Origin of the sequence: Streptomyces roseochromogenus subsp. oscitans DS 12.976, from assembly GCF_000497445.1 — a bacterium.
Lineage (GTDB): Bacteria > Actinomycetota > Actinomycetes > Streptomycetales > Streptomycetaceae > Streptomyces > Streptomyces oscitans.
Genome location: NZ_CM002285.1, coordinates 7611928 through 7669598, shown reverse-complemented (window position 1 = coordinate 7669598; position 57671 = coordinate 7611928). Strand labels below are relative to the sequence as shown.

At 71.1% G+C, this 57671-nt stretch carries 52 protein-coding genes and 3 pseudogenes (1 of these 55 running past the window's edge); 18 read left to right on the top strand and 37 right to left on the bottom strand.

Annotation, left to right across the window (positions count from 1 at the left end; genetic code table 11):
* The 3 genes in view from M878_RS82790 to M878_RS82780 are tightly spaced (each overlapping or abutting the next) and all read left to right on the top strand, a layout consistent with a single transcriptional unit that may run on beyond the window.
* Positions 1-889, top strand: the 3' portion of a protein-coding gene (locus tag M878_RS82790) for a glycosyltransferase family 2 protein (protein WP_023551836.1). The gene continues 131 nt to the left of window position 1, outside the view; 889 of the gene's 1020 nt are visible here — the last part of the coding sequence; the start codon falls outside the window, past its left edge; the stop codon is at positions 887-889.
* Positions 882-1682 (top strand): polysaccharide deacetylase family protein, encoded by an 801-nt coding sequence (locus M878_RS82785; RefSeq protein ID WP_031226570.1) that lies wholly within the window; start codon positions 882-884, stop codon positions 1680-1682. Before M878_RS82790 ends, M878_RS82785 begins: the two co-directional genes overlap by 8 nt.
* Complete coding sequence (locus tag M878_RS82780; RefSeq protein WP_023551834.1) at positions 1675-5505, top strand: lipopolysaccharide biosynthesis protein; 3831 nt, start codon at positions 1675-1677, stop codon at positions 5503-5505. Before M878_RS82785 ends, M878_RS82780 begins: the two co-directional genes overlap by 8 nt.
* A gap of 29 nt (positions 5506-5534) precedes the next feature.
* On the opposite strand, the gene M878_RS82775 is transcribed toward M878_RS82780, so the two are convergent.
* Positions 5535-6953: a GH39 family glycosyl hydrolase gene (locus M878_RS82775; protein ID WP_023551833.1), complete on the bottom strand. Its 1419-nt coding sequence runs from the start codon at positions 6951-6953 to the stop codon at positions 5535-5537.
* A gap of 109 nt (positions 6954-7062) precedes the next feature.
* Here M878_RS82775 and M878_RS82770 point away from each other — a divergent pair, with 109 nt between their 5' ends.
* Positions 7063-8172, top strand: a complete 1110-nt coding sequence (locus M878_RS82770) for a DUF5925 domain-containing protein (RefSeq protein WP_023551832.1) — start codon at positions 7063-7065, stop codon at positions 8170-8172.
* Between the two features lie 15 nt (positions 8173-8187).
* Positions 8188-8958 carry a DUF72 domain-containing protein gene (locus tag M878_RS82765; protein ID WP_023551831.1) on the top strand — a complete coding sequence of 257 codons (771 nt, stop codon included), beginning with the start codon at positions 8188-8190 and terminating at the stop codon, positions 8956-8958.
* A gap of 131 nt (positions 8959-9089) precedes the next feature.
* Here M878_RS82765 and M878_RS82760 read toward each other — a convergent pair whose 3' ends face one another.
* Positions 9090-9482, bottom strand: a complete 393-nt coding sequence (locus tag M878_RS82760; RefSeq protein WP_023551830.1) for a GntR family transcriptional regulator — start codon at positions 9480-9482, stop codon at positions 9090-9092.
* A 70-nt stretch (positions 9483-9552) separates the two neighbouring features.
* On the opposite strand from M878_RS82760, the gene M878_RS82755 reads away from it, so the two are divergent.
* The gene (locus M878_RS82755) at positions 9553-10482 is read left to right on the top strand and encodes a GNAT family N-acetyltransferase (protein ID WP_031226568.1); all 930 of its coding nucleotides are present in this window, start codon (positions 9553-9555) and stop codon (positions 10480-10482) included.
* Entirely contained in the window at positions 10463-10963 is a 501-nt protein-coding gene (locus M878_RS82750) for a ribonuclease FAU-1 family protein (protein ID WP_023551828.1), read from the top strand. The genes M878_RS82755 and M878_RS82750 overlap by 20 nt, the downstream gene beginning before the upstream one ends.
* On the opposite strand, the gene M878_RS82745 is transcribed toward M878_RS82750, so the two are convergent.
* Positions 10952-11602 (bottom strand): class I SAM-dependent methyltransferase, encoded by a 651-nt coding sequence (locus tag M878_RS82745; RefSeq protein WP_023551827.1) that lies wholly within the window; start codon positions 11600-11602, stop codon positions 10952-10954. The genes M878_RS82750 and M878_RS82745 overlap by 12 nt on opposite strands.
* A gap of 111 nt (positions 11603-11713) precedes the next feature.
* On the opposite strand from M878_RS82745, the gene M878_RS000000101150 reads away from it, so the two are divergent.
* Positions 11714-11848, top strand: a complete 135-nt coding sequence (locus M878_RS000000101150; protein ID WP_023551826.1) for a hypothetical protein — start codon at positions 11714-11716, stop codon at positions 11846-11848.
* Between the two features lie 14 nt (positions 11849-11862).
* Here the strand turns inward: M878_RS000000101150 and M878_RS82740 are convergent, their stop codons facing one another.
* A complete protein-coding gene (locus tag M878_RS82740; protein WP_023551825.1) occupies positions 11863-12321 on the bottom strand; it encodes a GNAT family N-acetyltransferase in 459 nt (152 codons plus the stop codon).
* Positions 12322-12486: 165 nt separating this feature from the next.
* Between M878_RS82740 and M878_RS82735 the strand changes: the two genes are divergently transcribed.
* Positions 12487-13461 carry a lytic polysaccharide monooxygenase auxiliary activity family 9 protein gene (locus M878_RS82735; RefSeq protein ID WP_023551824.1) on the top strand — a complete coding sequence of 325 codons (975 nt, stop codon included), beginning with the start codon at positions 12487-12489 and terminating at the stop codon, positions 13459-13461.
* Positions 13462-13512: 51 nt separating this feature from the next.
* Here M878_RS82735 and M878_RS82730 read toward each other — a convergent pair whose 3' ends face one another.
* Complete coding sequence (locus tag M878_RS82730; protein WP_023551823.1) at positions 13513-14376, bottom strand: esterase/lipase family protein; 864 nt, start codon at positions 14374-14376, stop codon at positions 13513-13515.
* Positions 14377-14543: 167 nt separating this feature from the next.
* Positions 14544-14972 (bottom strand): MarR family winged helix-turn-helix transcriptional regulator, encoded by a 429-nt coding sequence (locus M878_RS82725; RefSeq protein ID WP_023551822.1) that lies wholly within the window; start codon positions 14970-14972, stop codon positions 14544-14546.
* Here M878_RS82725 and M878_RS000000100430 point away from each other — a divergent pair.
* Complete coding sequence (locus M878_RS000000100430; protein ID WP_031226565.1) at positions 14916-15302, top strand: cupin domain-containing protein; 387 nt, start codon at positions 14916-14918, stop codon at positions 15300-15302. The two genes, M878_RS82725 and M878_RS000000100430, sit on opposite strands and share 57 nt — an antisense overlap.
* Here M878_RS000000100430 and M878_RS82715 read toward each other — a convergent pair.
* The 11 genes and pseudogenes from M878_RS82715 to M878_RS82670 form a co-directional block, all read right to left on the bottom strand.
* On the bottom strand, positions 15280-16293 hold the full coding sequence (locus tag M878_RS82715; protein WP_023551820.1) for a DNA polymerase Y family protein: 1014 nt from the start codon (positions 16291-16293) through the stop codon (positions 15280-15282). The two genes, M878_RS000000100430 and M878_RS82715, sit on opposite strands and share 23 nt — an antisense overlap.
* On the bottom strand, positions 16290-19733 hold the full coding sequence (locus M878_RS82710; RefSeq protein WP_031226561.1) for a DNA polymerase III subunit alpha: 3444 nt from the start codon (positions 19731-19733) through the stop codon (positions 16290-16292). The genes M878_RS82715 and M878_RS82710 overlap by 4 nt, the downstream gene beginning before the upstream one ends.
* A 180-nt stretch (positions 19734-19913) precedes the next feature.
* Complete coding sequence (locus M878_RS82705) at positions 19914-20996, bottom strand: S1 family peptidase (RefSeq protein ID WP_023551818.1); 1083 nt, start codon at positions 20994-20996, stop codon at positions 19914-19916.
* Positions 20997-21310: 314 nt separating this feature from the next.
* Positions 21311-22207: a S1 family peptidase gene (locus M878_RS82700; RefSeq protein ID WP_023551817.1), complete on the bottom strand. Its 897-nt coding sequence runs from the start codon at positions 22205-22207 to the stop codon at positions 21311-21313.
* Between the two features lie 247 nt (positions 22208-22454).
* Positions 22455-23269: pseudogene (locus tag M878_RS82695) on the bottom strand (DUF1684 domain-containing protein).
* 23 nt (positions 23270-23292) lie between these two features.
* Positions 23293-24537, bottom strand: a complete 1245-nt coding sequence (locus M878_RS82690) for an NtaA/DmoA family FMN-dependent monooxygenase (RefSeq protein ID WP_023551814.1) — start codon at positions 24535-24537, stop codon at positions 23293-23295.
* Between the two features lie 13 nt (positions 24538-24550).
* Positions 24551-25630: an LLM class flavin-dependent oxidoreductase gene (locus tag M878_RS82685; protein ID WP_023551813.1), complete on the bottom strand. Its 1080-nt coding sequence runs from the start codon at positions 25628-25630 to the stop codon at positions 24551-24553.
* A gap of 43 nt (positions 25631-25673) precedes the next feature.
* A pseudogene (locus M878_RS82680) lies at positions 25674-25889 on the bottom strand (ectoine/hydroxyectoine ABC transporter ATP-binding protein EhuA); the annotation flags it as partial.
* Positions 25890-25960: 71 nt separating this feature from the next.
* Positions 25961-27721 (bottom strand): FAD/NAD(P)-binding protein, encoded by a 1761-nt coding sequence (locus M878_RS82675; protein ID WP_023551811.1) that lies wholly within the window; start codon positions 27719-27721, stop codon positions 25961-25963.
* Positions 27718-27888, bottom strand: a complete 171-nt coding sequence (locus M878_RS96825) for a hypothetical protein (protein WP_023551810.1) — start codon at positions 27886-27888, stop codon at positions 27718-27720. The genes M878_RS82675 and M878_RS96825 overlap by 4 nt, the downstream gene beginning before the upstream one ends.
* A 561-nt stretch (positions 27889-28449) precedes the next feature.
* Complete coding sequence (locus M878_RS82670) at positions 28450-29607, bottom strand: RNA-guided endonuclease InsQ/TnpB family protein (RefSeq protein ID WP_023551809.1); 1158 nt, start codon at positions 29605-29607, stop codon at positions 28450-28452.
* A gap of 26 nt (positions 29608-29633) precedes the next feature.
* On the opposite strand from M878_RS82670, the gene tnpA reads away from it, so the two are divergent.
* Entirely contained in the window at positions 29634-30062 is a 429-nt protein-coding gene (gene tnpA, locus M878_RS82665) for an IS200/IS605 family transposase (RefSeq protein ID WP_078630464.1), read from the top strand.
* Positions 30063-30240: 178 nt separating this feature from the next.
* On the opposite strand, the gene M878_RS82660 is transcribed toward tnpA, so the two are convergent.
* A complete protein-coding gene (locus M878_RS82660; RefSeq protein ID WP_023551807.1) occupies positions 30241-31335 on the bottom strand; it encodes a DUF5685 family protein in 1095 nt (364 codons plus the stop codon).
* A gap of 267 nt (positions 31336-31602) precedes the next feature.
* On the opposite strand from M878_RS82660, the gene M878_RS82655 reads away from it, so the two are divergent.
* Positions 31603-32040 carry a cell division protein SepF gene (locus tag M878_RS82655; protein WP_023551806.1) on the top strand — a complete coding sequence of 146 codons (438 nt, stop codon included), beginning with the start codon at positions 31603-31605 and terminating at the stop codon, positions 32038-32040.
* Positions 32041-32076: 36 nt separating this feature from the next.
* Here M878_RS82655 and M878_RS82650 read toward each other — a convergent pair whose 3' ends face one another.
* Positions 32077-33267 carry an acyl-CoA dehydrogenase family protein gene (locus tag M878_RS82650; RefSeq protein ID WP_023551805.1) on the bottom strand — a complete coding sequence of 397 codons (1191 nt, stop codon included), beginning with the start codon at positions 33265-33267 and terminating at the stop codon, positions 32077-32079.
* An 89-nt stretch (positions 33268-33356) separates the two neighbouring features.
* Positions 33357-34967, bottom strand: coding sequence for an MFS transporter (locus M878_RS82645; RefSeq protein ID WP_023551804.1), 1611 nt, complete (start codon positions 34965-34967; stop codon positions 33357-33359).
* Between the two features lie 258 nt (positions 34968-35225).
* Between M878_RS82645 and M878_RS82640 the strand changes: the two genes are divergently transcribed.
* Together M878_RS82640 and M878_RS82635 are read left to right on the top strand one after the other, a co-directional pair.
* Entirely contained in the window at positions 35226-36503 is a 1278-nt protein-coding gene (locus tag M878_RS82640) for a mannosyltransferase family protein (RefSeq protein WP_031226559.1), read from the top strand.
* 249 nt (positions 36504-36752) lie between these two features.
* A complete protein-coding gene (locus M878_RS82635; RefSeq protein WP_031226557.1) occupies positions 36753-37781 on the top strand; it encodes a phosphatase PAP2 family protein in 1029 nt (342 codons plus the stop codon).
* 165 nt (positions 37782-37946) lie between these two features.
* Here the strand turns inward: M878_RS82635 and M878_RS82630 are convergent, their stop codons facing one another.
* The 3 genes from M878_RS82630 to M878_RS82620 form a co-directional block, all read right to left on the bottom strand.
* Entirely contained in the window at positions 37947-38162 is a 216-nt protein-coding gene (locus M878_RS82630) for an I78 family peptidase inhibitor (protein WP_023551801.1), read from the bottom strand.
* A 331-nt stretch (positions 38163-38493) separates the two neighbouring features.
* Positions 38494-39474 (bottom strand): helix-turn-helix transcriptional regulator, encoded by a 981-nt coding sequence (locus M878_RS82625; RefSeq protein ID WP_023551800.1) that lies wholly within the window; start codon positions 39472-39474, stop codon positions 38494-38496.
* An 87-nt stretch (positions 39475-39561) separates the two neighbouring features.
* Positions 39562-40269 (bottom strand): LysM peptidoglycan-binding domain-containing protein, encoded by a 708-nt coding sequence (locus M878_RS82620; protein ID WP_023551799.1) that lies wholly within the window; start codon positions 40267-40269, stop codon positions 39562-39564.
* A gap of 539 nt (positions 40270-40808) precedes the next feature.
* On the opposite strand from M878_RS82620, the gene M878_RS82615 reads away from it, so the two are divergent.
* Both M878_RS82615 and M878_RS82610 read left to right on the top strand, forming a co-directional pair.
* The gene (locus M878_RS82615; RefSeq protein WP_031226554.1) at positions 40809-41600 is read left to right on the top strand and encodes a hypothetical protein; all 792 of its coding nucleotides are present in this window, start codon (positions 40809-40811) and stop codon (positions 41598-41600) included.
* A 137-nt stretch (positions 41601-41737) separates the two neighbouring features.
* Positions 41738-42130 (top strand): hypothetical protein, encoded by a 393-nt coding sequence (locus M878_RS82610; protein WP_031226552.1) that lies wholly within the window; start codon positions 41738-41740, stop codon positions 42128-42130.
* A gap of 67 nt (positions 42131-42197) precedes the next feature.
* Here the strand turns inward: M878_RS82610 and der are convergent, their stop codons facing one another.
* From der to aroH, 5 genes are all read right to left on the bottom strand, one after another.
* The gene (gene der, locus M878_RS82605; protein ID WP_023551796.1) at positions 42198-43682 is read right to left on the bottom strand and encodes a ribosome biogenesis GTPase Der; all 1485 of its coding nucleotides are present in this window, start codon (positions 43680-43682) and stop codon (positions 42198-42200) included.
* 91 nt (positions 43683-43773) lie between these two features.
* The gene (locus tag M878_RS82600) at positions 43774-44490 is read right to left on the bottom strand and encodes a lysophospholipid acyltransferase family protein (RefSeq protein WP_425347919.1); all 717 of its coding nucleotides are present in this window, start codon (positions 44488-44490) and stop codon (positions 43774-43776) included.
* Positions 44448-45143 (bottom strand): (d)CMP kinase, encoded by a 696-nt coding sequence (cmk, locus tag M878_RS82595; protein ID WP_023551794.1) that lies wholly within the window; start codon positions 45141-45143, stop codon positions 44448-44450. The genes M878_RS82600 and cmk overlap by 43 nt, the downstream gene beginning before the upstream one ends.
* 105 nt (positions 45144-45248) lie before the next feature.
* On the bottom strand, positions 45249-46343 hold the full coding sequence (locus M878_RS82590; protein WP_023551793.1) for a prephenate dehydrogenase: 1095 nt from the start codon (positions 46341-46343) through the stop codon (positions 45249-45251).
* The gene (aroH, locus tag M878_RS82585) at positions 46340-46702 is read right to left on the bottom strand and encodes a chorismate mutase (RefSeq protein ID WP_023551792.1); all 363 of its coding nucleotides are present in this window, start codon (positions 46700-46702) and stop codon (positions 46340-46342) included. Before aroH ends, M878_RS82590 begins: the two co-directional genes overlap by 4 nt.
* Positions 46703-46856: 154 nt before the next feature.
* Between aroH and M878_RS82580 the strand changes: the two genes are divergently transcribed.
* Both M878_RS82580 and M878_RS82575 read left to right on the top strand, forming a co-directional pair.
* Entirely contained in the window at positions 46857-47294 is a 438-nt protein-coding gene (locus tag M878_RS82580; RefSeq protein ID WP_023551791.1) for a Rieske (2Fe-2S) protein, read from the top strand.
* Between the two features lie 22 nt (positions 47295-47316).
* On the top strand, positions 47317-48060 hold the full coding sequence (locus M878_RS82575; protein ID WP_023551790.1) for a nucleotidyltransferase domain-containing protein: 744 nt from the start codon (positions 47317-47319) through the stop codon (positions 48058-48060).
* Here M878_RS82575 and M878_RS82570 read toward each other — a convergent pair.
* From M878_RS82570 to M878_RS82535, 9 genes and pseudogenes are all read right to left on the bottom strand, one after another.
* Entirely contained in the window at positions 47986-48729 is a 744-nt protein-coding gene (locus M878_RS82570; RefSeq protein ID WP_023551789.1) for a nucleotidyltransferase domain-containing protein, read from the bottom strand. The two genes, M878_RS82575 and M878_RS82570, sit on opposite strands and share 75 nt — an antisense overlap.
* A gap of 4 nt (positions 48730-48733) precedes the next feature.
* Positions 48734-49741, bottom strand: a complete 1008-nt coding sequence (locus M878_RS82565) for an ADP-ribosylglycohydrolase family protein (protein WP_023551788.1) — start codon at positions 49739-49741, stop codon at positions 48734-48736.
* 67 nt (positions 49742-49808) lie between these two features.
* Complete coding sequence (locus M878_RS82560; RefSeq protein ID WP_023551787.1) at positions 49809-50873, bottom strand: pseudouridine synthase; 1065 nt, start codon at positions 50871-50873, stop codon at positions 49809-49811.
* A 12-nt stretch (positions 50874-50885) separates the two neighbouring features.
* On the bottom strand, positions 50886-51533 hold the full coding sequence (gene scpB, locus M878_RS82555; protein ID WP_023551786.1) for an SMC-Scp complex subunit ScpB: 648 nt from the start codon (positions 51531-51533) through the stop codon (positions 50886-50888).
* A complete protein-coding gene (locus M878_RS82550; protein WP_031226543.1) occupies positions 51530-52615 on the bottom strand; it encodes a segregation and condensation protein A in 1086 nt (361 codons plus the stop codon). Before M878_RS82550 ends, scpB begins: the two co-directional genes overlap by 4 nt.
* Positions 52616-52633: 18 nt before the next feature.
* The gene (locus tag M878_RS49485) at positions 52634-53179 is read right to left on the bottom strand and encodes a hypothetical protein (protein ID WP_031226541.1); all 546 of its coding nucleotides are present in this window, start codon (positions 53177-53179) and stop codon (positions 52634-52636) included.
* Positions 53164-54297, bottom strand: coding sequence for a ParA family protein (locus tag M878_RS82545; protein ID WP_076084782.1), 1134 nt, complete (start codon positions 54295-54297; stop codon positions 53164-53166). The genes M878_RS49485 and M878_RS82545 overlap by 16 nt, the downstream gene beginning before the upstream one ends.
* 423 nt (positions 54298-54720) lie before the next feature.
* Positions 54721-55836 carry an alanine dehydrogenase gene (ald, locus tag M878_RS82540; protein WP_158692937.1) on the bottom strand — a complete coding sequence of 372 codons (1116 nt, stop codon included), beginning with the start codon at positions 55834-55836 and terminating at the stop codon, positions 54721-54723.
* Positions 55837-55983: 147 nt separating this feature from the next.
* Positions 55984-57671, bottom strand: a pseudogene (locus M878_RS82535) (tetratricopeptide repeat protein); the annotation flags it as partial.

The following is a 57671-nucleotide window of genomic DNA, read 5'->3' as shown; positions in this document are numbered from 1 at the left end:
CAACCCGGCGCTGAGGGACCGGCTGGCCCGCGAGTACAAGGAGACCGAGTGCGTCCGGGTGCTGGCCAACGCGGGCCCGCGCGGCCTGTCCGCCGGCCGCAACACCGGCATCGCCGCCTCCCACGGCGAGGTCATCGCCTTCCTGGACGACGACGCCGTGGCCGAACGCGACTGGCTGCGCCGCTTCGCCGAGGGGTACGCCGACCCGCGCGTCATGGCGGTCGGCGGCCGCACCGAACCCGTCTGGGCGTCGGGCCGGCGGCCGGCCTGGTTCCCGGAGGAGTTCGACTGGGTGGTGGGCTGCACCTACAAGGGGCTGCCGCCGGGCCGGGTCCGGGTCCGCAATGTGCTCGGAGGAAACGCTTCCTTCCGGCGTACGGCGTTCGATGCGGCGGGCGGCTTCGCCACCGGCATCGGCCGCGACGGCGACCGCCGTCCGCTGGGCTGCGAGGAGACGGAGCTGTGCATCCGGCTCACCCGGGTCCGCCCCGACGCCGTCCTGCTCATCGACGACCGCGCCGTCATCCACCACCGGGTGCCCGCACCCCGCGAGCACTTCGCCTACTTCCGCACCCGCACCTACGCCGAGGGCCTGTCCAAGGCGCTGGTCGCCCGCAGCGTGGGCGCCGGCCAGGGTTTGCGGTCCGAACGCCGGTACACCACAAGGGTGTTGCCCGCAGGGGTCGTCCGTGGTCTGCGGGACGCCCTGCTGGCCCGGCCGGGCGGCGCGGGCCGCGCGGGCGCGATCGTCGCCGGAGTCCTCACTGCGGCGGGCGGCTATGTGGTGGGAAGCGTGCGGGCGCGGCGCAGCGGTACGACCTTCTCGCCGGCGCCGATCCCGGAGAGCACCGAGGCCCGCGCCGGTTCCGAAGGGGGCACCCATGAGTGACACGCCCGTCCCCATCCTCATGTACCACTCCGTGGCCACCGCGCCCAACGACGCCACCCGCGCCCTGTCGGTGGCGCCGGAGGCGTTCGCGGAGCAGATGGCGCTCATCGGCGACCTGGGCCTGACCCCGGTCACCACCGCCGACCTCGCGGGCCGCTGGCGCAGTGGCGCCCCGCTGCCCGCCCGGCCGGTGCTGATCACCTTCGACGACGGCTACGAGGGCGTGCACCGGCACGCGCTGCCCGTGCTCGCCAAGCACGGCTTCCCCGCCACGCTGTTCGTCTCCACCGGCTGGATCAGGGGCGGGTACGACACCGGAGGCGGCCTCGACACCATGCTCGACTGGCGGCAGGTGCGCGAACTGGCCGCCGCCGGCGTGGAGATCGGCGGACACAGCCACACCCACCCGCAGCTCGACCAGCTCGACGACGATGCCCTGCGCACGGAGCTGACCCGCTGCACGGAGATCGTCACGGACGAACTCGGCGCCCGCCCGGTGTCGTTCGCCTACCCCTACGGGTACTCCAGCCGCAGGGTCCGCCAGGCCGTGCGCGCGGACGGCTACGCCCAGGCGCTCGCCGTCGGCAACGCGCTCGCCCGCCGCCGCCAGGGGCCGTACGCGCTCGAACGGGTCACGGTGCGGCGCGCCACGGGTGCCGAGGAGTTCGAACAGCTGCTCCACGGCCGTGCCGTCACCCGCGCCTTCGCCAGGGACCGTGCCCTCACCAAGGGGTACGCCCTCGTCCGCAGAGCCCGCCAGGTCCGCCGGAAGGCCATCCGTTCCCGTGTCTGACACGACCACAACAACCGAGGCCGCGACGCCCGGCGCCGGGGCGCCCGAGAAGTCCGGGCGGCGCCTCCGGCTGCCCGGCACGGGCCGGTCCGGCGGCGGCAGCCCGCTGTTCCGCAACGCCTACGCGCTGATGCTCAACACGGGTGTCAGCGCCGTCCTCGGGCTCGGCTTCTGGCTGGCGGCGGCGCGCTACTACTCCGAGTCGGCGGTCGGGCAGGGCTCGGCCGCCATCGCCGCGATGAAGTTCCTCGCCGGGCTGACCGCGGTGACCCTGACCGGTGCCCTGGCCCGCTTCATCCCGGTGTCCGGGAAACGCACCGGCACGCTCATCTTCCGTACCTACGCGGGCAGTTCCCTGGTGGTGGCGCTCGCGGCGGGCGTCTTCCTGCTGACCCTGGACACCTGGGGGCCGTCGTACCGGTTCCTGCACGGCACGGTCAACGGGCTCGGCTTCATCGTGGCCGTCGTCGCCTGGAACCTGCTCACCCTGCAGGACGGGGTGCTGACCGGACTGCGCAGCGCGACCTGGGTGCCGGTGGGCAACACCGTGTTCTCGGCCGTGAAGCTGGCCCTGCTCGTCGCGCTCGCCGTCGCCATCCCGACCGCCGGTGTCTTCGTCTCCTGGGTGGCCGCGATCGTCACCTCGGTGGTGCCGCTGGGCTGGCTGGTGTTCCGGCGGCTGGTGCCCCGGCACGTCAAGGCGACCGAGGGCCGCGCCCAGCCGCCCACGCTGACGCAGGTCGGCCGGTTCCTGGCCGGGGACTACACCGGCTCGCTGTTCTCGCTCGCCGTGATCTACCTCGTGCCGGTGCTCGTCGCATCGCAGGTCAGCTCCGCCGAGAACGCCTACTTCTACATCGCCGCCACCATCGGCGGTACGACCGACCTGCTCGCCATCAACATGGGCGCGTCCCTCACGGTCGAGGGCTCGCACGACCCGGATCGCCTGGCTGCCAACACCCGTGCCGCACTGCGGCGGATGGCCCGGATCATGCTGCCGGTCGCGGGCCTGCTGATCACCGGCGCGCCCTGGATCCTCGGCGTGTTCGGCACGGGCTACGCGGCCGCCGCGACCCCGCTGCTGCGCTGGCTCGCGGTCGGCTCGATACTGCGGGTCGTCATCGAGACGTACTTCGCGGTGCTGCGGGCCCGCAGCCGCACCGCCGGACTCGCCCTGTTCCAGGGCCTGTTGTGCGCACTGACGCTGGGTCTGACCCTGCTGCTCCTGCCCCGGATGGGGCTGACCGGAGCGGGCATCGCCGAGGCCGGCAGCCTCGCGGTCATCGCGGCGATCGCCGCGCCGCGGCTCTGGAAGACGATCCGCACCGCCGCCGACGCCGTACCCGACACGGCGGCACCCGACGGGGACCTCGCCGACCTGGGGGCGCGCGAGATCCCAGCCTCTCCCCCGGCCCACCGGCACAGCCCTGCCTGGGCGCTGGACAACGACACCCTGGCTCTCGGCATCCATGTCGACTTCGACCATGTGGAGCGCCGCCCGGACGTCCGCCCGGGCCCCGGCACCCCACCCGCCGGTACGCCGGTGCCCCCTCCGGCGCTTCGGGCCGGGCTTCCGGTGGGGCTTCCGGTGGAGGAGAGGGAACCCGGCAGCGAGGCATCGCTGGGCCCGGCCGAGGCCGAACTGCTGCGCGAGGCCGAGGCGGCGGAGGTCGACGCACCGTTCACGACCGAGGAACTGGACGCGTCCCTGGCCGGGAACGACGCACCCGCGCCCCGACGCGCCGTACCGGACGAAGCCATGCCCGAGGAACCACCGGCACCCGTATCCCCATCCCTGCGCCGGCGGCGGCTGCCCACCCGCTCCGGAGTCGTCCTCGGCTGTCTGCTGATCGCCGCGCTGCTGCTGTACTGGGTGCCCGCGCTGCGGCTCGGCGAGGCCGATCTGGACCGGATGGGCGGGCTCGGGCTGATCTCGGTGCTGCCGCTGCCCACCCTGGTCGGAGCGGGGCTGCTGGTCGTCGTCTTCACCGCGCTGCTCTGGCTGCGCCGCGAGCACCGGGCGCTGCTGCTGCTCACCCTGCTGGCGACGGTCGTATCACTGCACGCGCTGCCCGCCGTGATCGAGACCGAGCCGCGGTTCCCGACGGCCTGGCAGCATCTCGGCTTCATCGACTACATCGACCGCACCGGCTCCGCCGTACCGGACCTGGACGCCCGCTGGAGCTGGCCGGGCTTCTTCGCGGTGGCCGCGTTCGCCGGCCGGGCCTGCGGGGTCACCGACTTCACCGAGGTCATCCGCTGGTGGCCGACGGCCGTCCAGCTCGCCTATCTGGCACCGATGTTCCTGCTCACCCGGTCGATGCGGGCGAGCTGGCGGGCGAAGTGGACCGGCGTCTGGCTGTTCGTGCTGTGCGGCTGGGTCGGCCAGGACTATTTCTCGCCGCAGGGCTTCACCTATCTGCTGTATCTGATGTTCGTGGCGATCCTGCTGGTCTGGTTCCGCCCACCGCGCGTGATCTGGACGAAGTTCCGTCCGGGCGAGGCGGAGGCGGAGCCGGCGGACCGGCGCCAGCGTGCGGTCCTGCTGATGGTGTTGATCGGCCTGTACGTGGCGAGCGTGCCCGCGCACCAGCTCACCCCGTTCATCATGCTCGGCGTGCTCGCGGCCCTGGTCCTGCTCGGCCGGTCCGAACTGCGCGGGCTGCCGTTGCTCTGCGCGGTGCTGGTCGCGGTGTGGGTGGGCTTCATGGCCGAGCCGTACTGGTCCGGGCACTTCAACGATCTGTTCGGCGGGGTCGGCGGGGTCGGCAGCAATGTCTCCACCTCCGTCTCCGGCCGGATCCAGGGCGGCAGTTCGACGCACAAGCTGGTGCTGTACACCCGGGTGCTGCTGGCCGGTTCGGTGCTGGCGTTCGCCTGCTGGGGCTGGTGGCGGCGCCGCTTCCACCGCTACCGCGAACGCTCCCTGCTGGTACTGACCTTCGTGCCGTTCCTGGGCTTCGGCATGCAGTCGTACGGCGGTGAGATGGCGCTGCGCGTCTTCATGTTCGCGGTGCCGGGCGCGGCCCTGCTCGGCGCCCTCGCCCTCTTCCCGCGCACCGGCGTCACGGCGAAAGAGCGCGACAAGGACCGGGTGAGCCTCGCTCCACTGGCCGCGCTGCTGGCCGGGCTGCTGCTGATGGGCGGCTTCCTGGTGGCCCGCTGGGGCAACGAGCCGTTCGAGCGCACCCGGCCCGGCGAGGTCGCCGCCATGAACTGGGTGTACGCCCACGACAAGCCGACGGTACGGCTGCTGTGGCTGACCCAGGACACGGTCAACGACGTGACCCCGGCGATGCCCTGGGGGTCGAAGGACATGGAGCGCGTTTCCTATGTGCCCACTCTGGCCCCGACCGACCCCGTGCTGGTGTCGGGCCTGGTCAAGGCGCTGAAGGACGCGGGCCCGCACTCGTATCTGATGATCAACCGAAGTCAGGTGACCTATCTGCAGCTGGACGCGGGCTACTCCGCGACCTGGGAGCCCCGGCTGATCGAGCACCTGGACGACCGGCAGGAGCTGACGAAAGTCCTGGTCAACGACGACGTCACGGTGTTCGCGCTGCGCAGGCAGCCGGCGGGCGCGGTGCCGAAGCCGCATCCGGGGCCGATCGGGCCGCAGGTGACCTGGACGCCGTGGTCGGTGGTCGGCGCGCTGTCCGCCGTCCTCCTGATCCTGCTGCTGGCGGCGCGGGAGGTGGTCCGGGTCGCGGTGCGGCCGGGAGTGCGCCAACTGCGGCTGCTCCAGGGCACGTTCTGGTTCGCACTGCCGTTGCTGGCGGTGGTGCTGGCCTCGCTGGTGCAGCGGTTCCTGACCTTGAAGTGATGACGATGAGGTGACGGGTGCGGGGTGGCTCAGCGGTCGAGCCACTTCACCTCGTACGGCCGCATGCCGAACCGTTTGCCGTCGACCTGGGCGCTGATCGGCCGGTTCTGTGTGTTGACCACGAGGACGGTCCTCCCGCTCGCCAGGACGCGGACATCCGGCACGTCGTCGGCCGCGACGGACACGTTCTGGTACGCCGTTCCGGGCGGGAACGCCTTGGCGAACCGGGACACCAGGTCGTACATGGGCAGGGCTCTGCCCCCGCCGGAGCCGTCGGTCGGCGTCCACAGACAGCCGGCGCAGCCGGAACCGGTCTTGTCCTCCGGGTTCCAGTAGAAGCCGGAGTCGGCGCCGCCCTTGACCATGGCGATCATGCCGGTGGCCTGGACGGCGACGCGGTGCGGCTCGGTCCAGCCGGTGCGGTCGCCGTTGCCGTCGCCGGGCTCCACGTAGTACTCGGCCCACCACAGCGGCAGGCCGTGGGTCTGCCGCCGCAGCCACTCGCTGACCGCCGTCAGCTTGTCGGTGGCCGCGAACTCGTTCGGCAGCAGGTCGTCGTCGTGGGTGTAGCTGGAGCCGTCGACGACGGTGAAGTCGGCGCCGGCCTTGTGCGCGTTCCAGTACGAGAAGGCGTCGAGCACCCGCCGGTCCATGGCGCCCCACGGGCCTTTCAGCGCGCCGGAGGCGTTCTGGTCACGCGGGTCGACACTGTCCATCACCAGATACGGCCCGCCGACCATGATGTCCTTGTCGACCTTCTTCAGCGCCGTGTACACGAGGTTGTACAGCCTGGTGTATCCCTCGTAGTCCCAGCGGGACCCGGCGTCGTTCCAGAAGCCCTTGAACTCGTTCCAGACGACGAAGTGCTTCACGTCCGGATAGCGGCGGGCGATGGTCGCGGCGAGGTCGGCGAAGTCCTGGTAGTGGTCGGGAGTGGGCGCCTTCTCCAGGGCGGACTGGCTCCAGTCCGTGTGGTCGACGCCGGCCCTGCCGCCCTTCATCCAGTCCGGGGAGCAGCACAGGGTGATCACGGGGGTGGCCCCGGAGGCGCGCATGAAGTCGATGCGGCGGTCGAGGGCGCCGAAGTCGTAGTGTCCCTTGACCGGTTCGGGATTGTCGGCGCCCCAGCCCATGATGTGCTGGTTCTGCGGCAGCCCGCCGCTCTGGCCGAGCAGCCGCTCCACGCTCTTGGTGGCCGCAGCGGCGCCTTCGTCGGCGCTGTACTGGGTGTGGGTGAAACCCCAGCCGACGTACGGCTCCGGTTTCGCGCTCGGACTCGCGGGGGTGCCGTGCACCGTGTCGCCGTCACGTGTGGTGCCGGCGGTGCTGGGACCGCCGGTCAGCGTGCCGAACAGGGTCACCGCCAAGGCCAGCGCGGCCGCGCCGACACCGAGCAGGGCGGTGAGCCGCCACCGCCGAGTATCCGAATCCCACCCATGTCGTCCCATCGAGGACAACGGTATCGGCGGAGGGAGGTCGTCCGGCGGGCTTTGGGGAGACCCGGAACAAACGGGGAATTGCCGTGCGCGGAGCCGGTCCGTGCCCGATCATGGCGACATGTCTGCCAACCCACACGACGCTCTGCCGATCCGGCTCCACGTCGACGACTCCGACTCGCCGTCCGACGTCGTCGACGCGCTGTTCCTCGGCCGCTTCGCGACGGGCGAGCAGCCGTACTCGCACGCGGCCAACATCGACCGCGTCCGCTCCGGCGCCACCTTGCTGCCCGACGGCGCCCGTGTGCTGCGGGCCGCCCGCGACGACGACCGCAGCGCCACCCTTGCCGAGGGCGACGGCTGGACCCTGCTGGTCTCGCGCTGGAACCGCGGCGCGGACGTCACGGTGACCGCGACCAGCGCCGAACTGGCCAAGCGGGTCCTCGACCTGGCCACGGACGGCGCGGCGGACGAACCCGAGCCCCAGCCCGAGAACGTGACGATGGGCTTCTGGTACGTCTCCCCCCGGCGCGGCCCGCACCGCACCACCCGGCAGATCTCCGCCGGCACCTGGGACGAGGTCCGGCCCAACTACACGGCACCGGTGGCGGACGCCATGGACCGCCTGATGAAGACGACCCCGGAGGACATCGCCGGCCGGCTGCTCCTCCTGCACGGCCCGCCCGGCACCGGCAAGACCTCGGCCCTGCGCACGCTGGCCCGTTCCTGGCGCGACTGGTGCCAGGTGGACTGCGTCCTGGACCCCGAACGCCTCTTCTCCGACGTCGGCTATCTCATGGACATCGCGATCGGCGAGGAGGACAGCGCCGGAAAGGGCCGCTGGCGGCTGCTGCTCCTGGAGGACTGCGACGAGCTGATCCGCGGCGAGGCCAAGCACACGGCGGGCCAGGCCCTGTCCCGGCTGCTCAATCTGACCGACGGCCTGCTCGGCCAGGGCCGCAACGTGCTGGTCGGCGTCACCACCAACGAGGACCTGGAGCGTCTGCACCCGGCCGTGGTCCGCCCCGGGCGCTGCCTGGCCCGTATCGAGGTGGGTCCGCTGACCCGCCGCGAGGCGGTGAACTGGCTCGGCATCGAGGCCCACGGCCGGGAGGATGCCATCGGCCGCGAGGGCGCGACGCTGGCCGAGCTGTACGCGCTGCGCCGTGGCACGGCGCCGACCTCGGTGCCGGGGGCGCGGGACGGCACGGACGCGGGCCTGTATCTGTAGTGCTTTGATGGTGCTGTGACCTTGTTCGTCGGCACCTCGGGGTGGCAGTACAAGGACTGGCGGGACCTCGTCTATCCGGCCGGGGTCCCGACGCGGCTGTGGCTGGAGGAGTACACCCGGCTCTTCGCAACGGTGGAGATCAACAACGCGTTCTACCGTCTCCCGTCCCGCGAGAACTTCGAGACCTGGCGGGACCGGGTCCCGGCGGACTTCGTCGTCGCGGTCAAGGCCAGCCGCTATCTGACCCACATCAAGCGCCTGAAGGACCCCGCCGAACCGGTCGGCCGCCTGATGACCCACGCGGCGGGCCTCGGCGACCGCCTGGGCCCGGTCCTCCTCCAGCTTCCCCCGACCCTGCGCGCCGACCCCGCCCTCCTGGACACCTGCCTGGCCTGCTTCCCGCCCGGTACGAGGGTCGCCGTGGAACCCCGCCACGACTCCTGGTGGACACCGCAGGTGCGGGGCGTATTGGAATCCCGGGGCGCGGCCGTGTGCTGGGCGGACGTCCAGGCCCACCCGACGACCCCCCTGTGGCGCACCACCGACTGGGGCTACGTCCGCTTCCACGAGGGCCGCGCCACCCCCTGGCCCCGCTATGGCCGCCGCTCACTGGAGACGTGGGTGGACCGCATCGCGACGACGTGGTCCGACCAGGAAGACGTGTACGCGTACTTCAACAACGATCCGGGCGGGGCGGCGGTGAAGGATGCGGTGGTGTTCGGGAGGGCGGCGGGACGAGCGGGTCTGTCGGTGACACGATTCCCGGAGCTGTCGAAACGTTCCTGACCTTGATTCCGCGTTTCCGTGTTTCCGCGTTTTCGCGTTTCCGCCGCTCCTTTTCCCCCGCCACAACGGTGCTCAGCCACGACGGCGGGATCCGGCGGTGCCGAGCCGTCCTCAGCCAAGCCCCGAAACCCCTACCCCCCGTAAGACCCCCCGTAAGACCCCCCGTAAGCCGCCCGCAGGGCATCCCGCACGGCAGCCAACGCGTCGTCCTCGGTAAGCCCGAGCCGCCGGACCCGCTCGGCGTACGCCTGTGCGGCCAAGGACGCCTCACGCTCCGCGGCCGAGCCGGCGGCAGCCACAAACGTTCCGTTGCGCCCCCGCGTCTCGATCACCCCGTCGGTCTCCAGCGCCCGGTACGCCTTGGCCACGGTGTTCACGGCGAGGCCCAGGGACTCGGCCAGCCCCCGCACGGTCGGCAACCGGTATCCCACCGGCAGCGTCCCTGACCGTGCCTGCGCGGAGATCTGCGCCCGCACCTGCTCGTACGGGGGCGCGCTGTCATCGATGCGGATCTTCAGGCTCACGGGCCGATTGTCCCTCACGGGCGGAAAATCAGAGGCATCACCGGCATGTATCCCCGTACGGTGCATCACCATGACTGTGATCGTGCGCGACCTCCGCCCCGGCGTCCCCGCGGACACCGAGGGCTTCGCCAGGGTCCGCCATCTCGCCCTTCCGTACATCCTGTTCACCTCGGAATCGATCCGCCACAACGCCCTCCACATGCCTCCCGAGGCGCGCTATCGCCCGTTGATCGCGGAGGAGGACGGCGAGGTGATCGGCACGGCCCAGGTCCATCTGGCCCACGACAGCACCGAGCCGGGCCAGGGTCTGCTGAACGTCTACGTCCGGCCGGACCGGACCGGTCGCGGTGCCGGCGGGCTCCTGCTGCGGGCGGCCGAGGAGCACCTCGCCGCCCAGGGAGCGACCAGGGTGTTCAGCTGGGTCCTCGACGAACCGGCCAACCGCGCCTTCGCGGAACGCCACGGTTATCGGGGCAGCCGTTCCGCCCACTTCCTGCGTCGCGACCTGGTGGGCTCCGCTCTCCCGCCCGAACCGGAGATCCCGCCGGGCGTCGAGCTGCGTACGGCCGCGGACTTCGCGGACGACCCGCGCCCGCTGTTCGAGCTGGACGCGGAGACGATGCTGGATGAACCGGGCGATGTCGACTACGAGTTGACCGACTACGAGGCCTGGATCGAGCAGCACTGGAAGCATCCGCTGCTGGACCGCGACCTGACGGTGGCCGCGTGTGTCGAGGGCCGTCCGGTCGCCTTCAGCGTGGCCTACACCGACGGCGGCACCAGGTACGCCACCGCGATGACCGGCACCGCCCAGTCCCATCGCGGGCGCGGCCTGGCCAAGCTCGCCAAGATCCACTCCCTGTACCGGGCCCGGGCCGCCGGTATCACCGAGGCCTTCACCGGCAACGACACCGGGAACGACCCGATGATCGCGATCAACAAGTGGCTCGGGTACGAGATCTGCGCGACGGAGGTACGCCATGTCCGTGAACTCGACTGACGAACAGGAGCAGTTGGAGGTCCTCCTGGTCAAGGCCGGCCGAACGAAGATCCGTTACCCGGCCGAGCTGCTCGGCGACGACGGCACCCGCATCGCCGTACGCGCGCCCTGGGCGGGCGCCGGCGCCCGGGACTTCGGCTTCGTCCGCTTCGAGCCGGGTGACGTCTTCACCGAGTACTACTGGCGGGACCGCTGGTACGCGGTGAAGGAGGTCCGCGCCGCGGACGGCACGGTGAAGGGCTGGTACTGCGACATCACCCGCCCGGCGGTGCGCACCGGCGCCGAGCTGATCGTGGAAGACCTGGACCTGGACCTGTGGCGCTCCGCCGACGGCACGGACGTACGGCGGCTGGACGAGGACGAGTTCGCCGGGAGCGGGCTGGCGGAGACGGACCCCGAGGCCGCCTCCGCCGCAGTGGCCGCCCTGGACGAACTGGAGAGGCTGGCCCGCGAGGGCGGCTTCGAGGAGCTACTGACCTGACCGGTGCCCCATGCCGGCCACCACGGCGTACCGCTCGTCCGTCACCGCCTTCCCCCACAGCAGCGGGTCGCCGGACAGTCGCTCCACGCGTATCTCCGGGCTCAGCGGCGCGAGCAGGGCGGTGAGGCGCTCGGCGGGTATGCCGACGGGGTTCAGGGTCCCCCAGACCCCCTCGACCAGCACGAGCCGCCCTCCGGGCCGCAGCAGGTCCCGCCAGTGCCGCAGCACCCTGTCCGGTCCCGGCAGGGTCCAGAGCACATGCCGTACCAGGACGACGTCGAAGCGCCGCTCCCCCACCGGCGGGGCGGCGGCATCCCCGCACAGGACCACCGCGTCGTACCCGGCGAGCTTGGCGCGGGCCCGCTCGGCCATCACCGGGGAGGAGTCGACGCCGGTCACCCGGTGTCCCTGTTCGGCCGCGAGGAGCGACAGGCTGCCGGTGCCGCACCCGAGGTCGAGGACATCGGCGGGGCGCTCGGGCAGCCAGGAGCGGAGTCTGGCCGCCCAGGCGGCGCGGATCTGGGGGTCGCGCAGGCCATGGTCCGGCTCGTCGTCGAAGGCGCCGGCCGCCGCGTCCCAGTCGACATCAGGGGCATCCCAGGCGACCGGCGCAACCGTCCGGCCCTTCACATTCGTCATGCCCACAGAGTGACACCCGCCACTGACAATCCGGCTCCGATGAGGAACTCTCGCCGAAAGGGTCTACCTCCGTGACAACGCGGACCACGGTAGGCACCGAAGGAGGCAGCCATGCGCCGCGTCACCGTGCAGAAGCCCCTGAAGAAGACGGACAGCCGCCGGGTCCGCGAAGAGGCGGAGGAGCGCCCCACGGTCCGTCCCGAGGTGCGCAAGGACATCGCACGCACCTGGTGGCCCGACGGCTGACCTCGCCGGGGCCGTCAGTCCAGCCGCTTCCGGTAGTGAATGCGGTCGTAGGGCCCGTCGACGCGGCGTTCCACGACCTCGTATCCGTACTTCGGATAGATCTCCTGGTTCTCCCACATCAGCGCGTTCGTGTAGAGCCTGATCTCACCGAGGCCCAGCGCACGCGCGCGTGCCTCGACGAAGCGCAGCAGGCGCCGTCCGACGCCCGTGCCGTGGGCGTCGGGGTGGACGGCGATGCTGTCCAGGAAGAGGTGGTCGGCGAACGCCTCGATCACGACCAGCCCTTCGACCGGTTCCCCGGTGACGAACACCAGGCCGGCGGCCACGTCCGCGGCGTGGTCGGCCACCATGGGCTGCGGCACCACGCCGATGCGCGCGATGTAGTGCTGATAGGCCGCGTCCGTCACCGCCTTGACGGTCGGCACATCGCCGGCGACGGCCACGCGGACCCGCTCCGGATTCCTGTCGGTCATGGCCGCACGCTATCTACCTGAGCACAGTCTGAGCACCCCCTTAAGCGCACCATAAGGATCTCCTCCTCCCGCCTCCAGCAGGCGATTTCACGGTTTCTTGGGTCTAGCTTCGGAGCACCCCACGGGATCCAGCCGCACCGAGGACCGTCTTTCGAGGAGTTCCGCATGCCCGCTCGCGCCCGCCGCACGGCCGCTGTCGTCGCCGTACTCGGTCTGCCGCCGCTCGCCCTGACCGTGCTCGCCGCCGCGCCCGCGTCCGCGCACGGTTCGATGGGCGATCCGGTCAGCCGTGTCTCGCAGTGCTACGCGGAGGGGCCGGAGAGCCCGAAGTCGGCCGCGTGCAAGGCGGCCGTGGCGGCCGGCGGCGCACAGGCGCTGTACGACTGGAACGGCATCCGGATCGGCGATGCCGCCGGACAGCACCAGAAGCTGATCCCGGACGGCAAGCTGTGCAGCGCGAACAACGAGGAGTTCAAGGGCCTGGACCTGGCCCGCGCCGACTGGCCGGTGACGAGCGTGCACAGCGGGTCGTACACCTTCAAGTACCGGGTGACCGCCCAGCACAAGGGGACCTTCAAGGTCTATCTCACCAAGCCCGGTTACGACCCCGCCAGGCCGCTGGCCTGGTCCGAGCTGGATCTGGAGCACCCGGTGGCGACGTCCACCGACCCGGTCGCCTCGGGTGGCCTCTACACGTTCTCCGGCACGCTCCCCGAGCGGTCCGGCAAGCAGCTGCTGTATGCAATCTGGCAGCGCTCGGACAGCCCGGAGGCGTTCTACTCCTGCTCGGACGTCGACTTCGGCGGCGCCGGCGCGGCGAACCCCGGCAACAGCCCCGCTCCGACGGCCTCCACGCCCTCCGACCGGCAGATCGCGGCCGGTGCCGACAAGTCGACGATGACGATGCCGCATCACCGTCAGGGCGGCGACGCCACGAGCACGCCGGCACAGCAGCCCGGCACCGCCGCCGCGCCCAACGCGCCGAAGGCGGCCGGTGCCGCGAGGAACCTCGCGGAGACCGGCACCTCCACCGGCACCTCGTACGTCGCGATCGGCGGCGCGGCGGCGCTTGCGCTCGGTTCGGCGGCGCTGTTCCTGTCGGTACGGCGGCGCTCGGCGGGCGGCGCCCACCGCCGGTGAGGGTTCCGGGGCCTGTCCGGCGGCTCAGGTCGGACAGGCCCCGGTGACACCTCAGCTGAAGGCCGACGCGCAGGTGGTGGCGGTGGCGTCGGCCGGGTCGAGCGCATTGGCCACCTCGTGGAAGGCGATACGGTCGAACAGGCCGATCGCAACGTGCTCGGTGAGGTCGAGCGGGCACAGGTCCTGCAGCAGGACGTTGTGGACGTCGGAGCCGCTCAGGTACTGGCTCTGCCAGGGCGTGGCCACCTCGTCGTACTTGGTGGCGATGACCGTGTAGTGCACTCCGGGGACGGTGTCACCGCCCGCGTTGAGCTGGGTGAGGAAGTCGGAGCCGGGGATCTGGTCGGCGAGGCCGGGGGTGGTGGCCTTGATCAGGTCCGTGGCGCCGGGGAAGTACGGCAGCAGGTTGGTGAGGCCGCTCAGGGTGGCGCCGTGGTTGTCGGGTGCGAGGCCGACGAGGGCGTTCACCTTGGCGGCTCCGCCGAGGAACTTCAGGTAGTAACGGGGCATCATGCCGCCCTGGGAGTGCCCGACCAGATCGGCCTTGGCGGCGCCGGTCGCGGCGAGCACCTTGTCCACGAAGGCCGACAGCTGCTCTGCCGACTTGTCGATGGGACCGAGGCCGTAGAAGAGGGGGACGCCGGTCAGTTGGCCGTAGTCGAGGGAGTAGACGCAGTATCCGCGGTCCTTCAGATAGGGGGCGAGGGACAGCCAGTTGTCGACCGAGTTGCCCAGGGTGCCGTGCACCAGGACGACCGGGCGGGGATGGTCGGCGGAGGGCTTGCAGGAGAAGTCGTTCCAGCCACTGCTGGGCCCGGTGTCCGCGGCAGCGGCCGTTGCGGCGGGAACGGTGGCGACGGCGGCGGTGAGGAGCAGCGCGGCGAGGGGTCTGAGCACTCGCTTCCAGGGCAGCATCGGGTGATCTCCTTGCGGCTCAAGGGGGGTGGGGGCCTTACCCTGTGATCCGGATCACGAGGATGCTGTTCACTCGTCAAGTTACGGGCGAGTAGCGCACATGTGAAGTTACGCGCCAGTAAAAACTTCCAGTGATAACCAACGCTCCACCAGGACTTGACAGCCCCTCACCAAGCGGGCCTGATCGGACCATGGGGCGCAATCCGCGCCAACCGCTCCCCCAGCACCCGCACTTCACCCTCACCCAACAGCCCGGCCCACGCCCCCACCACCTCGGCCGCCGCCTCCTCCGCCGCCCGGGTGCAGGCCCAGCCGCGCTCGGTCAACACGACCAGCCGGGCCCGCACGTCCTGGGGGTGCGGCCGCCGCTCGGCGTATCCCTTCCGCACGATCTCGTCCACCAGCTGGCTCGCGGCCTGCTTGGTCACCCCGAGGTGCACCGCGAGGTCGGTGACGGTGGCCCCGCCCGGGGCGAGCCGCGCGAAGGTGAAGCCGTGTGCCGGCCGCAGATCGGTGAACCCGCGCGCCACCACCCCGTCATGGATGCGTTGCGTAAGGTCACCGGCGACGGCGAGCAGGGCGGCGGACAGGGCCACGGCGCCCGCTTCGTCTCGTACGCCACCCCGCTCACCGGTAGCAAGGAACTCTGCGCCTGGCGCGGCGAGATCCCGGCCGGCATCAAGGCCCCCGCCCACACCGTCAGCCGCGAGGAGATCTTTCATCTGCTCGTGGGCGAACTGCTGATCACACTCGACGGCCGCACCGACCGCATCGGTGCGGGCGACACGGTGATCGTCAACCCGGGTACGACCCTCGCCGTGGAGAACCCGACCGATCACACCGCGCTCTCCTGGGTCACCACCTCCATAGGTCTGGAGGCGGAGCTGACCGACGGCAGCCGGATCACGCCGCCCTGGGCCAGCTGACAGCCGTGGAGCCGCAGTCACGCCCCAGCGCCCCCGGCATCACCGCCCGGGGCCCGAACTTCGCTCGCGCGCGGTCCGCGACCTCCTCGATCCGGCGGACCTTCTCGTCCACGGGGTCGAAGGTGAGCTGGTGGGAGGCCTGGTCGGCGGGGGCCAGGCCTTCGGCGCGCAGGGTGAGCGCGCGGACCCGGGCGCGCTGCAGGCCGAGCGCCTCGTACATGCCGTAGGCCACCTTCGTCAGGGCCGCCGAGTGCGCGGTCGGCTCCTTCAAGGTGCGGCTTCGGGTGGTCGAGGAGCGGTCGGCGTAGCGCACGGTGAGGGTCAGGGTGCGGCAGATCTTCTCCACCGCGCGCAGCCGTGCGCCGATCTCCTCGGCAGCCGACAGCAGTGCCCTGCGATGCCGTCCAGGGTCCAACTCATCGATGCCGAAGGCCCGTTCCGTCGCCAGTGACCGCGAGACGGCGTTCGGCACGACCCGGTCCCGGTCGACGCCGCTCGCCTTCTCGCGCAGCTCGCGGCCGGCTTTCGCACCGATCAGCCGCTGGAGCGTGGACAGCGGCGCGGCGGCGACCAGACCCAGGGTGTCCAGGCCGTACTCGCCCAGGGTGCGGGCGGTCGCCGCGCCGACGCCGGGCAGCGCGGACACGGGCCGTTCGGCGAGGAACTCCGCGATGCCGTCCGGGTCCTCGGGCACGACACAGGTCACCCCGGGCCGGGCGTCGCGCAGCGCCACGCGGGCCAGCGTCGGCCCCGGACCGGCGCCGATCACGCAGTCGACGCCGTGTCGCGCGAGCGCCCGCACCCGGATCACCGAGGCCAGCTCCACGGCGCTGCGCCCGAAGTACCGCTCGGCGCCGCGCAGATCGGCCAGCGCCCCGTCCGGGGACAGCGCCTCGACGACCGGGGTGAAGTCCTCCAGCAACCCGAGCAGTCCCGGCAGGGCCGCCTCGTACATCGGCGGCAGCTGGAAACGTACGCAGAGAATGGTCATCCCGCACTCCCCGGACTCTGGTGCCACAACTTCTTCATCGCCGAAGGCCCTTGCGCGGTCTCCTGGCCCGCGGGCCGCAGATCGGCCCACGGATGCATCTCGTACCCGGTCGGCAGCTGGATCCGCCGTCCACCGGTCGGATCACCGTCCGCACCCTGGGCCACCGGCTCCGCGAGCCGCGCCGCCACTTCGTCCAGCCCGCCCGTGGCCCGCAGTTCGACGAGCTCGGCGAGGTTCCAGGCGGCGGAACCCACCACGCTCAGACTGCGCGGCCCGCGCCGCTGCACCACTCCCCGCACCAGCAGCAGCCACGAGTGGAAGACGGTGTGGGCGCAGGCATCGTGCGAGTCGTCGAAGAACGCCAGATCGACCAGCCCTGTGCCGTCGTCCAGCGTGGAGAAGATGACCCGCTTGCCGGAGCGGATCGGTGGGGTCTGGGTGGCCGCCTTGGCGCCCGCGACCAGCACGGTCTCGCCGTGCCGCGCCTCGCGCAGCCGGCGCGCGGAGACCACGCCCAGCTCCTTGAGGAACTCCCGGTGGTCGTCCATCAGATTGCGCGAGGCGTCCATGGACAGCACACCCAGCTCGGCGCTGAGCCGTTCCGCCGAGGTGAGGTCGGGCAGCCCGGCCGGAGCCGTCTTCCGCCCGCCCGCCAGAGGGAGCTGCCCGCCGCCACCGCCCCGGGCGCCCCGGTGCAGCTCGGTCAGGTGCAGCTGCAGATCACGCCGGTTGGCACCGAAGGCGTCCAACGCCCCCACCTGGGCGAGCCTTTGGGCCAGCGGACGACTGGGGCGGCCCCGCTCCCAGAAGTCCACCAGCGAGGAGTACGGCTGCCCGCCCGCGATCCGCCGTGCCTCGGCCTCGCTGATGCCGTGCACATCGGAGAGAGCGAGCCGCAGTCCCCACACTCCAGATTCAGACACCAGTTCGATCCGATGGGCGACCCCGGACACATTCACGTCCAACGGCAGGATCGGCACCCCACGCCGCCGCGCGTCGGCCAGCAGCAGCCGCTTCGGGTACATCCCCGGATCGTGCGTGAGCAGCCCGGCGTAGAAAGCGGCCGGGTGATGGGCCTTCAGCCAGGCCGACTGGTACGTCGGCACGGCGAACGCGACGGCATGCGCCTTGCAGAACCCGTACGACCCGAAGGCCTCGACGATCTCCCAGGTCCGCTGAATCGTTTCCGCGTCATATCCGTTCATCGCGGCGCGCTGAGCGAACCAGACCCGGATCCGCCCCTGCGACTCGGGATCGGACAGCCCGCGCCGTACCGCGTCCCCCTCGGCCCGCCCGCAGCCGGTCATGATGTCCACGATGTGAATGATCTGCTCATGAAAGACGACGACGCCGTACGTCTCCTTCAGCGGACGCTCCAGATCCGGATGCGGATAACGCACCGGCGCCCGCCCGTGCCGAGCCTCGACGAACGGCCGCACCATGTCGGCGGCGACGGGCCCGGGCCGGAACAGCGAGATATCAACAACCAGATCATGAAACGTACTCGGCTGCAGCCGCCCCACCAGATCCCGCTGTCCGGGCGACTCGATCTGGAAGCACCCCAGCGTCTCGGCGGACCGGATCAACTCATAGGTCTCCGCGTCCCCCGGCGGCACCGCGTCCAGATCGACCCGCTCCCCCGTCGCCCGCTCCACCTCGGCGACCGCATGGGCCATCGCCGACTGCATCCGCACGCCCAGCACATCGAGCTTGAGCAGCCCGAGGTCCTCCACGTCCTCCTTGTCGAACTGCGACATGGGAAAGCCCTCACCGCTGGTCGGCATCACCGGCGTACGTTCGAGCAGCGAGGCATCGGACAACAGCACCCCGCACGGATGCATGGCGACCCCGCGCGGCAGCGCGTCCAGCGCCTCGACCAGCTCCCACAACCGCCCGAACTTCTCCTTCTCGCCCGCCAGTTTCCGCAGCTCGGGCAGCTCCTCCAGCGCGGCCCGCGCATCCCGGGCGCGGATGTGCGGAAAGGACTTGGCGACCCGGTCGATCTCGGCCGGATCCATGGACAGAGCGGCGCCCACGTCCCGGATGGCATGCCGCACCCGATAGGTCTCCGGCATCGCGACCGTCGCGACCCGCTCGGTCCCGAACCGGTCGACGATCGCGCGGTAGACCTCCAGCCGGCGCGCGGACTCCACATCGATGTCGATATCAGGCAGGGCGATACGGCGCTTGGAAAGGAAGCGCTCCATCAGCAGCCCGTGCTCGACCGGATCGGCATGCGCGATCCCCAGAAGATGATTGACCAGCGACCCGGCCCCGGACCCCCGGGCGGCCACCCGGATCCCCATCTTCCGTACGTCATCGACCACTTGAGCCACCGTCAGGAAGTAGGAGGCATAGCCGTAGTAGGCGATGACGTCCAGTTCTTCATGTATCCGCGCCCAGTAGTCCCGGCGGTCGTCGTAGCCGCGCAGCACCATGCCCGCCGCCACCCGCGAGGCGAGCACGCGCTGGGCGGTACGCCGCCCGGCACCGACGAGATACGCCTCGGGAAAATGAACCGTGCCGATGCCGAGATCGTCCTCGGGGTCGACCAGGCACTCGGCGGCGGTCGCCCGGGTCTGCTCCAGCAGCCGGTACGCGACGTCCCGCCGATAACCGGCAGCCTCCACGACCCGCTCGGCTACCCGCAGCATGTCACCCGCGTCCTTGAGCCAGGCCTCGCCCGAGTCCAGCTCCTTGGCGGGGTCGATGGGCACCAGCCGCCGGGCGGCATCCAGCACATCGGCGACAGGCCCCGCCCCGGGGTCGGCATACCGGACGGCATTGCTGAGCACAGGCCGCACCCCCTGCTCGGCAGCGAAGCCGACGGTACGGGCGGCCAGGCGCAGGGAGCCGGGGCCGGTGCCTTCGCGCTGATGCCAGACGGCCTCCAGCCTCAGCGCATCGCCGTAGACCTCGCGCCAGGGGGCGAGGAGCTTCGCAGCCCGGTCGGGACGGCCCGCGGCGAGGGCGCGGCCGACGTCGGAGTCGGGACCGAGCAGCACGGTCAGGCCGTCGGCGTGGTTGTCGGGCCAGGTCAGCCGGGGGGCGTCCGTGGCCGTATGGGCGGCGGTGACCAGGCGGCACAGGTCGGCCCAGCCCCGGGCGCCGTCCCGGGCGAGAAAGGTCACGCGGGGCGTCGACTCATCGACGAAAGCACCACCGCGCACCGGGGTGCCACGCCGTTCCCGGCGTACCGGATCATCCGCACGCACCCGCGCGGGCCCCTCCACCGCCAGATCGGCACCGAGCAGCGGGCGGACGCCGGCCTTCGCACAGGCCTTGGCGAAGCGCACCACCCCCGCGACGGTGTCACGATCGGTGAGGGCGAGAGCATCCATCCCTCGCTCCGAGGCACGCTCGGCCAGCCGCTCCGGATGGGATGCCCCATACCTCAGGGAGAACCCGGAGACGGTGTGCAGATGCACGAAGCCCGGCACGCCCACCTCCCGCACTCGAACATCAGTTCCCTACTTCCACCCCCACCATACCCTCATTCCCGAACATGTGTACGACATCCATTCAGCCGCCTCTCACCTGCGCAAACACCGTGGAGTCCCGCCCCCGCACACCCGCGGGGACGGGACTCCACGACAGAACGAATCAGCCGGAAGAACGAATCAGCCGATCTGCGCCCCGGTAGCGGACAGCGCGGCGGTGACCGGCTGGATGAACGTCTCCCCGCCGGAGGTGCAGTCGCCACTGCCGCCCGAGGTCAGCCCGATCGCGTTGCTCCCCGAGAACAGCGAGCCACCGCTGTCACCGGGCTCGGCGCACACATCGGTCTGGATGAGACCGCTGACGGAGCCCTCCTGGTAGTTCACCGTGGCGTTCAGCCCGGTGACCGTACCGTCGTGCACATGGGTCGTCGACCCACTGCGCGTCACCTTCATCCCGACCGTCGCCTCGGCGGCCCCGGTGATCTTCTGGGTGGACCCGTTGTACAGGTCGACCTCGCTCGGATGGTCCACGTCCGCCGTGTACTTCACAAGCCCGAAGTCGGTCCCCGGGAAGTGCGACTCCGCGTTCTGCCCGATCTCCTTGCCACTGGAGTCCGACCAGGTGGAGATGTCCGCGGTGCAGTGCCCGGCGGTCAGGAAGTACGGCTGCCCGTCCTTGACCACGTTGAAGCCGAGCGAGCAACGCCCACCGGAACCGCTGATCGCGTCACCACCGGCGATGAAGGGCTTGAACTCCCCCTTCGACCGCTGCAGTTCGGCCTTGCCACCGAGCCCGTCGACCACCTTGCTCAGCTTGGTCCACTCCGCGCCCGACACCGTCTTGTCGGCGGTGACGACGACCTTGTTGCTGACCGGGTCCGTCGCCCACGACGTCCCCGGAATGGTCGCGTCCTTCTTCAGCGTCGTCCGCGCACCGTCGAGCGCGGCGAGCGAGTTGGTGACAAGTCTCGCCTTGGCCCCGGCCGCCTCGACGGTTTTCACGGCACCCTGGTCGAGCACGTTGACGACAAGACTCTTGGCCTGGGCGTCGTAGTAGCTGCCGGCGGCCCCGGAGCCGAGGTTCTTCAGCAGCGTAGAGGCGAGGTTTCCAGCCGCCGGGGCGGACAGAACCTTCGCCTCCGGAGCGGACTTCGCCGGCTCACTGGCGTTCGCATTCTGCAAGGTGACACCCGCTGCGACCAGTGCGGCGATTCCCGCACCGGCCAGGGCGGCCCGCCGCCTGGGTATGCGTCGGTGCTTCAACTCACGTCCTCCTGTGGGGGGATGGTCCGCCGGTTTTGTGGGGGCGACGGACCGGAAGGCTGGTTGACGAGGGCCCACTCTTCCGAACGACACAGGGGGCACACAAGGTTGACTTCAGGACGCGCGGAGAAGCGACGTGCGCACCCCCGACGGACTTGACCGACCACGGTCACGCCGGGAAATTAACACTGCAAACACGAGGCGCAAGTAGCCCTCTGCACAACGTGACGAGATCACATGGCTTGTTCTCACCCATCCCCGTCAAGGGAAAGTCCCCGTACGCCGGGGGCGTACGGGGACTCGACAAGCCGGCTTCAGGGCAGCGTGACCCCGTAGTAGCTCAACGCCTCGGTGACCGGCTGGAAGAACGTCGTACCACCGGAGGTGCAGTCACCACTGCCCCCGGACGTCAGCCCGTAGGCCACAGAACCCGCGTACAGCGGCCCACCACTGTCGCCGCCCTCGGCGCACACCGTGGTCTGGATCAGGCCGCTGACGGTCTCACCGCTGTCGTAGTGGACGGTGGCGTTCAGCGCCGTGACCTGCCCGCTGTGCGTACCGGTCGTGGAGCCGCGCCGGTAGACGGTCTGGCCCACACTCGGCGTACCCGCGCTGGTGATGCTCTGGCTGCCGACCGCGCTCGGGTGCGCGATCGAGGAGTTGGTGTACCGCACCAGCGCGAAGTCGTTGCCCGGGAAGCTGTAGTCGACGGTGGTGCCCAGCACCGTGGTGTGGCCGGAGTTGCTGTACCAGGTGGAGGCGACCTGGCCGCAGTGCCCGGCGGTGAGGAAGTAGTACGTGCTGCCGCTGTGCACGTTGAAACCGAGCGAGCAGCGGTACTGGCCGCCGTAGATGGCGTCGCCGCCCGTGATGAGCTTGCTGAACTTGCCGGAGGTGTGCTTGATGGTCAGCGCCTCAGCGTTGGCGCCGGCCTGCCGCTTGATCCTGGCGATCGCGGCCTCGGACACCGTGCTGTCGGCGGTGACGACGACACGGTTGGTCTTGCTGTCGACCGCCCAGGCCGTACCGGCCACATCGGCCTTGCCGACGGAGTCGCTCGCCTTGGTGAGCTGGGCGGCGGTGAAGTGGTTGTCGCTCGCGTGCGCGGTGGGGGCGGCGAACGCCGCGGCGGCCAGGAAGCCGGTGGCCACGGCGATCAGCCGGGTCCGTCTCGCAGTGCCGTTGTGGGGAGTGGTGCGCTTGATCCTCACTTTTCGTTCCCTCCCAGGGGAAGTCGGGGGCCCGCGTGGGGTCGGGGCCCGTGAGGCGCAGCCAGGGGGCCGAGCCGGATTCCGAACATGCATGCCCCCCGACAAGCGCTCGCTGAGGGGGAGTATTCGGCCGAACGACCGGTCGCCACAAGAGTGCCTTTCGGCCGTAGGACTTTAAACCACTCTTACGCAGCAGCCCTTGACACCGACTCACCACACACCTGCACCGGCCCGGCACACCCTGCCCTCAGTCCAGCGCACGCTCCCCCGCTCCGATCGCCGCGTCCAGCGTGTTGCCGGGCGGCGGGAACGGGCAGATGAAGTGGTCGGCGAAGGCGCACGGCGGAAGCTGGGCGCGGTTGAAGTCGACCGTCGTGCGCCCCTCGGTGTCCGGCGCCGCCGGATAGAGGAAGCGGAACCGGAAGCTGCTGTCGCCGCTGGTGGCGTCGGCGAACACGGCCCACAGCCGCCCGTCGCCCTGCTGCGCGACCTGAAGCGTCAGCTCCCGCCCGTCCAGGGTGAAGGCCAGCTCTCCGGCGAGGGCGAGCCCCCGCTCGCGCCCGTCCGCGTTGCCCACCCGCACGGTGCGCGGCTCGTCGTGCGGCGTGAAACGCCCCGGCACCGACCAGCGCGGGTCGTACGCGGTGGCCACGATGCCCTTGAAGGCACGACGGGCCTCGGCCTCGGGGTCGTAGACCCGCACGCCCCACACGCCCTCCCGGACCAGCACGAACAGCCGCTTCTCAGCGAGCGCGACCCGCGCCTGAGCCTCCGGCCCGCGGTCGGCGGCGAGCCGGACCGCACCCGCGAAGGGCCGCCCGTCCACGCTCAGCCCGTCGGCCTCGACGGCGGTGAGCACCACGCCTTCCCCATCGGCCACCCAAATCCCGGGAATGTCCGGAAGCCGCCCCGCCGGATGGTCCTCGACCCTGGGGGTGCCCCCAGGCCGTTCAGGCACTGGGGGAAGGTGGCGGTCAGTGCGAGCGGCCCGTAGGGCGCCGAGACCTTCTCGACACGCTTCTCGTGCCGCCGCTGCCACGCGTCGGCCGCGTCCGTCGTCATGCCGTGTTTCCTTTCATCTGTGATCAGCCTTCCTCTCCCGGGTGAGGCAGCCCGAGATGGGAGCGGAGAGTGGCGCCCTGGTATTCCGTGCGGAACGCGCCACGCTCCTGGAGCAGCGGCACCACCCGGTCCACGAACTCCTCCAGTCCGTCGGCCGCCAGCAGGAAACCGTCGGCGGCTCCCTCAAGGACCTGGGCGTGCAGGTCGGAGGCGACCGAGTCGGGCGTGCCGACGAACGACTGCCTGCCGCTCGCCTCGATCACGGTCTCCCGGCCGGACAGCCCCTTCTCCTCCGCCAGCGCCCGCCATCTCCCGACGCGTGCCAGGGTCGCGCCGTCCCGGCTCCGCGGGGCGATCGCGGGCAGCGGGCCGTCGGGGTCGTGACCGGAGAGGTCCACGCCCCACAGCCGCTCCAGCGCGTAGCGCGCATACTGCGGGGTGACCCGTTGCCGTCTGATCCCGGCGGCCCGCTCCTGCGCCTCGGCGGCGGTGTCCCCGAGCACGACGGTGACGCCGGGCATGATCCTCAGCTCCTCCGGTGCGCGACCGTACGCGGCGAGCCGCCGCTTGACGCGGCCGTAGCGGAAGCGGGCCGTCTCCAGCGGGCCGTGCCGGGTGAGGAGCACATCGGCCGTGGCCGCGGCCAGTTCCCGGGTCTTGGCGGACTCGCCCCCGTGGATCACCACGGGCCGCCCCTGCGGGGACCGCGGGAGCCCGAACTGGCCCGCGATGTCGAAGTGCCGACCCTGGTGCGCGAACAGCCGGGGCATCCCGTCGGGTGTCCAGGAGTCCCACAGCAGCTTCGCGACGGTGACGAATTCGGCGGTTCTCGCGGAGTGCTCCGCCGGTGTGCCGGGGCGGAAGTTCTCGGCGGCGTCCGGCGTGGCCGTCACCCGCCAGGCCGCCCGGCCCCCGCTCAGGTGGTCCAACGTGGCGATTCTGCGGGCGAGTTCGTATGGTTCGCCGAAGGCGGTGTCCGCCGTGGCGGCGAGCCCCAGCCGTGCGGTGCTCCCGGCGAGCGCGTGCAGCAGGGCGGCCGGTTCCGGCCGGCTCACCGGTTCGAGGTCGTGGATCCGGCCCCGGTGCTCGGGCAGCCGCAGCCCCTCGCCGAGCAGCAGGAAGTCGAACAGCCCGCGCTCGGCGATCCCTGCCAGGCGCTCGAAGGAGACGAACGCCGTGTACGAGTCCGCGCGGGGATCCGCCCATCCGGTGGTGTCCTCGGTGCCCGGGCAAAGGGCCGCGAGATGCACCTGCCGCCGTACGCTCATGACGTTCCCCCTGTCATGACGCTCCCGGCCCCGGCGCGTACCGATGGGCGGGCCGCGCGAGCCCCAGGTGCTCGCGCAGGGTGCTGCCCGGGTAGAAGGTGCGGAACAGGCCGCGGTGCTGCAGCAGTGCCGCCGTGCCGTTGACCAGCCGCTCCAGGTCACGGCGCGGCTCGACGGGGACGAGGTGGAAGCCGTCGGTGACACCGTCGGCGTGCCAGCCGGCGACCAGTTCGGCGAGATCGACCGGGCCGCCCCGGTACAGCGGCCCCCGTGCGGTGGGCCGTGGGCCCCCGCCTCCGTGTCCGGGCTCGGCGGCGTGCTCTCCGTCGCCGAGGTCGATCAGCAGGCTCACCAGGACCCGTACACCGTCCGGATCCCGCCCGGACCGGGCGGCCAGAGCGCGCAGTTCGTCGCGTACGGCGGTGGCCTGCGCCGGGGTCGCGGCGCGGACCAGAGCCACGTCCGCGTACCGCGCGGCGACGGTACGGGCCTGGTGCTCGGTGGCGTCGACCACGCGGACGGGGTGGCCCTGCGGCGGCCGGGGCACGGTCGAGGGGCCCCGGACCGAGAACGCGGTGCCGGTGAAGTCGACGTGGTGCAGCTTGTCCCGGTCCAGGAAGCGGCCGGCCGGCACGTCCCGGATCTCGGCGCCGTCCTCCCAGCTGTCCCACAGCTTCGCGGCCACATCGGCGACCTCACCCGCCTCCCGCCACAGCGCGTCGGGCGGCGCGGCAGGACGGCGGCCGAAGAGCCGGGCCTCGTCCTCGCCGGCGGACACGTCGATCCGCCAGCCGGCCCGGCCGCGGCTGATCCAGTCCAGCGCGGCCACGGCGGCCTGCACCCGGAAGGGCTCGGTGTGGGTGGTGGTGACGGTCGGGACCAGGCCGATGCGCCGGGTCGCGGGCGCCGCCCGGGACAGCACGCAGAGGGCGTCGGGCCCGGGCCGGCCGAAGGAGTCGTCCAGCGTCACGAAGTCCAGCCCACCGCGCTCGGCGAGCCGGACCAGCTCGACGTACGGCTCGGCGCCGAAACAGCCGGCCAGATCGACGGCGGCGGCGAGATGCGGCAGCCCACGGCCGTGGCGCGCGCTCACCTCGACGCTCCCGGCACGGCGCGACCGACGGCGATGCCCACGCTCACAGCACCTTCGCCAGAAATGCCCGGGTCCGTTCCTCCCGCGGAGCACCCAGCACCTCACCCGGAGACCCCTGCTCCACGATCCTGCCGTCGGCCATGAACACCACCGTGTCGGCGACCTCACGGGCGAACGCGATCTCATGAGTGACGACGATCACCGTCGTGCCCTGGGCGGCCAGGTCCCGGACAACATCGAGGACTTCGCCGGCCAGCTCGACGTTGTCAAGGACCGTGAGCAGCTCGCAGCCGAAGCTCTTGTGCACCGGCCTGATGTCGACCATGACTGTCATCGAGCGAGTTCCTTTACCTGTGAAGCGCTCAGAAAGGCCAGTACCGCCCGCGCGGTGGCGTCGTTCTGCCGGAACGCGGCGCCGCCGGTGCGCGGCCGGGTGAAGGCGCCGGCGGTACGGGCCTCGGTGTACGGGCCGAGGGCGAAGCGCCGGGGATGCGGGCGGCCGGCGCCGTCGAGGATCCGGCCGTCGGCGGGGTCGGTCCGGAGCAGTCCGTCGGGGGTTTCGGCGGCGCCGCCGGCGTGCAGTGCGCGCAGCAGGCTGTCGCGGGCCCGGCCGACGGTGGGCTCGGGCAGCCGGGCCTCGACCAGCGCCCGGGCCTCGACCGAGAAGCCGGGCACGGTGGGGCTGGCAGCCCGGAACACCCCGTCCTCGGCGGTGACGGTCATGTCGGCGCCGACGAATCCGAGCAGTCCGGCGCGGGACAGCGCGAGCATCTGCCGCAGCCGGGGGCCGGGCGGCCCGGACGCCAGGTAGCTGAAGAAGCCGTGCCACCAGGGGCCGGTGTTCCCGAGCCGGACGAGCTGCCCGTAGACGGAGAGCAGTCCGAGGAAGACACCGAGATCCGCGCTGTGGGACGGGTCGTGACGGCGGCTCAGGTCGGCCTCGATATGGGCCCGCAGCCCGTCCTGGAACGCCTCGTGCGAGGCGTACCGCACCCCGTCCAGCGGGTGGTCGAGCGCGGCGAGGTCGAGGCGGTCGGCCGGGTCGGGTACGGCGGCGGCGGCGAGCGTCCGGACCTCGGCGGGGTCGCCTGCGGCCGCGTACTTCTCCTCGAAGTCGGCCCAGGCCATCGCCGTACGCTCGGTGTGGGCGGTGAACAGCCGGTGGTAGTGGGCGAAGCCCAGCTCCTTCTCCACCAGTGGCCACACATCGCGCCGGAAGTCGAGGCCGTCCTTCCTGGCCAGCAGATCTTCGACCGCGGCCGGTCCGAGGAAGCGGGGCAGCGGGGGCCGGTCGCCGGTCCAGCCGTAGCCGATCTTCGCGCGGTACGGCACTCCGCGCCGCGAGCCGGCATAGAGCACCGGCTCCCGCCCGGAGGGTACGTAGGTGTCGCCCTCGTACCGCCCGCCACGGCCCTCGGTGAGCAGCACCATCAGGTCGACGAAGGCCAGCCCGAAGCCCCGGACGAGGACCGGTTCGCCGGGTTTCAGCGCGGACAGGTCGCTGTCGGCGGTGAAGTCGGGCGGCAGGTGGACCAGGCCGTGCTCACGAGCGTATGCGGCCAACTCGGCCTGCTCCACGTCGAGTTCGGCGTCGAGGTGGCCGAGGGTGAGGATCACCAGGTCGGCGAGGAGGGGGCGCGGGCGGCCCTCCAGCCACACCTGCTGGCGGCCGTCGCGCGGGCCGCTGATGCGCAGGGCGCGCCGGGGATGGTGGTGGACGGCGATGCCCTCGGGCAGCTCGGCCAGCGCGCGCTCGTACACCCAGCGCAGATAGCGGCCCTGAAGCTGCCGGTCCGCGAAGGTGCTGCCGTCGAGTCCGGCCCACTCGTGCAGGGTGGGGCCCACGCGCACCGGTCCCGCCATGTTCACCGTCTCGTCGGTGAACATGGTGACGTCCTCGGCGTGCGAGTTCATCCAGAGCAGCGGCGACTGCGCCTGGCGCCAGATGCGTCCGCCGCCCGGCGGATACGGGTCGATCAGATGGATGTCGAGGCCCGAACCGGCGTACAGCTCCGGGGCGTTGGCGGCGATACGTTCCAGCAGTCCGGTCCCCCGCGGCCCGGCTCCCACGATCACCAGCTGCGGCCTCATCGGGCGGCCTTCACGCCGAACACCTGCGGGTACAGCGCCCCGATGGTGAACCACAGCAGCAGGACGACGACGGCTGCCGTCCACTGGCCGTACCGGCGCTGCGGGGCGTTTGCGGGCCCGGGTTTCTCCGGCGCGGTGGGGGATTGGGTGAGGGTGTCGGATGACATGCGAAGGCTCCGTGACGCGTGGGTCGTCAGAACGGGGTGGTGCCTTCACACGGGCGCGCCGTGCGGCGCGATGTACGGCCGAGCCCCTCAGCAGGGCCGTACCCCGAGACTACGTGGGCGTTTCCGCACGCTGTCAAGGCTGTCCGAACTGTGAGCCGTACGTCTCAAGTCAGTTGACGCGGAACCGGATGCCTGTTCCACTTGGCCCATGCATCCACAGCAGTGGCTGGTCACCCGCTCCCACATCGACTTCGGTCGCGTGTGGTCCTGTTCCTGTTGAGCTGACCCCCTGCGCGCGCCGGCCCATCGGCCGGCGTCATCGCGTTCTCCCTTCTTTCGGTACGCCTTTCGCCACGCCTTCACACGCGCACCCCTCCCCTCCCCTCGCGCCGCGCTTCCGCACACCGCTGCTCACAGGAGACCACTTCCCGATGCGTTCACGTCTTTTGCCACCGTTCGTCACTTACGGCAAGAACGTCAACTTGACCCGGTCCTAAAGGACCGGGCTTGGAGGTAGGGCGCCACTGGTTGTGACGTGGCCTCCTCCGTCCAGACACCCCGTTATGGGGTGGCAGGGACGCGTGACTCACGCCCCGCATTCCACACGGTCTCGCCCCTGCGGGCGAGGACGTGGGAAGCGTTCCGATCGGCGTGCGCAACGACGCCGCACGACCGGCATGCGAACTTGGCTTGGGAGATCCGGTTGAGGCGGTCGATGTGGCCGCACTCGGCGCACTCACGGGAGGAGTACGCGGGATCAACGAAGACCAGGGGCACGCCTGCCCGCTTGGCCTTGTAGACGATGAAGTCTCCGAGCTGGGCGAAGGCCCAGGAGTGGAGCGCGACCCGTTGGGGCTTGCGGAGCCGTACCCTCTGCCGGATTCCCTTGAGTTCTTCCAGGGAGATCCCGGCAGAGGTGCGTTCAGCCTCGGTCGCGATCGTCTTGGCGATGATGTGGTTGGTGTTCTTGACGTGCCGCTGCTCGCGGCGGGAACGCTCCTTCAACCGGCGCTTGGCCGACTTGGTGCGCTTCTTCTGGAGCTTGGCCCGCAGGGCAAGCTGACGCTTGCGATACCGGTTCAGGCCGCGCCCGGCGGCCTGGTGGTCCGTGCTGGTGGTGGCGATGTTGACGATGCCGAGGTCCACGCCGATGAAGCCGTCCGGCTCGTATGTCTCGGCCTCGGGTACCTCGCAGGTGGCGATCAGGTAGAAGTCTCCGTCACGCTCGATCAGGTCGGATTCGCCCTTGCGGTACTCGCGGAGCGTCTTGAGCGCATCGGCGGAACAGGCAAAGCGGACGTTCTTGATACGCCCGGCGGTGGTCCAGATCGAGACGGTCTGTGTGTCGTACTGCCAGCTCAAACACCGGTCGTCGTACGGCTGCGCGGCATCGGGACGGAACGTGATCGGCTTGGACTCCGCCTTGATCCGGCGCTTCGACTTCGGCTTGCCGAGGTTCCCGGCACGGATGTTGGCGTGCAGTGTGGTGTACGCGTCGCGGACCTTCTTGATGCAGTGCTGGGCGGCCTGCGCGCCGAGCCCTTCGGCCTTGAGGCGCGGGTACGTGTGTTTGCGCAGCTCATACTCACGCGGCACACCCTGGGCGAACGCCACTTCGGAGACCCAGCACGCCAGGTCGTTGACCGTGCGCAGGGTCGCGAGAAGCGCGGCGGCCTGGTCAGCCTCCGGCATCAGCTTCACCTGCGTCACGATCTTCATGGCGATCACCGTACTACAGTTGATCTATGTCACCACGCTGGGAGCCAAACCCCGATATCCGCAGGGGCCGAACGGTCGTTTACACCCTGCACGCACACTTGGTCTTCACCCCGAAATACCGGCGCGGACCATTCACCGACGACATCCTCAAACGCTGCGAAGCAGTCATGCGTGACGTGTGCGCCGACTTCGGCACGGAGCTACGGGAGTTCAACGGAGAACACGATCACGTCCACCTGCTCGTGCACTACCCGCCGAAGGTCGCCCTGTCCCGACTCGTCGGCAGCCTCAAAGGCGTCTCCGCCCGCAGGCTCCGCCAGGAGTTTCCCGACCACATCCGCAAGTACCTGTGGGGTGAGCACTTCTGGTCCCCTTCGTACTTCGCGGCTTCGTGCGGGGGCGCACCGCTCGCCGTGGTGAAGGAGTACATCGCGAACCAGAAGCGTCCCGACTGAGGTCAACAGTGCAGACCCGTGCGTCGGCGCAGGTCACCCCTATCTTGAGAAGCGATTCCTCCCGGGCCTGAAGGCACGGGGTTCCTCGCTAGATCCAGCTGAAGAAGTGGGGGACGACGGGCTCGCCATCACCAAGTCGCAGATCAGCCCGCCGGAACTAAAGGGCTGAACGACACCGTCACAGCCCGCAGTCACAGCACGAGCAGCATTCACAGCACTCGCAGCACTGACAGGCCTCGCAGCACGACGCGTCGCAGTCACAGTCGCAGTTGGCGCAGCAGCCCTCGCGCTTCTTCCGCGACCAGGGGCCCTCGAACTCGTCGGCGCAGCACACCTTGCAGGTGCAGCACAGGCCGAGGGCGGCCGCGCAACCGGCCCAGAAGCCCCGCTTGTCCGGGCGCGGCGGCTGCCCGCCGAGGGGATGGCCGAACGCCCGGTCCACGGACCGTCCCAGCTCGTGCACGAGCAGCAGATGGACGAGTTCGCCGTCGGCGAACTCGGCGTCGCGCAGGGCGAGACGGATGCCGTGCAGGGCGTCGTCGGCGAGCCGGCGGGCCTCGGCTCGTGAAGTGCCCGTGGCGGTGAGGGGGTTCCAGGCACCGGACAACGCGTCGGTGTGCTGGTCCTCCACGGCGTCCAGGAGATGCGCGAGCCGTCCGAAGAGCCGTCCGGCCTCCGCGAGCGGCCGTGCGTTGTCCGGCCGTCCGGCCAGTACCGCGGTGTGGGCGAAGGCGGCGGCGGTCGCGGTCTCGGTCGGCTCGGTGACGGTCAGGATCGGCGTGCCGTGCCCGGCGAGGGTCTCCAGTCCGAGCTGCCGGTCGACGGCCTCGACGAGGACACCGGTGTCGAAGCCGACCGCGGAGCCGCTGCGGGCACCGGCGTTGCCCCAGCCCGCGGCGACCCGGCGCGCGGCCGCGGCCAGCGGTCTGCGGGCCAGCAGCCCGTCCCCGTCGGCGACATGGTCGCGGACCTTCGCCGCGGCGAGCACCAGCGAGACCGCGGCGGCGAGCCGTGCGCCCTCGCCCTGGGCGACGGACGCGGTGCGCATCCCGCGCAACGCGCACGGCCCGGCCGTACGGCGGCCGTCGAGGGCCGGACCTGTCTGAGCATCCGTCAGAACCGATATGAGAAGGCCGTCATAGTTCGTCACGATCCGCGCGAACTGCCCGTGGTCGCGGCGCAGTGCGAGACAGAGCCCGCACAAATGCGCCATCCACTCGGCCTTGAGACGTTCACCGAGCCGATGAGCGCACGGTCTGACGATTCCGAACACGACGATCCCCCGTGATGTGGTACGACGTTGGCGTTCACCCGTACGCGCCGATGATCACCCATCCGCCGCCGACTATCATATTTCACTCTCAGTCAGCAGCCGTATGAGTCAGGACCCTTGGGGGACAAGGACTCTCGACGGATCGGCTGTGCACCAGTACCGTCACAAACCCCCCGGGCGGCGTCTATCCACTTGGCGCACCGTCCGCATCATGGATGACCATAGGGATGCGGAAAGCACGAAAGACCGCTGTGAGAGGAGGCGTCCATGGGATCGGTACGCAAGGCGAGTGCGTGGCTCGGCCTCGTCGACGACAACGATGACGAGCGTTACTACGACGACGAGTACTCCGAGGGCTCCGAGTCAGGGGACGCCTGGGTCACGGACCCCCGGGTGAAGGTGGCCACGGACACGGCCGAGGAGAAGGGCCGCCGGATCGGCACGGTCACTCCGGACAGCTTCCGGGACGCCCGCGCCATCGGCGAACTGTTCCGGGACGGCGTCCCGGTCATCATGAACCTCACGGCGATGGAGCCCTCCGACGCCAAGCGCGTGGTGGACTTCGCGGCGGGGCTCATCTTCGGTCTGCGCGGCTCGATCGACCGCGTGTCCAACCGGGTGTTCCTGCTGACGCCCGCCGACACGGAGATCATCAGCGGTGAGGCGTCATCCCATCGTGAAGACGGCTTCTTCAACCAGAGCTGAGGCAGGGCCGCTCGCCGGCCCTGCCCGCCCGGGGCCTCACCGGAAGGCGTCGAGCCCGGTGAGCGCCTTGCCCAGCACGAGCTGGTGCATCTCGACGGTGCCCTCGTAGGTGAGCACCGACTCGAGGTTGGTCGCGTGCCGCATCACGGGGTATTCGAGGGAGATCCCGTTGGCACCGAGGATCGTCCGAGCCGTACGGCAGATCTCGATCGCTTCGCGGACGTTGTTGAGCTTGCCGAAGCTGACCTGCTCGGGACGCAGGCGGCCGGCATCCATCCGCCGCCCCAGATGGTGGGCGAGGAGAATCCCCTTGTGCAGTTCGACCGCCATGTCGGCGAGCTTGGCCTGGGTGAGCTGGAAGCCGCCGATGGGCCGCCCGAACTGCTCCCGGGTCTTCGCGTAGTCCAGCGCCGCCTCGAAGCTGCTGCGCGCCGCGCCCATCGCGCCCCAGACGATGCCGTACCGGGCGTGGGACAGACAGCTGAGCGGGCCGCGCAGTCCGGTGACCTCCGGGAGTACGGCGGTTGCGGGCAGCCGCACGTCGTCCATCACCAATTCGCTGGTGACCGAGGCGCGCAGGGACCACTTGTGCTTGATCTCGGGCGCCGCGAAGCCGGGGCTGTCGGTGGGCACGACGAAGCCGCGGATGCCGTCCTCGGTCTGCGCCCAGACGACGGCCACCCCGGCGACCGGCCCGTTGGTGATCCACATCTTGCGGCCGCTGAGCACCCAGTCGTCGCCGTCGCGCTTGGCGTGGGTGCGCATCGAGGCGGGGTCGGAGCCGTGGTCGGGTTCGGTCAGCCCGAAGCAGCCGATCACCTCGCCGGCCGCCATGCGCGGCAGCCACTGAAGCTTCTGCTCCTCGCTGCCGAACCGGTGGATCGCGTACATGGCGAGGGAGCCCTGCACGGAGACCAGGGACCGGATGCCCGAGTCCGCCGCCTCCAGCTCCAGGCAGGCCAGGCCGTACTGCACGGCCGTGGCGCCGGCGCAGCCGTACCCGGTCAGGGACATGCCGAGGGCGCCGAGGGAGCCGAGTTCGCGGGCGAGGTCCCGGATGCCGGGCAGCTCGCCCTTCTCGTACCAGTCGGCGACATAGGGCAGCACCCGGTCGGCGGCCCAGCCGCGGACAGTGTCCCGGATGGCCAGGTCCTCCGGTTCCAGCAGGTCGTCGATCCCGAGCGGGTCGGCGGGATCGAAGGGGGGCAACTTCGAGGACGCGGACATGGGACACCCTCCGGCACACAAGAAAACTAGCACCGCTAGCCACGGATCGACGCCGACGTTACGGTGCGGTGTCGCCTACGTCCAGTGCGTCAGGCCGTGACGCGGGACTCCGCCACTTCCCGCGGCGCGGGCAGCTCCACCGCCGCCACCTGCTCCGTGCCGCACTGCATGACCCGCGGCAGCCGCAGCGCCATCACCGCCCCCAGCAGCAACAGGCCCGCGCTCACCAGCAGCGTCACATGCAGCCCGTGCACGAAGGAGTCCCGTGCGGCCCGGCGCAGCGCCGCCCCGGCGGACCCGCCCAGGCGTCCGGCGACGGCGTAGGCCTCGCCGAGCGAGTGCCCCGCCGCGTCCGACGCGTGCCGCGGGACGCCTGGCACCGAGCGCAGATGGGGGGCGTAGGCCGCGTTCATCACGGTGCCGAGCAGCGCGATGCCGATGCCGGCGCCGAGTTGGTACGACGTCTCGCCGATCGCCGCCGCACCGCCGGCCTGGTCGGCCGGGGCCTCGCTGAGCATCGACTCGTAGGCCCCGAAGAGCGTGGTCTCAAGACCGAAGCCGAGCAGCACGAACCCGCCCAGTAGCAGCGGCGCGTTGTCGGTGCCGCCCATCGCGGTGAGCGTCAGGACCGCGGCGGCGGTCAGCAGGAAGCCGACGCACACCATCCGGCGCGGCCCGAAGCGGCGCAGCATCCGCGCGCCCGCGAGGCCGGCCGCCATCGCCGCGACGGTCAGGGGCAGCAGCCTGAGGCCGGTCTGCAGCGGGGAGAGCCCGAGGACCAGCTGCAGATACTGGGCGGCGATCAGCTCCAGCCCGACGAGCGCGAGCATCGCCAGCACGATGCAGCCCACCGAGGTGCTGAACGAGGGCCGGCGGAACATCCCGAGGTCCACCAGCGGATGCGGGTGCCGCCGCTGCCGCCGTACGAAGAGGAGGAGAAGGGCCGCGCCGGCCAGCAGGGGCAGCACGGTGGAGGGGCTCAGCGGGGCCCCTCCACCGCCCAGCTGCTTCACGCCGAGGACGGCACCGAAGAGACCGCCGGCCGCCATCAGGGCGCCGACGACGTCCCAGGGGCCGCTCCGCCCGCCGCGGGACTCGGGCAGCAGGATCCGGCCCACCGGCAGGCTGACCAGCATCAGCGGGATGTTGACGAGGAAGACCGCGCCCCACCAGAAGTGCTCCAGCAGAAAGCCGCCGAGCAGCGGGCCGACGGCCGCGCCGACGGCGGCCACCGCGCTCCAGATACCGATGGCGAGCGCGCGCTCGCGCCGGTCGGGGAAGACCTGACGCAGGATCGACAGGGTCGCCGGCATGATCATGGCGCCGCCCACACCGAGCACAGCGCGGGCGAGGATCAGTGTCTCGGCGGTCGGCGCGAAGGCGGCCACGGCGGAGGCGACCCCGAACAGGCCGTAGCCGAGCAGCAGAACGCGTCGGCGGCCGATCCGGTCGCCGAGGGTGCCGAAGAGGATCAACAGCGAGGCACAGGCCAGCGGATAGACGTCGACGATCCAGAGCAGCTCCAGGGCACCGGGCTTGAGGTCCTGGGTGACGGCGGGAACCGCCACATGCAGCACGGTCGCGTCGACGGCGACGAGCAGCAGGCTGACACACAGGACGACGAGAACGACCCAGCGGCTCGCACCGGCCCCGGCCGCCCGACGGCGCGGCCGAACGGCAGCCGTGGTCGTCCCGGACATGCGCGTACCTCCCAGATGTGCCGCGCGTGGGGCGGAGCGACGGGGCGGGGACTCCCTGTCGTACGGCCGGAGAGGAGCGGGGTCTCCGGCCCGCGCGAACCCACGCGGGTGACTCGTCAGCGTACGCGAGTCCGCCACGGGGTCACGTGGCGGACCTCTCACACGCACACGGGAACCCTTGTGGCGTACCGCACACCGTTCTGCCCTGACCGCGCCCCGGGGACGGTGCGGGTCCACCGCCGGTCGATAATCGAGTCCGTGAGCGATCTTGAAACGCGCGTGGCGCCACCCCGCGCCCCACTTCTGCGCCGGGCGGCTCCGGCCCTGCTGGGCTATGCGGCGGTCCGCGCCCTGGGGCTGGTCGTGCTGGCGGTGTGGAGCGCCGCGCGCGGCAAGAGCGCGTACACCGTGCTGACCGCGCGCTGGGACTCACTCTGGTACACCCGGGTCGCCGAGCTGGGGTACGGCTACGAGGTACGGCTGCCGAACGGCGACGTGCACTCCAATCTGGCGTTCTTCCCGCTGCTGCCGTGGCTGGAGCGGTCGCTGCACGCGGTCACGCCGCTGTCGTACGCGGACGCCGGTTTCATGGTCAGCCTGCTCGCCTCGCTCGCGGCGGCCTGCGGGATCTTCGCGGTCGCCGACCAGGTGTACGGCCCCCGGGTGGGGATCTGCGCCGTTCTGCTGTGGGCCGTGCTGCCGGTCGGGATCGTGCAGTCGATGGCGTACAGCGAGTCACTGTTCACGGCGCTGGCGGCCTGGTCGCTGTACGCGTTGCTGACCGGCCGCTGGGTCTGGGCCGGCACGCTGGCCGCCCTGGCGGGGCTGACCCGGCCGGTCGGGGCGGCGGTGGTCGCGGCGGTGTGGGTGACGGGCGTGCTCTCGTTCGTGCGAGACCGGAGCACGACGTCCGCACCCGGCGCGCATCACACCGAACACTCCCCGGCGCACACGCTCGGCGCGCCTGACGGCACACACGCCCCGGCTCTCACTCCCGGCGCACATGCCTCGATCGCACCGTTCGCCCCATCCGCCCCCGCCTGGCACCGCGCCCTGGGAATGGCCATCGCGCCCCTCGGGGCCGCCGGTTACGTGTTCTGGGTCGGCCGGCGGACCAGGAAGGGACTTTTCGGGTACCTGGACGTACAGGCCGGATGGCGCAACGGGTTCGACGGCGGCTACGCATTCGCCCGCTTCGTGGCCGACAAGTTCACGTCATTTCCGTCCGCCCTCGCGGGCGTCGGCCTGATCATCGGGGTCGCCCTGCTGCTCTGGCTGTACGTCACCGGGATCCGCCGGCGCCAGCCGGTCGCACTGCTGGTGTACACCGGTGTCGTCCTCGCGCTCGCGCTGTGCGCGTCGAGCTACTTCGGGTCCAAGCCACGGCTGCTGATGCCCGCCTTCCCGGTGCTGCTGCCGCTCGCCGGTGCCCTCGCCCGGCTGCGGACGAGCCGATCCGTGCTGGTCACGGCCGTGTTGGCGGGCGCGGCAGCGATCTACGGGGCGTTCTGGCTGAACGGTTCCGGTCCCCCATGATCGACCATGATCGACATCGACGAGCCCGATGACGCTCCGGAAAATTCCGCTCCAGGGCCGGGTTAACGTATTCATAAGCACCCATATAAACAACGCCCGGCATGATCAAAGGAATTGCACGGAACGGCCTCACAGGATTGCGGAATCCCTGGAATTCGGACGCTCTTGAGAGGTTTGCCACATCACATCGTCATCACAAACCCGCTGTTTCGACGGGGTTCACAGCTCACTCGCTGTAACGTCGATTGGGTGCGTACCGAACGAAACGTCACCCGGCGTCTGGACCGGGTGTTCGCCAGACTCGACCGTGAGCCGGAACGACCGGCCCACATCGATGTGCCAAGGATGAGCCGGCACCGGGTCGTTCTCTTCACCGCGACCCTGGCTTTCTACCTGGCGATCGTGTGGGCCGTGGTGATCACGTCCTGGCTGGTCCGGCTCGACTGGCAGGTCATGTTCTTCCGGCCGTACCAGCAGTGGCCGCAGATCCACGCCTTCCTCGACTACTACGTGGTGCTCGGCCAGCGCGGCCCCACCGCGGTGATGGTCGCGGCCTGGCTCGGCTGGCGCTCCTGGCGGCAGCACACCCTGCGCCCGCTGCTCACCCTGGCCGCCTCGCTGCTGCTGCTGAACATCACGGTCGGCGCCGCCAAGTACGGCATGGGGCGCCTCGGTCCGCACTACGCGACCGTGATCGGCTCGAACGAGATGATGCGGGGCGGCGATATATTTCCCAGCGGCCACACCGCCAACGCGGTCGTGACCTGGGGAATCCTGGCGTATCTGGCCTCCACCCCGCGGGCGCGCCGCTGGCTGTCGGCGCTGTCGGCGATCACCGCGCTCGGCGTCGGCATGACCACCGTCTACCTCGGTACTCACTGGCTGAGCGACGTCCTGCTGGGCTGGGCCGCGGGCCTGCTGATCCTGCTCGCCCTGCCGTGGTTCGAGCCGCTGATCGCCAGAACCGAGACCGCGCTGTTCGATCTGCGCGACCGCTGGCGCGGCCGCCGCAGCCGGCCCGTGCCCGAACCTGTCGTCCCGGTCACGCCGGTGGTGCTCAGGCCGCGCGGCGTACCGGCCGAGCAGCCGGCCCCGGCGCGCGAGCCGGTCACCTCGACCCGCGCCGTCCGGGCGATGGCGCATCTGGCCCCGGGACCGCACACGACCCGTTCGGAACGCACTCCGGTCACCCCGGTGGGCAGCCGCCGCCCACCGCACACCGACCACCGCCTCCCGCGCGGCACCACCCAGCCGGCCCGGCCGCTGACCGGCGGCTGACGGCTCGCACGGCGGCGGGGCCCGGTACGCACACCGCCCCGCGCCACTGCGAAGGCCCCGCTTCCCCCGGAGGGAGGCAGGGCCTTCGCAGTAGGGGCACCGAAAACGCCCTGAAGGGGCGCGGGGCCGTGTCCGATATGCGGCTGCCGCCGCGTGGGCGGAGCGTCACCCCTTCCAGGCGCGGGCCACCCGGCCGTCGCGTACCTCGAAGTTCAGGCGTCCCACCCGGTACTCCATGGTGATGATCGCGCCCGGCGGCAGCGACCGTACCGTCGGCCATCCGCGCTGCCGGGCGAGCCGCTCGGCGTTCGCGGCGTCGAGGCCGACGTACCCGTCCGGGCTGTCCTGGGGCTCCGCCGGCGGAGTGGGAATCGGTGCCATGCCGCCACGCTAGGCCGCAACCGGCGATGAGGGAAGCCGGGCACGGCGGGTAAGAGTCGTATCCGAGTACGGTCACACTTCTGTCACAGCTTCCCGGCCCCGGTTCCGTCGCGCCGAGTCACACGTACGGGGGTTTCCGGTGGGCTCACCGGGGTAATCGAACGGAATTCACGAGCCGCCGAGCACCCCTTGGATTTACCCCGCGAAAAAGGCGGCGTTGATCCACACGGATCCAGGAACGTGATTCCCCGTGCAATCCGGCGCGATGCAAGAGCTGCTGACGCCGCATAGGAAATTCACGAATTCTGCACACGGCCGCCGCGGCTCCCTGTCAGGCGGGCTCCGCGGCCCGCGTCAGCGCCGCGTCCAGCCGGTCCCGGATCGCTCTGATCGCCTCGGTCAGCTCGGCGGGCTCGATCACCTCGAACGGGAAGCCCAGCATCATGAGGTGAACGACCATCACCTCCAGGTTCGCCGCGCCGGAGCGCAGGATGCAGGCGTCCGCGCCGTCGGCCTCCAGCGTCCCCGCGGACGGCGAGATCCGCGCGGCGGCCTCGTGCAGCGGCGCCAGCAGCCGTACGACGGAGTGTGTGGCGTACGCGCGCATGGAGACGCCCTTCGAGACATAGGCGGCCAGATCCTCGGCGGGCGCCTCGCGCGGGGTGAAGCGGGGCCCGTGCGGCGGCTTGAGGGTGATGCGGTCGACGCGGAAGGTCCGCCAGTCCGCCCGGTCGACGTCCCAGGCGACCAGATACCAGCGCCGCTCGGTGCAGACCAGCCGGTGCGGCTCGACGGTACGGCGGCTGTCCGCGCCGTCGTGCCTGCGGTACGCGAAGCGCAGCCGCTCGGCGTCCCGGCACAGGTGCGCCAGTTCGGTGAGCAGCGCCGGGTCGACGGCATCGGCCGGCGGGCCACCGCGCAGCATCGGCACGGTGAAGGCGTTGAGGGCGCTCACCCGGCGTCGCAGCCGGTTCGGCAGCACTTGTTCGAGCTTGGTGAGGGCGCGCACGGAGGTCTCGCCGATGCCCTCGATGCCCTGGCCCGCGGCCGTGCGCAGACCGACCGCCACGGCGACGGCCTCGTCGTCGTCCAGCAGCAGCGGCGGGAGTTCGGCGCCCGCGCCCAGCTGGTAGCCACCGCCGGTACCGGGGCTGGCGTTGACCGGGTAGCCCAGCTCGCGCAGCCGGTCCACGTCCCGGCGGACGGTGCGCGGGGTGACACCGAGCCGTGCGGCGAGTTCGGGGCCGGACCACTCGCGGTGGGCCTGGAGCAGCGAGAGCAGGCGCAGCAGACGTGCCGAGGTCTCCAACATGGGGCCGAGTCTGCCAGGGGATGCGGACAGCCGCTGTCCTCGAGGGGCAGCGGCTGTCCTCACCGGGTGCTCGGCCCGAAGGGTGCTTCAGAGCGCCAGGCGCTGGCCGGGCAGGATCAGGTTCGGGTCGTCGCCGATGATCTTCTTGTTGGCGGCGTAGATCCGCTGCCAGGTGGTCCCGTGCCGGGCGGCGATGGCACTCAGCGTGTCGCCCTCGCAGACGGTGTAGTCACCGCGGGAGTCGCTGCGGCCGGTGTGGGCCGCCGGGCGTTCCGGCGTCTTCGCCGGAGCGGAGTTCGACGGCGCGGAGTCAGTCGGAGCGGACTTCGTCGGGGCGGACTTCGTCGTCTCGCTGCCGTTCGAAGCCGTCGTACCGGAGGAACCCGTGTGGTCCGCCGTGGGGGCGGCGCCAAAGGCTCCGGCTCGGCCCGAGCAGACCGGCCAGGCACCCCAGCCCTGAGCCTGCTGAACCTTGGTGGCGACGGCGATCTGCGCGCTCCTGGAGGCCTCGTCGGCCGTCGGGGCGTAGGCGGTGCCGCCGTACGCGCGCCAGGTGCCGGCGGAGAACTGGAGCCCGCCGTAGTAGCCGTTGCCGGTGTTGATGTGCCAGTTGCCGCCGCTCTCGCACTGGGCGATGCGGTCCCACACCCCGTTGTCCGCCGCCGCGGCGTTGCCGGTCGCGGCCAGCAGCCCCAGCGGGGCGAGCAGCGCGGCTCCGGCGAGCGCGGCCGTCGTACGGCCCTTGCGGGTGCCGTCGTGACAGGCGTTTCGGGTGGTATCGGCACACTCGGACATGTAATTCCCTCTCCACGAACCCGGGCTCCCCCAGGCGGTGCACGTCTCGCCGCGCAGGACCGCGGTTCCTCGTGCCCGCCCCGTCCGCGCGGCCGGTACCGGCGTTACCGCTCTGCCGGTCCCGGGCGTCGGACGCACCCAGGCGGTGCTCGTTGCACACGGCGGAGGAATGTAGGGAGGAGGAGCGGCCCGAATCAACCAACTCCCTGTCATTCCAGGCCAGTTGCTGGTTACCGCAGGTATCGTCGATTTTCGGCCACCCACTACATCCCTGGATTTCCGGATTTATCGACCAGCGGCCGAGGCGATCTGTGAGCCACTTCACCCCTACAAGTTCCTTGACTTGACGACGAGTTGACGATGAGTAGCGCATTCCGCACATGATGTGACCGTGCGCGGCGGATGGTGCGAACCGGTTGTCCCCAGAGCGTGACTCCCACCACAGGACGTCCGTTGTCTCCTTCATGAGCCCGGAACGCCGGGACTCATCGGCCGGGAGCCACCCGGTCGACCCAGGACCGCATCCCGAGGGAGCCACCGTGCCGCGCATGCTCGACGTCAGTGACGCCGTACGCGCCGAGATCGGCGACGAAGAAGCCGACCGGCTGGTCGCCGGAGAGAACGCCCCGGGCAGTTACGACTGCACCTCCTGCCGCACTCCGGGCGACTCCGAGCAGGAGCGCACCAGCACCGTTCTGTTCGTCGGCGACGAGACCGCCGTGCTCGCCTTCGCCCACGCCAGCTGCCTGCCCTCGCAGGTCGTCCAGGTCACCGAGGAGCAGTTGCAGGGCGCCGTCCGGTCCATCGGCGGCGTGGCCGGTGCCACCGCCGCCGGCACGCCGCAGCAGGTCGCGCCCGAGCAGGCGGTGCTGGGCGTGACCAGCGGACTCGTCCTGATCGAGGGCGAGTTGCACCCCGCGCTCGTCGTCGAGCCGACCTCGGCGATCGTACGCCCCGGCTCCGCCGGGACCGGCGACGACTTCCTTCCGCTCCTCATCGAGCAGGGGTTCATGCCGGTGACCGAGCTGTCGTCCGTGCCGCCGGTGCTGCACGGCTGGTCGGTGCTGCTCGCCATGGGGCAGCTGCATGCGGTGCTGCAGCCCTCGGCGAGCGGCGGACAGCCGGTCGCCTGGTGGCAGGCACATCAGCCGCTGCAGGTGACGGACGGGTGGCGGGCCGCGGCGAACAAGCATCAGCAGGTGCTGATGTTCGCGGCGCCGGTGGGGTCGATCGGGCGGCAGCCGCGGGAGGATCTGCTGCGGGAGTCTCTCGACAAGTCGGCGGCGCAGGGGAAGCTGGTGGGGGCCGCGCTTCCCCTTGCGGGTACGTGACATTCGCGCCCAGGGGGCGGGGGGCGGCTGTACGGGGGCGGGTGCGGGTCGTTCGTGGTTGCTCGCGCAGTTCCCCGCGCCCCTAAAGGCAGGTTGCAGAACCGCATCTCTTTAAGGGGGCCGTCGTTTGGACATACGTGCACGCATACGACACTCCTCCCCGCCGGTCATTGTTCTCCGCTATCCCGTCCGCGCGGACGGGGCAGGAAGGTGGGGGCTCCCCCACGCCGATCTACGACTCGCTCTACGCGGAGTGGGTCAAGGCCTTCCGTACGCTGCCGGGTGACCGGAGCGGGGAGGAGGGACTGAGGTTCAGCCCGTTCGGGCAGCTGTCGGACCGTACGGGTGGCTACGGCGGGCATCGGGCGGGGTCGTTCAGCAGCTCGTACAGCGCCTACAGCGCGGGGGCGTACAGCGCGCGGCAGCAGTCGCAGTGGCAGCGGATCGGCACGCTGGGGCGGCAGCACGAGGACACCGGGATGCACCATGTTCCGGCGGCGCTGCCTCCGGGACCGCGCCGGGGCATGTGACCGGCGGACGCTGAAGGGCGGCCTCTGGACTCTGGTCTCCAGGGCCGCCCTTCACGTCGTACAGCCGTTACTTCTTCTTCGCGCCGCGCTTCTCGCGCACCCGCACCGAGATATGGATCGGGGTGCCGTCGAAGCCGAACTCCTCGCGCAGCCGACGCTCGATGAAGCGGCGGTAACCCGCCTCGATGAAGCCGGAGGCGAAGAGGACGAAGCGCGGGGGCTTGGTGCCTGCCTGGGTGCCGAACAGGATGCGCGGCTGCTTGCCGCCCCGGATCGGGTGCGGGTGGGCCGAGACCAGCTCGCCGAGGAAGGCGTTGAGGCGGCCGGTGGGGACGCGGGTCTCCCAGCCGGCGAGGGCGGTCTCGATGGCCGGGACCAGCTTCTCCATGTGGCGGCCGGTGCGCGCCGAGACGTTCACACGCGGGGCCCAGGCGACCTGGCCCAGCTCGGTCTCGATCTCGCGCTCCAGGTAGTAGCGGCGCTCCTCGTCGAGGGTGTCCCACTTGTTGTAGGCGAGGACGATCGCGCGGCCCGCCTCGACGGCCATGGTGACGATCCGCTGGTCCTGCACGGAGATGTTCTCGGAGGCGTCGATCAGGATGACGGCGACCTCCGCCTTCTCCACGGCCGCTGCCGTACGCAGGGAGGCGTAGTAGTCGGCGCCCTGCTGGAGGTGGACGCGCTTGCGAATGCCCGCCGTGTCGACGAACTTCCAGGTCACGCCGCCCAGTTCGATCAGCTCGTCGACCGGGTCGCGGGTGGTGCCCGCCAGCTCGTTGACGACGACGCGCTCCTCGCCCGCCACCTTGTTCAGCAGGGAGGACTTGCCGACGTTCGGGCGGCCGATCAGGGCGATCCGGCGCGGGCCGCCGATGCCGCTCCCGCCGAAGGTCTCGCGCGGCGCGTCCGGCAGCACCTCCAGGACCGCGTCGAGCATGTCGCCGGTGCCGCGGCCGTGCAGCGCCGAGACGGGGTGCGGCTCGCCGAGGCCGAGGCTCCACAGGTAGGCCGCGTCGGCCTCGCCGCTCGGGCCGTCGACCTTGTTGGCGCACAGTACGACCGGCTTGCCGGCCTTGCGCAGCAGCCGTACCACCGCCTCATCCGTGTCGGTCGCGCCGACCTTGGCGTCCACGACGAAGACGACCGCGTCGGCCGCCTCGATCGCGAACTCGGCCTGGGCGGCCACGGAGGCGTCGATGCCGAGGACGTCCTGCTCCCAGCCGCCGGTGTCGACGACCTTGAAGCGGCGGCCGGCCCACTCGGCCTCGTAGGTGACGCGGTCACGGGTGACGCCCGGCTTGTCCTCGACGACCGCCTCGCGACGGCCGATGATCCGGTTCACCAGGGTCGACTTGCCGACATTGGGGCGGCCGACGACGGCGAGCACGGGCAGCGGACCGTGGCCCGCCGCCTCGATGGCGCCCTCGACGTCCTCGATGTCGAAGCCCTCTTCCGCGGCGAGCTCCATGAACTCCGCGTACTCGGCGTCGCCGAGAGCCCCGTGGTCGTACTCGTGCTCAGCCGAGTCGCCGGGCTGGATGTCGTCGTTCATGTAGTCCGTACCTCGTCGTTCATCGTGGTGATCGGTGGAACAGGCCCTGATGGGATGAACCCGGTGGGCTGATCCACTACTCAAGTGTCGCCTAGCGCCCGGTCAGGCGCCTGGCGGTTTCCAGGTGGCTGGTGAGCTGCTTCTGGATGCGCTCGGTCGCCTCGTCCAGCGCCTTGCGCGTGCGCCGCCCGCTGCCGTCGCCCGCGTCGAAGGGGTCGCCGAAGACGACGTCGACGCGGGAGCGCAGCGGGGGCAGCGCCTTTATCAACCGTCCGGGCTGCTCGGCGCTTCCCATCACGGCGATGGGCACGATCGGCGCCCCGCTGCGTACGGCGAAGTAGGCGAGCCCGGCGCGCAGCGAGGCGAAGTCGCCGTCGCCGCGGGTGCCCTCCGGGAAGATGCCCAGCACGCCCCCGGCCTCCAGCACGCCGAGGGCGCGGGTGATCGCCGTGCGGTCGGCGGTGGCGCGGTCCACCTTCAGCTGGCCGATGCCGGTCAGGAAGGAGCCCAGCGGGCCGACGTACGCCTCCTTCTTGATCAGGAAGTGCGTCGGCCGGGGTGCCACGCCCATGACCATCGGGCCGTCGATGTTGTGGGAGTGGTTGACCGCGAAGATCACCGGGCCGGTGGCGGGCACCTTCCAGGCGCCGAGCACGCGCGGCTTCCACAGCCCGTACATCAGGCCGACGCCGATGCGCCGGCCGACCTCGGCGCCCCGCCCCGACGGGGGCTTCTCCGGCTGCTGGGCAGGGGCTGACGGAAGGCTCACTTCCCGGCCCGCTTCTCCTCGACCAGGGTGACGACGCACTCGATGACCTGGGCGAGGGTGAGCTCGGTGGTGTCGACCTCGACCGCGTCGCCGGCCTTGGCGAGCGGCGAGGTCTTGCGGGAGGAGTCGGCCGCGTCCCGCTTGATCAGCGCCTCGCGGGTGGCGTGCACGTCGACGCCCTTCAGCTCGCCACTGCGACGGGCCGCGCGAGCCTCCGGGGACGCGGTGAGGAAGATCTTCAGGTCGGCGTCCGGGAGAACGGTCGTACCGATGTCACGGCCCTCGACCACGATGCCGTGCTCCGCGCCGGCGGCGATCGAGCGCTGCAGCTCGGTGATCAGGGTGCGCACCTCGGGCACCGCGCTGACCGCGCTGACCTTGGAGGTGACCTCCTGGGTGCGGATCGGGCCGGCCACGTCGGTGCCGTCGACCGTGATGGTCGGGTTGGCCGGGTCGGTGCCGGAGACGATCTCCGGCTTGCCGGCGACCGCTGCGATGGCCGTCGGGTCCTCCAGGTCGATGCCGTTGCTCACCATCCACCAGGTGATCGCCCGGTACTGGGCGCCGGTGTCCAGGTAGCTCAGGCCGAGCTGCGCGGCGACGGCCTTCGACGTGCTCGACTTGCCCGTGCCGGAGGGGCCGTCGATCGCGACGATCACGGGCTGGGCGGTCGGGGCGGCGCCGTTTTCCACGGAGGGAGACCTTCCTGGTGCGGGGTGGGCGGGTACGGGGGGAGCGAGAGCGCCCTGCACAAGGTTACTGGGTGCGGGTCACTCGTCCGGACGCCTGTGGACGCCCTACTGCCGCAGCGCCCAGCCCCGCTCCCGCAGTGCCTCCTTCAGCGCGGGCGCCGCCTTCGGTTCGACCATGAGCTGGACCAGACCGGCCTGCTGCCCGGTCGCGTGCTCGATGCGCACGTCCTCGATGTTGACCCCGGCCCGTCCCGCGTCGGCGAAGATGCGGGCCAGCTGGCCGGGCTGGTCGTCGATGAGGACGACGACGTTCTCGTACCGGTGCGGCGCGCTGCCGTGCTTGCCCGGCACCCGCACCTGGCCCGCGTTCCCGCGGCGCAGCACGTCCTCGATACCGGCGGTGCCCTCGCGCCGCTTGGCCTCGTCGGAGGACTGCAGGGCGCGCAGCGCCTCGACGGTCTCGCCCAGGTCGGCGGCGACGTCGGAGAGCAGGTCGGCGACCGGGCCGGGGTTCGCGGACAGGATGTCGATCCACATACGCGGATCGGAGGCGGCGATCCGGGTCACGTCCCGGATGCCCTGCCCGCACAGCCGTACGGCGGCCTCCGCGGCGTGCTCCAGGCGCGCGGCGACCATGCTGGACACCAGGTGGGGCATGTGGGAGACGAGGGCGACGGCGCGGTCGTGCGCGTCGGCGTCCATGACGACCGGTACGGCCCGGCAGTGCGAGACCAGCTCCAGGGCGAGGTTCAGCACCTCGGTGTCGGTGTCCCGGGTCGGGGTGAGCACCCAGGGGCGGCCCTCGAAGAGGTCGGCGGTCGCGGCCAGCGGGCCGGACTTCTCGCGGCCGGACATGGGGTGGCTGCCGAGATACCTCGACATTACGGACAGGTCCAGGCCGAGCGCTTCCAGCTCGCGGCGCGGGCCGCCCTTGACACTGGCCACGTCGACATAGCCGCGGGCCACGCCCCGGCGCATGGCGTCGGCGAGCACACCGGCCACGTGCGCGGGCGGGGCGGCCACGATCGCGAGGTCGACGGGTCCGTCGGGGGCCTCGTCGGTGCCGGCGCCCAGTGCGGCGGCCGTACGGGCCTGCTCGGGGTCGTGGTCGACGAGGTGCACGATGACGCCGCGCTGGACCAGGGCCAGGGCGGCGGAGGTGCCGATGAGGCCGGTGCCGATCACGAGTGCGCTTCTCACTGGGCGATGTCCTTGCGCAGGGCGGCCGCGGCGCCGAGGTAGACGTGGTTGATGTCGGCGCGGGGCCGGTCCGACTCGATGTGCGCGAGGAGCCGTACGACCCGGGGCATGGCGCCCGCGATGTCCAGTTCCTGGGCGCAGATCAGCGGCACGTCGACGATGCCGAGCTTGCGCGCGGCGGCCGCCGGGAAGTCGCTGTGCAGGTCCGGTGTGGCCGTGAACCAGATGCTGATCAGGTCGTCGGCGCTCAGTCCGTTCCGCTCCAGGACCGCGGTGAGCAGGGCTCCGACCTGCTCGTCCATGTGCCCGGCCTCGTCCCGTTCCAGTTGGACGGCCCCCCGGACCGCTCGTACCGCCACGGCGCTGCTCCCTGCTGACATGCGGATCTGGTCTTGGTCCGTCCAGGGTAGTCAGCCCGCGCGCGACAGGTGCGGGTCGCCCGATCACTGAGACGATGTAGAGCATCCGATATGTATCAACATGTATCGATTTCTACGGCGTACGGAGACTGGCATGACCGAGGACGTGAAGCGGCGCACGGTTCTGGCGACGGGCGCGGCGGCAGCGATCGTCGCACCCGTCGCGGCATGCGGCGGCACCAAGAGCAGCGGCAGCGCCAGCAGCAGCACCGAGAGCGCGAGCGGTGTCAAGACCGCCGGCACCGGCGGGGTTCTGGGCAGGACCAGTGACATCCCCGTGGGCGGCGGCACGATCTTCAAGGACCGGAAGGTGGTCGTCACGCAGCCGAAGGAGGGCGACTTCAAGGCCTTCTCGGCGATCTGCACACACCTGGGCTGCACGGTGAACAACATCGCGAACGGCACGATCGACTGCCCGTGTCACGGCAGCAAGTTCCACATCGCCGACGGCTCGGTGGCCCACGGCCCCGCGAAGACGCCGCTCCCCGAGGAGTCGATCAAGGTGGAGAAGAATTCGATCCGTCTGACGTGACAGGTCCGCGTACGCTCCCGGCATGCAGCCCGAGACGCTGGTACGCGACCACACCGTTTACGCCTGTGTCATGGGTTCCCGGGCCTTCGGGCTGGCGACGGACGCGAGCGACACCGACCGGCGGGGTGTGTTCCTCGCCCCCACTCCCCTGTTCTGGCGCTTCGAGAAGCCGCCGACGCATGTGGAGGGGCCGGGCGAGGAGCAGTTCTCCTGGGAGCTGGAACGGTTCTGCGAGCTGGCGCTGCGCGGCAATCCGAACATCCTGGAGTGCCTGCACTCCCCGCTGGTGGAGCACCTGGACGACACCGGCCGGGAGCTGCTGTCCCTGCGCGGCGCCTTCCTCTCCCGCCGGGCCTACGACACCTTCACCCACTATGCCTTGGGCCAGCGCAAGAAGCTCGACGCCGGCATCCGCGCGACGGGCGCCCCACGCTGGAAGCACGCCATGCATCTGCTGCGCCTGCTGATGAGCGCCCGTGACCTGCTGCGCTCCGGCGAGCTGCGGATCGACGTCGGCGACCGGCGCGAGGCGCTGCTCGCGGTGAAGCGGGGCGAGGTCCCCTGGGCCGAGGTGGAGGCGTGGATGGCCCGGCTGGGGACGGAGACGGAGCGGGCTCTGCACCGCAGCCCGCTCCCGTCCGAGCCGGATCACGCGCGCGTGGCCGGCTTCCTGTTCCGGGTACGCCGGGACTCAGCCCTGCAGACGGACGCGTATCACGAAGTCGTGCAGGGCGTCGTACGCGGTGGGGGCGTCGGGCAGGGCTGAGGCGGACTGGGCCTCGTCCAGCACGGCGTGCAGGCGCTCCACGTCGGCCTCCACGCGCGCGTGCGGGATGTCGGCGATGCCGTGTTCCAGCTCCCCCTTGGCGGCTATCAGCTCGGGCAGATAGCCGGGTGCGTCGATCTGCTCCAGGAGGGTGGGCAGGTGGGCCTGGACCTCGCCGCTGCGCATGAGGTGAATGCCGGTGAGCAGCACCCTGAACGTGTAGAGCAACGGCTTGAGTTCGCCGGTCTTCTCGAACAGCCGCCACTGGGTCACCGCGAACCCCCGGTAGTGGTGGGCGTGGTGGCCGGTGAGGACGCCGGGGGCGAGCGCGGCCAGCTCCCGGTGCGTGTCGCCGCTGTGCACGACCAGCGGTGAGAGCAGTTGCTCCAGGACGTAGCCGTTGCGGCGCAGCATGAGCCGGACGAACTTGCGCAGATCATGGGTGACGAGGTCCAGCTCGACGCCGTAGCGCACCCAGGCGCGCGAGCGGGTCTCCTCCGGCTCGTGCAGCCCGACGAGGTCGGCCGCCGGGAGCAGATGGACGCCCCGCAGGTCCACGTCCGAGTCCTGCGAGGGGAAGCCGTACAGGTGGGCTCCGGAGACGGTCGCGAACAGCAGCGGGTCGGGCTGTTCCGCGACCACGGGCGCGAGGTCGAGGTCTTCGATCATGGTCCTAAGCGTCCCAGAGCGCCCCCAGGGCCAAAAGGTCACCTCGGTACTCGATGCGCTCGGTCCAGTCGGCCGGCCAGGCCTGCGCGCCCGTCCAGGCGCCCGCGAACGCGCCGGTGAGGCAGGCGATGGAGTCGGAGTCGCCGGAGGTGCAGGCGGCCCGGCGCAGGGCGGTGACGGGCTCGTCGGGGAAGAGCAGGAAGCACAGCAGCCCCGTGGCGAGGGCCTCTTCGGCGATCCAGCCCTCGCCGGTGGCCAGGCACGGGTCGGTCTCCGGGGAGACGGTCCGCACGGCCTCCTGGAGCCGGTCGAGGACCGCCAGGCACTCGTCCCAGCCCCGCGCGATGAAGTGCTCGGGGCTGGGGTCCTGGGACCGGGTCCACAGGTCGCCGAGCCACGTGTGGTCGTACCGCGTGCGGTGGTCGAGGGCGTACGAGCGCAGCCGGCCGACGAGCCCGGCCGGGTCGGTGCCCCGGGCGAGCAGGTGGACGGCGTGCGCGGTGAGGTCGGAGGCGGCGAGCGCGGTGGGGTGACCGTGGGTGAGCCCGGACTGCAACTGGGCGGCGCCGGAGCGCTGTTCGTCGCTCAGCCCGGGAGCCAGCCCGAGGGGCGCGACGCGCATGTTGGCACCACAGCCCTTGGAGTCGATCTGACTGGCGTGCTGCCAGGCCCGGCCGTCCTCCTTCAGGAGGCCGCACGCAGTCAGACAGGTGTGGCCCGGGGCGCGGTTGTTGTCCGGCGAGTGGAACCAGTCCACGAACTCCTCGCGCAGCGGCCGCTCCAGCCGCTTCGGGCCGAGGAAGCCACGGTCCAGGGCCGTGCGCAGTCCGCGGCCGACGGCGAGGGTCATCTGGGTGTCGTCGGAGACGAAGGCGTGCCGCGGCAGCTCCATCTCCCGCCAGGGCCCGCACTTGGCGAGGATGGACGGTACGTCGTTGAACTCGGCCGGGAAGCCGAGGGCGTCCCCGAGGGCGAGGCCGAGAAGTGCGCCGGTCGCCGACTGCTTGGGCATATGCGTCATCCCCCTTTATTGTCGTTGTGACGATAAAGGGGGACGGCGATGCGGCGCAAGCCGCGCTCTAGAGATCGACTTCCTGCATCAGCATCCCGACCTCGGTGTTGGACAGGCGGCGCAGCCAGCCCGACTTCTGGTCGCCGAGGGTGATGGGGCCGAAGGCGGTGCGGACCAGCTTGTCGACCGGGAAGCCGGCCTCCGCCAGCATGCGCCGCACGATGTGCTTGCGGCCCTCGTGCAGGGTCACCTCGACCAGGTAGTTCTTGCCGGTCTGCTCCACGACCCGGAAGTGGTCCGCGCGCGCGTAGCCGTCCTCCAGCTGGATGCCGTCCTTCAGGCGCTTGCCCAGGTCGCGCGGGATCGGGCCGACGATGGCGGCGAGGTAGGTCTTCTTCACGCCGTACTTGGGGTGGGTCAGGCGGTGCGCCAGCTCGCCGTGGTTGGTGAGCAGGATGACGCCCTCGGTCTCGGTGTCCAGCCGGCCGACGTGGAAGAGGCGCGTCTCGCGGTTGGTGACGTAGTCACCGAGGCACTGCCGGCCCTCGGGGTCCTCCATGGTGGAGACGACACCGGCGGGCTTGTTCAGCGAGAAGAACTGGTACGACTGCGTCGCCACCGTCAGGCCGTCGACCTTGACCTCGTCCTTCTCCGGGTCGACCCGGCGGCCCTGCTCCAGGACGATCTCGCCGTTGACCTCCACGCGCGCCTGCTCGATCAGCTCCTCGCAGGCCCGCCGCGAGCCGTAGCCGGCGCGCGCGAGGACCTTCTGCAGCCGCTCGCCCTCCTGCTCGGCACCCGGGAAGGTCTTGGGCAGCTTGATGTCCTTCTTGCCGGCGTAGCGCTCCCGGTTGCGCTCCTCGGCGCGCGCCTCGTACTCACGCGAGCGCGCGGGGGCCGTACGACCGGACTGCTGGGGCTTCTTCGGGCCGCCCTTGGCTCCGCCGCGCGCGGCGGAGCCGCGTCCGGACTTGGGGCCGTCCTGGGAGGCGCCGGGGCCCACGTCGTAGCGGCGCTCCTCGGGGCGGGGCTTGCGGGGCCGGCCCTGCCCCTGCCGCTCGTCCCGGTTGTTACCGGCGCCGCGGTAGTTACCGCGCCCGCCGCTGTTCCTGCCGCTGCCGCTGCTTCGCATCAAAGTTCCGTCTTAGTCGTCTGCGTCCTCTACGCCGGGCGCGTCGGGCGCGTCCGGGTCGAACGACGGGACCCCTTCCTGGGTCTCGGCCTCGATCGCCTCCGCCTCCGGGAGGAAGGGCGCGAGCTCCGGAAGCTCGTCCAGGCCACGCAGGCCCATCCGCTCCAGGAAGTAGTTCGTCGTCCTGTACAGGATCGCACCTGTTTCGGGTTCCGTGCCCGCCTCCTCGACCAGACCGCGCTGCAGCAGGGTGCGCATCACACCGTCGCAGTTCACCCCGCGTACGGCGGAGACGCGGCTGCGGCTGACCGGCTGGCGGTAGGCGACCACCGCGAGGGTCTCCAGCGCGGCCTGGGTGAGCCGGGCGGTCTGGCCGTCCAGGACCAGCCGCTCGACGGCGGGCGCGTACTCGGCCCGGGTGTAGAAGCGCCAGCCGCCCGCGACGAACCGCAGCTCGAAGCCGCGGCCCTGCACGGTGTACTCGTCGGCCAGCTCCCGCAGCGCGTCGGCGACCTGTCGTTTCGGCCGCTCCAGCAGCTTCGCGAGGTGCTCCTCGGTCGCGGGCTCGTCGACGACCATGAGCATCGCCTCCAGGGCGGGCTTGAGATCGAGTTCGGCGACGGCCGCCAGTCCGGCCGGGACCTGGGTGGTCTCGCTCACGGCTTCTTCTCCTCCTTCGGCGGCTCGGGCGGCCGGTCGAACTCGTCGGTGACCATCGGCGCCGAGTCGGCGTCCCCGCCGGTCCAGCGCACCAGCAGCTCCCCGAGCGCGGCCTCCTGCTCCAGGGCGACGGCCTTCTCGCGGTACAGCTCCAGCAGGGCGAGGAACCGCGCTACGACGGTGAGCGTGTCGTCCGTGTCCTCGATCAGGGCCCGGAAGCTGACCTCGCCCAGCTCCTTCAGCCGGGCGACCACGATCCCTGCCTGCTCCTGCACGCTGACCAGCGGGGCGTGGATGTGGTCGACGTAGACCTGCGGCTTGGGCCTGGGCTGCATCGCCTTGACCGCGAGCCTGGCGAACCCCTCGGGACCGATGCTGATGACGACCTCGGGCAGCAGCTCGGCGTGGTGCGGCTCCAGGCCGACCGTACGGGGCCAGCGGCGGGCCTCGTCGTCGAGGCGCCGGTTGAAGATGTCCGCGATCTGTTTGTACGCGCGGTACTGCAGCAGCCGCGCGAACAGCAGGTCCCGCGCCTCCAGCAGCGCCAGGTCGGCCTCGTCCTCGACCTCGGCGGCGGGCAGCAGCCGGGCCGCCTTCAGATCGAGCAGCGTGGCCGCCACGACCAGGAACTCGGTCGTCTGGTCCAGGTCCCAGTCGGGTCCCATGGCCCGGATGTGCGCCATGAACTCGTCGGTGACCTTCGACAGGGCCACCTCGGTGACGTCCAGCTTGTGCTTGGAGATCAGTTGGAGGAGGAGATCGAAGGGACCCTCGAAGTTCGAGAGCCGCACCTTGAAGACACCGTCACGGACTTCTGCGGGCTCGACGGGCGCGGGCGCTGCGGATACGGAAGCCTCGGGCGCTTCGGGTACGACGGCTTCGGGCGTATCGAGCACGACAGCTTCTGGCGCTTCGGGTACGGAAGCCTCGGGCGCTTCGCGTACGACAGCTTCGGGCGCCTCACCCGGCACACCGGCCTCAGCCGGAACCACGACCTCCGCCACAGACGCACCCGGCCCTCGGCCCAGGGCACGCCTGCGACCGGCGTTCGTGCCGGGAGCGGGAACGTCAGACGAGGTCATAGCCCCCGCAGGCTACCCCTACCGTCCCCGCAGCCGTCGTACGAGGATGCTCGCGTCCCCGCGTGACTCCAGGTCGGCCAGGACCACGGCCACCGCCTCACGGACGATCCGCCCGCGGTCCACCGCCAGCCCGTGCTCACCACGGAGCACCAGGCGGGCGTGTTCGAGGTCCATCAGCTCCTCGGCCGACACATACACCGTGATCTTCTCGTCGTGCCGCTCGCGGCCGCTGGGCCGGCGGTTCGCCGCCCGCCCTCGCTTGCGCGGCTGCGCGGCGCCAGAACCTTCCTGCGCCGCCTGCCGGCGCGCCGGGCGGCCGCGGGACTCGCCGGTCCCGTCCTGCTCGGCCTCCGCGGCGACATGCTCCGCGCCCGCTCCGTCACCGCCCTGGACGGGCACCGACTGCGGTGCGTCCTCGGCGGCGGCCACGTCGTCGCTCTCCCCAGCGGGAGCCGGCACCCGTGCCTCGCCGTTGGCGCGCCGGGGCGTGGACGGCTGGAGCGCAGTCCCCCCTGTCGTACGGAAGAGTTCGTCGGCCCCGGGCAGACTCACTCGGCGTGACACCGGGCGAGCACCTCCCTGGCGAGCTGGCGATAGGCGGCGGCACCGACGGAGTTGGAGGCGTACGTGGTGATCGGTTCACCGGCGACCGTGGTCTCCGGGAAGCGGACCGTGCGGCCGATGACCGTGTGGTAGACGTGGTCGTCGAACGCCTCGACCACGCGGGCCAGGACCTCGCGGCTGTGGACGGTGCGCGAGTCGTACATCGTGGCGAGGATGCCGTCCAGTTCCAGCTCGGGGTTGAGCCGCTCCTGGACCTTCTCGATGGTCTCGGTCAGCAGGGCCACACCGCGCAGGGCGAAGAACTCGCATTCCAGCGGCACGATCACCTTGTGAGCGGCCGTCAGGGCGTTGACGGTGAGCAGGCCGAGCGAGGGCTGACAGTCGATCACGATGTAGTCGTAGTCGGACATCAGCGGCTTCAGGGCGCGCTGCAGCGTCGACTCGCGGGCGACCTCGGAGACCAGCTGGACCTCGGCGGCCGACAGGTCGATGTTGGAGGGCAGCAGGTCCATGTTGGGGACCGCCGTCTTCAGCAGGACCTCGTCGGCGGACATGCCCCGCTCCATGAGCAGGTTGTAGACCGTCAGGTCGAGTTCCATCGGGTTGACGCCGAGGCCCACCGACAGCGCGCCCTGCGGGTCGAAGTCCACGAGCAGCACGCGCCGGCCGTACTCCGCGAGCGCGGCACCCAGGTTGATGGTCGACGTCGTCTTGCCGACGCCGCCCTTCTGGTTGCACATCGCGATGATCTTCGCGGGGCCGTGGTCGGTCAGCGGGCCCGGGATCGGGAAGTACGGCAGCGGGCGTCCGGTCGGGCCGATGCGCTCACGGCGCTGGCGGGCCGCGTCGGGCGCGAGCGTGGCCGCGTACTCCGGATCGGGCTCGTACTCGGCGTCGGGGTCGTAGAAGTGCCCCTCGGGCAGTTCGTCGTAGTCGGCGAATTGGTTGTGGGGCGCGCCACTTCCGTCGCCGGCCATGGCGTTCACGTGATGGCCATCCATGCTCTGGTGTGCTGTCCCGGCCGCCTGCGGACCGGAACTCTGGTGGGCTGCGAAGGTGCGCACAGCTACGGAGCCGACAGCCTCGAATCCCGCGGAGCCCTGGCCCCGTGCAGGCATTCCTGGTTGACCACCCCCGGGAGAAAATGTCGACTCATTCACAAGTCGTCTTACCTCCTTGGTGACCAGGAAACTTCTAGACAAGGTCAGCGTGGCACCATGCCGACGGTTGGCGACTCTATGGCGTGTCGGCGGTCCGCAGCAACACAATCCGCCGGACCCGGCAGGATGTGTCGGCAATGAAACATCTCGCTGTCAAGGGCGTACGGCCGTCGCACAGCAGGTTTCACCGGTGTGCGAATCGGTCGAAGGGTTACGTTCGAGGCGAGTTGACCGAGAGCCGCAAAGTGACCATACACACATCCGGCCGGACCTTGTCGGGCAAGGTCCGGCCGGGCGCGCGGTGTTGACGACGTGTGTTGACGAATCGCCTTTTACCTGTTGGTGACTTAGTGACTCACCAGGTCACGGGGTCGGTCGGCGTCAGCCGAGCAGGGTCTCCAGCTCGATGTGCTCCAGACCGTGGGCCTCGGCGACCTCCCGGTACACGACCTTGCCGTCGTGGGTGTTCAGGCCCTTGGCGAGCGAGGCATCGCGGCGCAGCGCCTCGACCCAGCCGTTGTTGGCGAGGGAGACGATGTACGGCAGCGTCGCGTTGGTGAGGGCGTTGGTGGAGGTGTTGGGCACCGCGCCGGGCATGTTGGCGACGCAGTAGAAGACCGAGTTGTGCACCTTGAAGGTCGGTTCGGCGTGCGTCGTCGGGTGGGAGTCCTCGAAGCAGCCGCCCTGGTCGATCGCGATGTCGACAAGGACACTGCCGGGCTTCATGCGGGCCACCAGCTCGTTGGTGACGAGCTTCGGGGCCTTGGCGCCCGGGATGAGGACCGCGCCGATGACGAGGTCGGCGTCGAGGACGGCCTTCTCCAGCTCGAAGGAGTTGGACATGATCGCCTTGACCTTCGTACCGAAGATCTTGTCGGCCTCGCGCAGCTTGTTGATGTCGCGGTCGAGCAGGGTCACCTCGAAGCCCATGCCGACGGCGACCTGCGTGGCGTTCCAGCCGGAGACGCCGCCGCCGATGACCACGCACTTGGCCGGGGTCACGCCCGGGACGCCGCCCGGCAGCACACCGCGGCCGCCGGCCGCGCGCATCAGGTGGTAGGCGCCGACCTGCGGGGCGAGCCGGCCCGCGACCTCGGACATCGGGGCGAGCAGCGGCAGCGCGCGGTTCGGCAGCTCGACGGTCTCGTAGGCGATGGCCGTGGTGCCGGACTCGATGAGCGCGTCCGTGCACTCCTTGGAGGCGGCCAGGTGCAGGTAGGTGAAGAGGATCTGGTCCTTGCGGAGGCGGTGGTACTCCTCCGCGATGGGCTCCTTGACCTTCAGCAGCAGGTCGGCGGCGGCCCAGACCTCGTCGGCGGTGTCCAGGATCTGGGCACCGGCGGCCACGTACTCGTCGTCCGTGATCGAGGAGCCGACGCCGGCGGCGCGCTCGATGACGACCTGGTGGCCGTTGCGCACCAGCTCGTGCACACCGGCGGGGGTGATGGCCACCCGGAACTCGTTGTTCTTGACCTCGCGGGGGATGCCGACCTTCACGTCGATCACGGTCCTTGGCTCAGAGGGTATGGGGGGTGCATTACATGACATACCCAGGCATGCAGGGCACACCGGGAGACACCGCAGGAGAACGTGCGGCGGAGCCAGTCTAATGAAGGCGTTCCAGCTGTCTAGCCTTTCATTGCATCAATCTTCGCTGGATGCACTACGGATTTCGCAGGCTTCAGCGTCCGTTTTGGGGCTTGCGTCGTCCTCCGGGGCCTCCTGGACCAGCATGCGCTCGGCCGCGCCGCGGTGCAGACGGGCGGCGGCCGAGTCGCCGAGGCGCTCCAGGGTGTCGGCCAGCCGGAGCTGCAGCGCGGCCTGCAGCCGGACGTCCTCGGCGCGCCGCGCCCACTCCACCGCCTCCTGGCAGGTGCGCCGCGACTCCTCGAACCGTCCCGCGTACTCCTGCACCCGGGCCAGCTCGCTCAACGCCCGGGCATGGGCGGCGACATCGCCGCTCCTGCGGTAGCCGGCGACGGCGGCCCGCCAGTTCCTGAGGGCCTCGCCGTAGCGGCCCGCATAGGTGTGGGCGGTGGCGATCCGGCCGTACAGCCGGGCAGCCGGCTCGCGCTCGCCCCGGGCCAGCCGCTCGGCCAGGGCCCGGCCGAACCAGTCGGCGGCCCGGTCGTAGTCCCCCAGCTCCTGGTAGGCGCCACCTACGGATTCCATTGCGCGACCGGCCGCGTACGGGTCATTTGCTCTGCGTCCGGCCACCAAAGCCAACCGATATCGTGCCAGCGCGTCCTTGGTTCGGCCGGTCTGCGCGTCCACGTCGCCCAGGTTCAGCAGGGCCGCGGCCTCCTCCCGGGGCAGGCCGCGCCGCCCCGCGACATCGAGGACCAGGCTGTGTACGTCGTACAGGTCGGGGGCCGCGGCATGCATGCCCTCGTGCGCCACCAAGGCCCTGACCAGCTGGGACATCAGCCGGCGAGCGAGGGTGTCCAGCTCGCCGTCGGCCACCGCGAGCCGGGCGGACGCCAGCAGCGCGGGCCGCCGGATGCGCAGCCAGTCGGCGGCCGCCCTGGGGCTGGGGAAGCGCACCTCGCGGGGCATCGCGTTCAGCTTCTCCCGGGCCTGCGGGCTGTCCGTCTCGGTGATCGCCCGGCAGGACTGCAGCAGCCGTACGGTCCGCTCCAGCATCCGGGCCCGGGCCAGCTGCAGCTCGGCGGGCCTCTCCTGGCTGTCGGCGCAGGCGCGCAGCAGCGGGTGCAGGCAGCCGGGGACGTCGTACTGGGGCAGCGGGGAGTCGACCGCGCGCAGCAGGCCGAGCGCGACGAAGTCGTCCAGGGTGGAGCGGGCGAAGCTCACCGAGCAGCCGGCGAGAGCCGAGGCGGTGTGCGGGTCGATCAGGCCGGCCGGGGCGAGGGAGAGCAGCCGCAGGATGCGGGCGGCCGCGCCGGCCAGCTCATCGTGGACATGCCGGAAGACTCGGGCCTGCGGGGTGGTGTCCGTACCGTCGTCGGTGCCGGTGCGCAGCCGTTTGGCGAGGTCGGAGACGGCGGCCTGGGGACGGGCGGCCAGCCAGCCGCCGGCCAGCACGAGTGCGGCCGGATGGCCCTGGCAGGCCTCGACCAGGCTCTCGGCGGCGCGCGGGTCGACCGTGATGCGGACGGAGCCGGTAGCGGGTGAGCAGTTCCACCGCGGACTTGGTGTCCAGGCCGCCCAGAGTGCAGGGGCGGACGTCCGCGATGCCGGTGAGCGGGCCCGAGGAGACGGCCACCACCAGGCAGTCCGGGGCCTCCGGGAGCAGCGCGTCGACCTGCCCGGCGCCGGCCGCGTCGTCCAGCAGCAACAGCGTGCCGGTGGGCGAGGGCGGCGCGCACGGCCTC

Coding starts and splice junctions, on each gene's coding strand:
- M878_RS82785 (WP_031226570.1), top strand. CDS start 882: ATGAGTGACACGCCCGTCCCCATCCTCATGTACCACTCCGTGGCCACC.
- M878_RS82775 (WP_023551833.1), bottom strand. CDS start 6,953: ATGGGACGACATGGGTGGGATTCGGATACTCGGCGGTGGCGGCTCACC.
- M878_RS82770 (WP_023551832.1), top strand. CDS start 7,063: ATGTCTGCCAACCCACACGACGCTCTGCCGATCCGGCTCCACGTCGAC.
- M878_RS82755 (WP_031226568.1), top strand. CDS start 9,553: ATGACTGTGATCGTGCGCGACCTCCGCCCCGGCGTCCCCGCGGACACC.
- M878_RS82750 (WP_023551828.1), top strand. CDS start 10,463: ATGTCCGTGAACTCGACTGACGAACAGGAGCAGTTGGAGGTCCTCCTG.
- M878_RS82745 (WP_023551827.1), bottom strand. CDS start 11,602: ATGACGAATGTGAAGGGCCGGACGGTTGCGCCGGTCGCCTGGGATGCC.
- M878_RS000000101150 (WP_023551826.1), top strand. CDS start 11,714: ATGCGCCGCGTCACCGTGCAGAAGCCCCTGAAGAAGACGGACAGCCGC.
- M878_RS82740 (WP_023551825.1), bottom strand. CDS start 12,321: ATGACCGACAGGAATCCGGAGCGGGTCCGCGTGGCCGTCGCCGGCGAT.
- M878_RS82735 (WP_023551824.1), top strand. CDS start 12,487: ATGCCCGCTCGCGCCCGCCGCACGGCCGCTGTCGTCGCCGTACTCGGT.
- M878_RS82730 (WP_023551823.1), bottom strand. CDS start 14,376: ATGCTGCCCTGGAAGCGAGTGCTCAGACCCCTCGCCGCGCTGCTCCTC.
- M878_RS000000100430 (WP_031226565.1), top strand. CDS start 14,916: ATGGATGCGTTGCGTAAGGTCACCGGCGACGGCGAGCAGGGCGGCGGA.
- M878_RS82715 (WP_023551820.1), bottom strand. CDS start 16,293: ATGACCATTCTCTGCGTACGTTTCCAGCTGCCGCCGATGTACGAGGCG.
- M878_RS82690 (WP_023551814.1), bottom strand. CDS start 24,537: ATGAGCGTACGGCGGCAGGTGCATCTCGCGGCCCTTTGCCCGGGCACC.
- M878_RS82675 (WP_023551811.1), bottom strand. CDS start 27,721: ATGAGGCCGCAGCTGGTGATCGTGGGAGCCGGGCCGCGGGGGACCGGA.
- M878_RS96825 (WP_023551810.1), bottom strand. CDS start 27,888: ATGTCATCCGACACCCTCACCCAATCCCCCACCGCGCCGGAGAAACCC.
- M878_RS82670 (WP_023551809.1), bottom strand. CDS start 29,607: ATGAAGATCGTGACGCAGGTGAAGCTGATGCCGGAGGCTGACCAGGCC.
- tnpA (WP_078630464.1), top strand. CDS start 29,634: ATGTCACCACGCTGGGAGCCAAACCCCGATATCCGCAGGGGCCGAACG.
- M878_RS82655 (WP_023551806.1), top strand. CDS start 31,603: ATGGGATCGGTACGCAAGGCGAGTGCGTGGCTCGGCCTCGTCGACGAC.
- M878_RS82650 (WP_023551805.1), bottom strand. CDS start 33,267: ATGTCCGCGTCCTCGAAGTTGCCCCCCTTCGATCCCGCCGACCCGCTC.
- M878_RS82645 (WP_023551804.1), bottom strand. CDS start 34,967: ATGTCCGGGACGACCACGGCTGCCGTTCGGCCGCGCCGTCGGGCGGCC.
- M878_RS82630 (WP_023551801.1), bottom strand. CDS start 38,162: ATGGCACCGATTCCCACTCCGCCGGCGGAGCCCCAGGACAGCCCGGAC.
- M878_RS82625 (WP_023551800.1), bottom strand. CDS start 39,474: ATGTTGGAGACCTCGGCACGTCTGCTGCGCCTGCTCTCGCTGCTCCAG.
- M878_RS82620 (WP_023551799.1), bottom strand. CDS start 40,269: ATGTCCGAGTGTGCCGATACCACCCGAAACGCCTGTCACGACGGCACC.
- der (WP_023551796.1), bottom strand. CDS start 43,682: ATGAACGACGACATCCAGCCCGGCGACTCGGCTGAGCACGAGTACGAC.
- M878_RS82580 (WP_023551791.1), top strand. CDS start 46,857: ATGACCGAGGACGTGAAGCGGCGCACGGTTCTGGCGACGGGCGCGGCG.
- M878_RS82575 (WP_023551790.1), top strand. CDS start 47,317: ATGCAGCCCGAGACGCTGGTACGCGACCACACCGTTTACGCCTGTGTC.
- M878_RS82570 (WP_023551789.1), bottom strand. CDS start 48,729: ATGATCGAAGACCTCGACCTCGCGCCCGTGGTCGCGGAACAGCCCGAC.
- M878_RS82565 (WP_023551788.1), bottom strand. CDS start 49,741: ATGCCCAAGCAGTCGGCGACCGGCGCACTTCTCGGCCTCGCCCTCGGG.
- M878_RS82560 (WP_023551787.1), bottom strand. CDS start 50,873: ATGCGAAGCAGCGGCAGCGGCAGGAACAGCGGCGGGCGCGGTAACTAC.
- M878_RS82550 (WP_031226543.1), bottom strand. CDS start 52,615: ATGACCTCGTCTGACGTTCCCGCTCCCGGCACGAACGCCGGTCGCAGG.
- M878_RS82545 (WP_076084782.1), bottom strand. CDS start 54,297: ATGCCTGCACGGGGCCAGGGCTCCGCGGGATTCGAGGCTGTCGGCTCC.